General features: G+C 70.7%; 51 protein-coding genes (2 of these 51 running past the window's edge). 23 read left to right on the plus strand and 28 right to left on the minus strand.

Annotated features, from left to right (window positions below):
• Both AB0B90_RS29110 and AB0B90_RS29115 read left to right on the plus strand, forming a co-directional pair.
• On the plus strand, positions 1-1,360 hold the 3' portion of the coding sequence (locus AB0B90_RS29110) for an MFS transporter (RefSeq protein ID WP_350947413.1). It extends 203 nt beyond the left edge of the window; only the last 1,360 of its 1,563 coding nucleotides appear in the window; its start codon lies beyond the left edge, outside the window; the stop codon is at positions 1,358-1,360.
• Positions 1,361-1,367: 7 nt separating this feature from the next.
• Positions 1,368-1,994, plus strand: coding sequence for a TetR/AcrR family transcriptional regulator (locus AB0B90_RS29115; RefSeq protein WP_350947414.1), 627 nt, complete (start codon positions 1,368-1,370; stop codon positions 1,992-1,994).
• Positions 1,995-2,197: 203 nt separating this feature from the next.
• Here the strand turns inward: AB0B90_RS29115 and AB0B90_RS29120 are convergent, their stop codons facing one another.
• The 9 genes from AB0B90_RS29120 to AB0B90_RS29160 form a co-directional block, all read right to left on the minus strand.
• Complete coding sequence (locus AB0B90_RS29120) at positions 2,198-3,982, minus strand: NAD+ synthase (protein WP_350947415.1); 1,785 nt, start codon at positions 3,980-3,982, stop codon at positions 2,198-2,200.
• Between the two features lie 421 nt (positions 3,983-4,403).
• A complete protein-coding gene (locus AB0B90_RS29125) occupies positions 4,404-4,787 on the minus strand; it encodes a hypothetical protein (protein ID WP_350947416.1) in 384 nt (127 codons plus the stop codon).
• Positions 4,788-5,075: 288 nt separating this feature from the next.
• A complete protein-coding gene (locus AB0B90_RS29130) occupies positions 5,076-6,155 on the minus strand; it encodes a hypothetical protein (RefSeq protein ID WP_362925811.1) in 1,080 nt (359 codons plus the stop codon).
• 60 nt (positions 6,156-6,215) lie between these two features.
• A complete protein-coding gene (locus AB0B90_RS29135; protein ID WP_362925812.1) occupies positions 6,216-8,345 on the minus strand; it encodes a sensor histidine kinase in 2,130 nt (709 codons plus the stop codon).
• A 2-nt stretch (positions 8,346-8,347) separates the two neighbouring features.
• Entirely contained in the window at positions 8,348-9,823 is a 1,476-nt protein-coding gene (locus tag AB0B90_RS29140; RefSeq protein ID WP_350947419.1) for a BTAD domain-containing putative transcriptional regulator, read from the minus strand.
• Positions 9,824-9,908: 85 nt separating this feature from the next.
• Positions 9,909-11,894, minus strand: a complete 1,986-nt coding sequence (locus AB0B90_RS29145; protein ID WP_362925813.1) for a sensor histidine kinase — start codon at positions 11,892-11,894, stop codon at positions 9,909-9,911.
• Between the two features lie 211 nt (positions 11,895-12,105).
• Positions 12,106-13,053, minus strand: coding sequence for a terpene synthase family protein (locus tag AB0B90_RS29150; RefSeq protein ID WP_350947421.1), 948 nt, complete (start codon positions 13,051-13,053; stop codon positions 12,106-12,108).
• Between the two features lie 149 nt (positions 13,054-13,202).
• Positions 13,203-13,748: an EF-hand domain-containing protein gene (locus AB0B90_RS29155; protein ID WP_350947422.1), complete on the minus strand. Its 546-nt coding sequence runs from the start codon at positions 13,746-13,748 to the stop codon at positions 13,203-13,205.
• 35 nt (positions 13,749-13,783) lie between these two features.
• Positions 13,784-14,665: a terpene synthase family protein gene (locus AB0B90_RS29160; protein WP_350947423.1), complete on the minus strand. Its 882-nt coding sequence runs from the start codon at positions 14,663-14,665 to the stop codon at positions 13,784-13,786.
• Between the two features lie 196 nt (positions 14,666-14,861).
• Here AB0B90_RS29160 and glnA (AB0B90_RS29165) point away from each other — a divergent pair, with 196 nt between their 5' ends.
• Together glnA (AB0B90_RS29165) and AB0B90_RS29170 are read left to right on the plus strand one after the other, a co-directional pair.
• Positions 14,862-16,223: a type I glutamate--ammonia ligase gene (glnA, locus tag AB0B90_RS29165; protein ID WP_350947424.1), complete on the plus strand. Its 1,362-nt coding sequence runs from the start codon at positions 14,862-14,864 to the stop codon at positions 16,221-16,223.
• A gap of 262 nt (positions 16,224-16,485) precedes the next feature.
• Positions 16,486-17,220, plus strand: coding sequence for a hotdog fold domain-containing protein (locus AB0B90_RS29170; RefSeq protein ID WP_362925814.1), 735 nt, complete (start codon positions 16,486-16,488; stop codon positions 17,218-17,220).
• A 45-nt stretch (positions 17,221-17,265) separates the two neighbouring features.
• Here AB0B90_RS29170 and AB0B90_RS29175 read toward each other — a convergent pair whose 3' ends face one another.
• Positions 17,266-18,156: an alpha/beta hydrolase gene (locus tag AB0B90_RS29175; protein ID WP_362925815.1), complete on the minus strand. Its 891-nt coding sequence runs from the start codon at positions 18,154-18,156 to the stop codon at positions 17,266-17,268.
• 238 nt (positions 18,157-18,394) lie between these two features.
• On the opposite strand from AB0B90_RS29175, the gene AB0B90_RS29180 reads away from it, so the two are divergent.
• The 3 genes from AB0B90_RS29180 to AB0B90_RS29190 all read left to right on the plus strand — a co-directional run bounded on the left by AB0B90_RS29180 (position 18,395) and on the right by AB0B90_RS29190 (position 23,847).
• A complete protein-coding gene (locus AB0B90_RS29180) occupies positions 18,395-19,105 on the plus strand; it encodes a type 1 glutamine amidotransferase (protein WP_362925816.1) in 711 nt (236 codons plus the stop codon).
• 258 nt (positions 19,106-19,363) lie between these two features.
• The gene (locus tag AB0B90_RS29185; protein ID WP_350947505.1) at positions 19,364-22,345 is read left to right on the plus strand and encodes a bifunctional [glutamine synthetase] adenylyltransferase/[glutamine synthetase]-adenylyl-L-tyrosine phosphorylase; all 2,982 of its coding nucleotides are present in this window, start codon (positions 19,364-19,366) and stop codon (positions 22,343-22,345) included.
• A gap of 284 nt (positions 22,346-22,629) precedes the next feature.
• Positions 22,630-23,847: a hypothetical protein gene (locus AB0B90_RS29190; RefSeq protein ID WP_362925817.1), complete on the plus strand. Its 1,218-nt coding sequence runs from the start codon at positions 22,630-22,632 to the stop codon at positions 23,845-23,847.
• A 24-nt stretch (positions 23,848-23,871) separates the two neighbouring features.
• On the opposite strand, the gene AB0B90_RS29195 is transcribed toward AB0B90_RS29190, so the two are convergent.
• The 5 genes from AB0B90_RS29195 to AB0B90_RS29215 form a co-directional block, all read right to left on the minus strand.
• On the minus strand, positions 23,872-24,708 hold the full coding sequence (locus AB0B90_RS29195; protein ID WP_350947429.1) for an LLM class flavin-dependent oxidoreductase: 837 nt from the start codon (positions 24,706-24,708) through the stop codon (positions 23,872-23,874).
• Between the two features lie 160 nt (positions 24,709-24,868).
• Positions 24,869-25,480, minus strand: coding sequence for an NlpC/P60 family protein (locus AB0B90_RS29200; protein WP_362925818.1), 612 nt, complete (start codon positions 25,478-25,480; stop codon positions 24,869-24,871).
• A 246-nt stretch (positions 25,481-25,726) separates the two neighbouring features.
• Positions 25,727-25,930, minus strand: a complete 204-nt coding sequence (locus AB0B90_RS29205; protein ID WP_350947431.1) for a hypothetical protein — start codon at positions 25,928-25,930, stop codon at positions 25,727-25,729.
• Positions 25,931-26,338: 408 nt separating this feature from the next.
• Complete coding sequence (gene glnA, locus AB0B90_RS29210; RefSeq protein ID WP_350947432.1) at positions 26,339-27,763, minus strand: type I glutamate--ammonia ligase; 1,425 nt, start codon at positions 27,761-27,763, stop codon at positions 26,339-26,341.
• A 170-nt stretch (positions 27,764-27,933) separates the two neighbouring features.
• Positions 27,934-28,941 (minus strand): hypothetical protein, encoded by a 1,008-nt coding sequence (locus tag AB0B90_RS29215; RefSeq protein WP_362925819.1) that lies wholly within the window; start codon positions 28,939-28,941, stop codon positions 27,934-27,936.
• Positions 28,942-29,067: 126 nt separating this feature from the next.
• Between AB0B90_RS29215 and AB0B90_RS29220 the strand changes: the two genes are divergently transcribed.
• From AB0B90_RS29220 to AB0B90_RS29235, 4 genes are all read left to right on the plus strand, one after another.
• Positions 29,068-29,529, plus strand: a complete 462-nt coding sequence (locus AB0B90_RS29220; RefSeq protein WP_350947434.1) for an RDD family protein — start codon at positions 29,068-29,070, stop codon at positions 29,527-29,529.
• A 164-nt stretch (positions 29,530-29,693) separates the two neighbouring features.
• Positions 29,694-30,740: an RNA polymerase subunit sigma-70 gene (locus AB0B90_RS29225; RefSeq protein ID WP_362765161.1), complete on the plus strand. Its 1,047-nt coding sequence runs from the start codon at positions 29,694-29,696 to the stop codon at positions 30,738-30,740.
• Complete coding sequence (locus AB0B90_RS29230) at positions 30,740-31,027, plus strand: cupin domain-containing protein (protein ID WP_362925820.1); 288 nt, start codon at positions 30,740-30,742, stop codon at positions 31,025-31,027. Before AB0B90_RS29225 ends, AB0B90_RS29230 begins: the two co-directional genes overlap by 1 nt.
• A gap of 155 nt (positions 31,028-31,182) precedes the next feature.
• Positions 31,183-32,310, plus strand: coding sequence for a serine hydrolase domain-containing protein (locus AB0B90_RS29235; protein WP_350947437.1), 1,128 nt, complete (start codon positions 31,183-31,185; stop codon positions 32,308-32,310).
• A gap of 38 nt (positions 32,311-32,348) precedes the next feature.
• On the opposite strand, the gene AB0B90_RS29240 is transcribed toward AB0B90_RS29235, so the two are convergent.
• The 8 genes from AB0B90_RS29240 to lpdA all read right to left on the minus strand — a co-directional run bounded on the left by AB0B90_RS29240 (position 32,349) and on the right by lpdA (position 40,497).
• On the minus strand, positions 32,349-33,161 hold the full coding sequence (locus AB0B90_RS29240) for a class I SAM-dependent methyltransferase (RefSeq protein WP_350947438.1): 813 nt from the start codon (positions 33,159-33,161) through the stop codon (positions 32,349-32,351).
• Positions 33,161-33,841: a DUF4191 domain-containing protein gene (locus AB0B90_RS29245; RefSeq protein ID WP_350947439.1), complete on the minus strand. Its 681-nt coding sequence runs from the start codon at positions 33,839-33,841 to the stop codon at positions 33,161-33,163. The genes AB0B90_RS29240 and AB0B90_RS29245 overlap by 1 nt, the downstream gene beginning before the upstream one ends.
• Before the next feature lie 191 nt (positions 33,842-34,032).
• On the minus strand, positions 34,033-34,962 hold the full coding sequence (lipA, locus tag AB0B90_RS29250) for a lipoyl synthase (RefSeq protein WP_350947440.1): 930 nt from the start codon (positions 34,960-34,962) through the stop codon (positions 34,033-34,035).
• A 130-nt stretch (positions 34,963-35,092) separates the two neighbouring features.
• On the minus strand, positions 35,093-35,770 hold the full coding sequence (lipB, locus tag AB0B90_RS29255) for a lipoyl(octanoyl) transferase LipB (RefSeq protein ID WP_350947441.1): 678 nt from the start codon (positions 35,768-35,770) through the stop codon (positions 35,093-35,095).
• Positions 35,771-35,798: 28 nt separating this feature from the next.
• Positions 35,799-36,536 carry a peptidase E gene (locus tag AB0B90_RS29260; protein ID WP_350947442.1) on the minus strand — a complete coding sequence of 246 codons (738 nt, stop codon included), beginning with the start codon at positions 36,534-36,536 and terminating at the stop codon, positions 35,799-35,801.
• Between the two features lie 49 nt (positions 36,537-36,585).
• A complete protein-coding gene (locus AB0B90_RS29265) occupies positions 36,586-37,482 on the minus strand; it encodes a TIGR01777 family oxidoreductase (protein ID WP_350947443.1) in 897 nt (298 codons plus the stop codon).
• 155 nt (positions 37,483-37,637) lie between these two features.
• Positions 37,638-39,080 (minus strand): 2-oxoglutarate dehydrogenase, E2 component, dihydrolipoamide succinyltransferase, encoded by a 1,443-nt coding sequence (gene sucB, locus AB0B90_RS29270; RefSeq protein WP_362925821.1) that lies wholly within the window; start codon positions 39,078-39,080, stop codon positions 37,638-37,640.
• A 37-nt stretch (positions 39,081-39,117) separates the two neighbouring features.
• Complete coding sequence (lpdA, locus tag AB0B90_RS29275) at positions 39,118-40,497, minus strand: dihydrolipoyl dehydrogenase (RefSeq protein WP_350947445.1); 1,380 nt, start codon at positions 40,495-40,497, stop codon at positions 39,118-39,120.
• An 11-nt stretch (positions 40,498-40,508) separates the two neighbouring features.
• Between lpdA and AB0B90_RS29280 the strand changes: the two genes are divergently transcribed.
• Positions 40,509-40,640 carry a hypothetical protein gene (locus tag AB0B90_RS29280; protein WP_350947446.1) on the plus strand — a complete coding sequence of 44 codons (132 nt, stop codon included), beginning with the start codon at positions 40,509-40,511 and terminating at the stop codon, positions 40,638-40,640.
• 66 nt (positions 40,641-40,706) lie between these two features.
• On the opposite strand, the gene AB0B90_RS29285 is transcribed toward AB0B90_RS29280, so the two are convergent.
• Positions 40,707-42,248: a leucyl aminopeptidase gene (locus tag AB0B90_RS29285; RefSeq protein ID WP_350947447.1), complete on the minus strand. Its 1,542-nt coding sequence runs from the start codon at positions 42,246-42,248 to the stop codon at positions 40,707-40,709.
• Positions 42,249-42,338: 90 nt separating this feature from the next.
• Between AB0B90_RS29285 and AB0B90_RS29290 the strand changes: the two genes are divergently transcribed.
• The 3 genes from AB0B90_RS29290 to AB0B90_RS29300 all read left to right on the plus strand — a co-directional run bounded on the left by AB0B90_RS29290 (position 42,339) and on the right by AB0B90_RS29300 (position 44,899).
• Complete coding sequence (locus tag AB0B90_RS29290; protein ID WP_350947448.1) at positions 42,339-42,686, plus strand: GntR family transcriptional regulator; 348 nt, start codon at positions 42,339-42,341, stop codon at positions 42,684-42,686.
• Between the two features lie 38 nt (positions 42,687-42,724).
• Positions 42,725-43,720 carry a DUF1648 domain-containing protein gene (locus tag AB0B90_RS29295; RefSeq protein WP_362925822.1) on the plus strand — a complete coding sequence of 332 codons (996 nt, stop codon included), beginning with the start codon at positions 42,725-42,727 and terminating at the stop codon, positions 43,718-43,720.
• A 255-nt stretch (positions 43,721-43,975) separates the two neighbouring features.
• Positions 43,976-44,899 carry a CPBP family intramembrane glutamic endopeptidase gene (locus AB0B90_RS29300; protein ID WP_350947450.1) on the plus strand — a complete coding sequence of 308 codons (924 nt, stop codon included), beginning with the start codon at positions 43,976-43,978 and terminating at the stop codon, positions 44,897-44,899.
• A 143-nt stretch (positions 44,900-45,042) separates the two neighbouring features.
• On the opposite strand, the gene AB0B90_RS29305 is transcribed toward AB0B90_RS29300, so the two are convergent.
• Positions 45,043-45,996, minus strand: coding sequence for an adenosylcobinamide-GDP ribazoletransferase (locus tag AB0B90_RS29305; RefSeq protein ID WP_350947451.1), 954 nt, complete (start codon positions 45,994-45,996; stop codon positions 45,043-45,045).
• Between the two features lie 99 nt (positions 45,997-46,095).
• Positions 46,096-47,328, minus strand: a complete 1,233-nt coding sequence (locus AB0B90_RS29310) for a bifunctional adenosylcobinamide kinase/adenosylcobinamide-phosphate guanylyltransferase (RefSeq protein ID WP_350947452.1) — start codon at positions 47,326-47,328, stop codon at positions 46,096-46,098.
• Positions 47,329-47,675: 347 nt separating this feature from the next.
• Between AB0B90_RS29310 and AB0B90_RS29315 the strand changes: the two genes are divergently transcribed.
• A complete protein-coding gene (locus AB0B90_RS29315) occupies positions 47,676-47,882 on the plus strand; it encodes a hypothetical protein (protein ID WP_350947453.1) in 207 nt (68 codons plus the stop codon).
• Between the two features lie 89 nt (positions 47,883-47,971).
• Here AB0B90_RS29315 and AB0B90_RS29320 read toward each other — a convergent pair whose 3' ends face one another.
• Positions 47,972-48,970 (minus strand): aldo/keto reductase family protein, encoded by a 999-nt coding sequence (locus AB0B90_RS29320; RefSeq protein WP_350947454.1) that lies wholly within the window; start codon positions 48,968-48,970, stop codon positions 47,972-47,974.
• A gap of 55 nt (positions 48,971-49,025) precedes the next feature.
• On the opposite strand from AB0B90_RS29320, the gene AB0B90_RS29325 reads away from it, so the two are divergent.
• Positions 49,026-50,435: an SMI1/KNR4 family protein gene (locus tag AB0B90_RS29325; protein ID WP_362925823.1), complete on the plus strand. Its 1,410-nt coding sequence runs from the start codon at positions 49,026-49,028 to the stop codon at positions 50,433-50,435.
• 126 nt (positions 50,436-50,561) lie between these two features.
• Here the strand turns inward: AB0B90_RS29325 and AB0B90_RS29330 are convergent, their stop codons facing one another.
• Entirely contained in the window at positions 50,562-51,170 is a 609-nt protein-coding gene (locus AB0B90_RS29330; RefSeq protein WP_350947456.1) for a DUF3043 domain-containing protein, read from the minus strand.
• A gap of 148 nt (positions 51,171-51,318) precedes the next feature.
• Between AB0B90_RS29330 and AB0B90_RS29335 the strand changes: the two genes are divergently transcribed.
• The 6 genes from AB0B90_RS29335 to AB0B90_RS29360 all read left to right on the plus strand — a co-directional run.
• A complete protein-coding gene (locus AB0B90_RS29335; protein ID WP_362925824.1) occupies positions 51,319-52,176 on the plus strand; it encodes a PspA/IM30 family protein in 858 nt (285 codons plus the stop codon).
• Positions 52,173-52,451 (plus strand): hypothetical protein, encoded by a 279-nt coding sequence (locus AB0B90_RS29340; protein WP_350947458.1) that lies wholly within the window; start codon positions 52,173-52,175, stop codon positions 52,449-52,451. Before AB0B90_RS29335 ends, AB0B90_RS29340 begins: the two co-directional genes overlap by 4 nt.
• A 9-nt stretch (positions 52,452-52,460) precedes the next feature.
• Positions 52,461-53,366, plus strand: coding sequence for a zinc metalloprotease HtpX (htpX, locus tag AB0B90_RS29345; RefSeq protein WP_350947459.1), 906 nt, complete (start codon positions 52,461-52,463; stop codon positions 53,364-53,366).
• 56 nt (positions 53,367-53,422) lie between these two features.
• Positions 53,423-54,013, plus strand: coding sequence for a hypothetical protein (locus tag AB0B90_RS29350; protein WP_350947460.1), 591 nt, complete (start codon positions 53,423-53,425; stop codon positions 54,011-54,013).
• A gap of 324 nt (positions 54,014-54,337) precedes the next feature.
• The gene (locus AB0B90_RS29355; RefSeq protein ID WP_362925825.1) at positions 54,338-56,845 is read left to right on the plus strand and encodes a protein kinase; all 2,508 of its coding nucleotides are present in this window, start codon (positions 54,338-54,340) and stop codon (positions 56,843-56,845) included.
• A 1-nt stretch (position 56,846) separates the two neighbouring features.
• Positions 56,847-57,080, plus strand: partial view of a maleylpyruvate isomerase family mycothiol-dependent enzyme gene (locus tag AB0B90_RS29360; RefSeq protein ID WP_350947462.1) — the start only. Its footprint extends 519 nt past the window's final position; the window shows 234 of its 753 coding nt (coding positions 1-234); the start codon lies at positions 56,847-56,849; its stop codon lies beyond the right edge, outside the window.

The raw sequence follows: 57,080 nt of genomic DNA on the forward strand, positions 1-57,080 counted from the left end.
CACCTTCGGGGTGATCGGCGATCGCACCGGACGCAAGCGCATGCTCATGGTCGGCATGGTCCTCTTCGGACTCGCCTCGCTGGCCAGCGCCTACGCTCAGGACCCCATGCAGCTGATCGTCGCCCGCGCGTTCATGGGCGTCGGCGGGGCCGCGATCATGCCGGCCACGCTGGCGATCATCTCCAACGTCTTCCCCCCGAGGGAGCGCGGCAAGGCGATCGGGATCTGGGCCGGCGGGGTGGGCCTGGCCGTGGCGATCGGCCCGATCACCGGTGGCCTGCTCATCGAGCACTTCTGGTGGGGCTCGGTCTTCCTGATCAACCTGCCGATCGTGCTGGTCAGCATGGTGCTCATCAGCCTGGTGGTGCCCGAGTCGCGTGACCCCAAGCCCTCCAGGCTCGACCCGGTCGGCGTGGTCCTCTCCATCGTCGGCCTCGTCGCCGTCACCTACGGCATCATCCGGGGCGGGGAACTGGCCACGATCGCCAGCGCCGAGGTGCTCGCCCCGACGATCCTCGGCATCCTCGTGCTCGCCGCCTTCGTCTGGTACGAGCGTCGCATCGACCACCCGGCCTTCGACGTCGGCTACTTCCGTGACCCGCGCTTCGCCACCGCGGTCGGCATGATCGGCATCGTGTTCTTCGCGATGATGGGCGCGATGTTCTTCCTGGTCTTCTACCTGCAGATCGTGCTGGGCTTCAGCGCGCTGCAGGCGGGCGCCCTGATGATCCCCTTCGCCGCCGCGCAGCTGATCTTCGCCCCGCTGAGCCAGCAGATGGCCGCCCGCTTCGGCGGCAAGCTGAGCGCCACCGTCAGCATGGTCGTCGTGGCCGGCGCGCTCGCCTCGTACGCGCTGATGGACGAGAACACCCCGATCGTCCTGCTGGAGATCGTGTTCTTCGTCCAAGGGGCGGCGATGGCGAACATCATGCCCCCGGCGACCACCGCGATCATGGAGGCGCTCCCCAGGGAGAAGGCCGGCGTCGGCTCGGCCATGAGCAACACCGTCCGCCAGGTGGCCGGCGCGCTCGGCGTCGCGCTCCTCGGCTCGCTGCTCTCGGCCACCTACCGCGACCAGATCGCCCCGGCCCTGACCGGTCTGCCCGACCAGCTCAAGCACGTCGCGGGCGAGTCCCTGACCGGCACGCTCGGCGTGGCCCAGGGCCTCGGCGCCCAAGGCGCGGCGCTCATCGAACCGGCCAAGCTCGCCTTCATCGAGGGCATGCACATCACCGCCCTCGTCTCCGCGGTCATCGCGCTGCTCGGAGCCCTGGTGGTGCTCAGGTGGCTGCCCGGCAAGTCCTCCGGAGCCGCCGTTCCCGACGAGATCAGCCCTGAGAAGGAACCGGCGGTAGTGTAGAGACGTCATGACGACCACCGACGAGTTTCAGGCAGCCGGAGCTCAGACGCCCCGCCCCGCGGGCCGTCCCCGCAGCGCCAGGGCGGAGAAGGCCATCATCGACGCGACCCTCGACCTGGTCGGGGAGAGCATCGGCCTCTCCGAGTTGTCGATCGAGGCGATCGCCGCCCGCGCGGGAGTCGGCAAGACCACGATCTACCGGCGATGGTCGAACAAGGAAGACCTGCTCGTCGACGCGCTGTCGACCCTCAAGACGCCGCTGCCTCCGCTCGCGGGCGTCTCGGTCCGAGACGATCTCATCGTCTACGCGCGGGTGCTGCTGCGCGACGCGTGCGACGCGCGCAACCGCTGCGTGATGAACATCGCGATGAACGAGGCCGAACGGCACCCCCGCCTGGTGGAACGCATCCACCGGGCGACCATCGAGCCGCGCAGGGCGGCGATCGCCGCCCTGCTGCGGCGCGGCGTCGCCACCGGCGAGTTGCGGGCCGACCTCGACGTCCCCATCGCGATGGCGAACCTGGTCGGCACCGTCATGTGGTACGTCCGCACCGAGGGGGGCGGCGAGGCCGCCGGGTCCTCCGACCTGGCCGAACGGATCGTCGACCACCTCCTGGCGGGCCTCGGCGCCTGAGGGGTTTCGTACAGCTTTCCGGTAAGAGCTCTGTCCGAGGGCGGGGGCCCGCGCGGACAGCGTCACGTGTCGCGATGAAACCCCGGCGCCCGCCGCCGGGGTTTCATCGCGTTCGGGGTGCTCCGTGATCGAAGGTGAGGCGTCGCGCCCTCGCGTCTCGGCGAGGGACCGGAACGTTCACCGGCCGCTCAGGGCGCCGGGTGTCAGACGGTGGGCTCGCGCCAGCGGTTGGTGATGGGCAGACGGCGGTCGCGGCCGAAGTTCTTGGGGGTGATCTTCGGACCCGGAGGATACTGGCGGCGCTTGTACTCGGCCAGGTCGACCAGGCGGATCACCCTGGCGACCAGGGCCGGGTCGTGCCCTGCGGCGACGAGTTCGGCGGAGCCCATGTCCTTTTCGACGTAGTCGTCCAGCAGCCGGTCCAGGATCCCGTACTCCGGCAGGGAGTCGGTGTCGCGCTGGTCGGGACGGAGCTCCGCGCTGGGCTCCTTCTCGATCGAGCTCTCCGGAATCGGCGGCACCGTGAAGGGGTGCAGGAACTCGCCCGACCGGCCCGCCTGGGCGTTGCGCCAGCGTGACAGCTCCCAGACGAAGGTCTTGAGCACGTCCTTGATGGGGGCGAAGCCGCCCGCGGAGTCGCCGTAGAGGGTGGAGTAACCGGTGGCCAGCTCGCTCTTGTTGCCGGTGGTGAGGACGAGATGGCCGTGCTCGTTGGACAGGCCCATCAGGATCATGCCGCGCACCCGGGCCTGGAGGTTCTCCGAGGCCAGGCCGGTGAGCTCGATCTCCTTCTCGAAGCCGCTCACGATCTCGGCGATCGGCACGGTCGTGGCGTTGATCCCCTGCCGGTCGACCAGCTCCTGGGCGTCGCTCACCGAGTGGTCGGAGGAGTAGCGGGAGGGCATCAGCACCACGTGCACCCGGTCGGGGCCGACGGCGTCGGAGGCGATCGTGGCGGTGAGCGCCGAGTCGATGCCGCCGGACAGGCCGAGGATCACCGACTGGAAGCCGTTCTTGGTGACGTAGTCGCGGACCGCGAGCACGAGCGCGGAGTAGACCTCGGCGGTGTCGTCGAGCTGCTCGGCGATCGTGGGGGGCTGCGGCTGGTACGGCTCGACGGGGCGGGCCGACAGCTCAAGCCGATCCACCGTGATCACGGTGCCGTCCTCGGCGTCCATCTGGAAGGTGCCGAGACCTCCGTACCTGGCGTCGGGCAACTCCAGGTCCGTGATCAGCAGTTCCTCGGAGAACCGCGCCGCGCGCGCGACCAGTTCGCCGGAGGCGGAGACGACCAGTGAGTCTCCGTCGAAGACCAGCTCGTCCTGGCCGCCGACCTGGTTGACGTAGGCGAGGGCGCATCCGGCCTCGCGGGCGCGCCTGGCCACCAGCTCCAGGCGTACGTCGTCCTTCTCCTTCTCGTACGGGGAGGCGTTCGGTACCACCAGCAGCCCGGCTCCGGCCTCGGCCACCACCGCGACGGGGCCGCCCTCCTGCCAGAGGTCCTCGCAGACCGCGATCGCCACGTCGACACCGTGCAGCCGGAAGATCGGCAGCCGGTCGCCGCGGACGAAGTAGCGGTACTCGTCGAAGACGCCGTAGTTCGGCAGGTGGTGCTTGGCGGTCTTGACGACCACCCGGCCCCGGTGCAGCAGCGCGGCCGCGTCGAGCGGGGCGCCCTTGGGCTGGCCGACGCGCGGGGCGAGCTTCGCGCGGTCCACGTAGCCGACCACCACGGGGATCTCGCCGAGTCCCGCCTCCGCCAGTCGTCGCGCGGCCCCCTCGATCGCGGCGATCGACGCCTCCACGAACGAGGTGCGCAACACGAGGTCCTCGACGGGATATCCGGTCAGGAACATCTCGGTGAAGACGACCAGGTGCGCGCCTCGGTCTGCGGCGCGGCGGGTCCACTCGACGAGTTTGTCGGTGTTGGCGGCCAGGTCGCCGACAGCGGGATTGGTCTGGGCCAGGGCGATACGGAGTTGAGCCACGTGGCCATCCTATGAGGGCCTGCCCAGAAGGTGCCCTTTGGGTGATCCCTGCTCGGTGACCGGCGGATGAGCGCGGACCTCCGCCGTGGACCGTCCGGTGTTCCTCCGGCTCCGGCCTCGCCGACGCCCGGCGGGCTTTCGGCGAGGTCGTTCGCGACTCCGCGGCGTCCACCGACATTCAATGAACATTCGAACCCGCCGGGCGAGGCCTTCCACCGGGTTTCGCGACCGGCCGTTCCTGTCTTTCCCGGGATCGTCCGGATCGCGTCGGAGTCAATGGGATCCTCGGGCGCACCGGGACGAGGAAGGTCACCGAGATCGCGGGATCACTCGAACCGTCACGCCCGTGCTCGCCTCGCTTCGCCTTGAGCGCGGCGGTGCCCCCCGATCACGGTCGAGAGCCGTGCGTCGGTGACGGCGTTCAGTTCGTCGACCAGCAGAAGCGGGCGTATCCGGCGTCGTAGCCGTCCAGCCAGCCTCTGTCGTAGTCGCTGGGCGGCCCGGCGTAGCTCCGCGGCATGCCCCTCCTGCGACAGTCCTGTGCGGCGGCCCGGTAACCGTTCCGGTATCCCCGCCAGTAGTCGCTCGGGTCTTCCGCGGACTCCCCGGAATCCATCGAGTCCGCGGAATCCGATGTTTCCGCCGACGTGATCGGGTCCGTCATGCTCTCGTTCTGCGCGGTGTTCACCGTCACGGCCTGCTCGGGATCCGGTGCGGGCGAGGCGTAGGAGAACGAGACGGGTCCGAGGGCGAGTGCCGCGAGAAGCGTTGGGCCGATCACCGTCAGCTGCCGCTTGCCGTACATGGTTTTCCCCTTTGTTCGGGCCGTGGGCGGAGTCCGCCCACGGCCATGATCTAGGGGGAAACATATAGGCCGGCCGTATCGGGCCAAAGGACCCGAGCTCTCTTTTCCTTATTTTCGGAGTAAGTTAAGAGGAGGCTGATTTTGCCTGGCTTTTATTTCCTGTGACAAATTTCCGGGAAATGTGATTTCTTAATGCATGTACGCATTAATCGACTTGTGAGGCGCGAAGACGCGATGAGATCCGGGTGTCGTTCGTGACGTCGTGGGGCAGACGCCGCGGGGGACCTGTCAGCCGAGGAGCCAGAGCAGTCCGAGGTTCTTCGCCCCGGCGGGCTCGGCCATCCGCTGGATCTCCTTGCCCGAGCGGGAGAGGACCACGATCGTGTTGACGGACGTGCCCTTGACGCGGACCGCCAGACGCCCGTCGCGCAGATAGCGCGCGCCAAGCAGCCGCCCCTTGACCGGGATGGCGGCCTTCGCGCCGGTCCTGGTGTCGTAGATCGACGGGGTGAACGACAGGGGCCAGGAGCCGTCGCCACCCGGGGCGTTCGCGCCGATGGCGTTGACCACCACCCTGCGGCCGTCGGGTGACAGGCTCTCCACGTGGTTGGCGAGCCTGACCCCCGGGGCGCGACTGGAGGTCCGCCGCCTGGTGTCCAGGAGGTGGACGCCGTCCGTGTCGCCCGCGTACCCGGCGAGGGTCCTGCCGTCGGCCGACCAGGTCAGGTGGCAGGGACCCGAGGTCTTCCCGGCGTTGAACCGGCCCCTGCCGTCGGGGCCGATCACGGCCACCGTCATCGCCTCGCCGGTGCCCTTCACCGGATAGGCGATCCGCTTGCCGTCGGCGGACCAGGCGGGAGTGAGACACGGGCCGCCGTAGGCGGCGTTCTTGGCGATCACCGTGCCCATGCGGGGTCCGTTGGCCGATGTGACGCGCAACCTGTTCTTGTCGTCGATCCAGGCGATCCTCCGGCCGTCGGGCGCGACCGCGAACTGGCCGGCGAAGGCGCCGGCGCCGGCGGTCGGGCCGCCGCTGCTCCGGCCTCCCCGGTATGTCAGCACCTCGACTCCGCTTCCCCCGTAGCGGAAGTAGACGCCGCCGGAGACGGGGGCCGCGGTCGCGTTCGAGACCGCCTTGGGCGCGGTGCCCCCGGTGGATCGGGCGGCGTCGGTGTTCCCGGTGTTCCCGGTGTTCCCGGTGCTCGCGGTGGAGCCGGTCACCGCCCCGATGCCTCCGGCCGTCCCTCTGTTCTCACCGAGGGATCCGGCCGCCGCCCCGAAGCCCTCGATGCCCTCGGCGAGGGCGGGAGTGGTGACGACGGCCGTCAGGGCGAGTGCGACGCCGGTGGCCAGGGCCCAGTGCTTCAAGGGGATCTCCTCGGGTGAATTACTCAACGGCTGGTTAGAGCCCCGAGAAGGCGAAAAGGTTTACACGCGGCCCGCCGCGATCGGAGTCGAGGGGATCGGCAGCACGGCCTCCACGACCGTTCCGCCCTCGGGCGCCGACTCGATCACGCAGGTGCCGCCCAGTTCGGCGGCCCGCTCGCGCATGGACAGCAGTCCCACCCCCGAGCGAGGTCCCGAGGGCAGTCCGCTTCCGTCGTCCTGGACACGGACCACGAGTGACTCACCGCGCCGCAGCGAGATCACCGCCGAACTGGCGCCCGCGTGCTTGCGGATGTTGGTGAGCCCTTCCTGCGCGATGCGGTACGCGGCCACCTCGGCCGCCGCGGGCAGATCCGACAGGTCGCCCTCGATCTCCACCGCCACCCGGGGGCCACCCTCCTGAGCGAGGGCACGCACGGCCCCCGCCAGGCCGAGTTCGTCGAGGGTGGGCGGGCGCAGGCCGTACACCAGTTCCCTGATCTCCCGGCTGACCGCGTCCATGCCGCTTCGCAGTTCGAGCAGGAGCCTGTCCGCCGAGGCGGGAGCGGTGCGCAGGCTGATCCTGGCCATGTTGATCGACATGGCCATCTCGGTCAGCGCGTGGCCGAGCCCGTCGTGCAGGTCCCTGCGCAGGCGGCGGCGCTCCTCCTCCCGGGCGGTGAGGATGCGTTCCCGGGAACGCTGCAGGTCGGCGGTCATCCGTACGGCGTGCGCCACGTCGGCGACGTACGGGACCGCCACCGCGACCAGACGGTCGTTGTGCGCGGCGGCGAACCTGCGGGGGCCGGGGGAGCCGAGCAGCAGTCGCCCGACCGGCTCGCCGTGCCAGACCAGCGGCACCTCGCGCGGCGCCTCGCCGAGCGGGCCGACCTGGACCTGCCTGGAGCCGGGCCCGTAGACCTCGACGGTGACGCCGGTGACGCTCAGCCCGTCCTTGATCACGGCTGCGACGGCGGCGAGCGCGTTGGCGGGCTCGGTCTCGCGGACCTCTCTGGACAGGAGCGCGGCGAACGCCCGAGGGTCACCGCGAGTGCCGTACATGAGCCGGTCGACGAGGCGCCTGAGCCTGTGCCGGAGCGGATGGAAGACGATCCCGGCGAGCAGAGCCGCGATCAGGCCGCCGATCCGGTCGTATCCCGACAGCGCCAGCCCGGCGACCGCGCCGACCGCGTACATGGCGCTGACCGCGGCGATCAGCCCGGCGGCGACGAAGGCGCGGCTGACCACCGTGTCGATGCCGTAGAGCCGGTAGCGCAGCACCGAGAAGACGATGGCCCCCGGGATGAGCCCGGTCCAGATCGTCGCGGCCAGCCACCAGTCGGGTCCGGCGAGCAGGAAGGCGACGTAGACGGCGAACGCGAAGACCGGCCAGGCGATCTGGCGGCGCACCTCCGGGCCCGCCCGCCGGAAGCGCAGCACCATGGAGACGAGTGCGAGGACCGCGAGAGCCGAGATCAGTATGGAGGCCACCTCGCGCGCCACCGTGTTGTACGGGGCGAGGAGGTCCAGCGAGAGCGGGCTGGGAATGACCCGCGGCCAGGGGTAGAGCGCGGGGTCGGGGTCGGGGCGGGTGAGGTGCAGCAGCAACTGCGTCGCGAACACGACCACGCCGGCCGTCACCAGCGGCCGCCACCGCCGCGAGGGCAGCCGCCCGTCGGGGGAGTACAGCGGTAACAGGATCGCCAGCAGGAGCCCGCCGAGGGACTTCCCCGTGACCATGCTCATGCGGAGGTAGCCCGCGGACTCCATCTCGCCCGCCGCGGCGAAGGTGAACATCGCCGCCTCGGAGAACGTGTTGACGGCGCACATCAGGCCGCCCACGCACATCAGCCACGCCGTGACCGGGCGCGAGCGGTGTGCCAGCAGGAACGCGCCCACCACGGGGAACGTCAGCCCCGCCGCAAGGTCGGGAGTGGCGGGCACCGGTGGTCGCCACTCGTGCGGCAGGTCGAGGCCGAGCACGAAGCCGACGACGGAGAGCCCCACCGAGAGGAGCGCCGCCGAGACGGCGGCGAGCCGCGCCGGGGAGCGCAGCAGAGCGCGCACCGGCGAGACGGCGGGCCAGGCGGGGGCGTCCTCGGTCACGGTGACCGCGTCCACGACAGGTCTGGGCACACCGTCGGCGCCGTCGAGCGTCCGGCCCCGGTCGTGGTCGCGTGGCCGTGGGCGCATCCCTATCTGCCCACGTCGCCGGGGTTGACCAGCCCGGACTCGTACGCCGTGACGACGAGTTGGGCACGGTCGAACAGTCCGAGGTGGTCGAGCAGCTTGACCACCGACCGCGAGACCGACCCCTCCGGGACCGCGAGGGTCGCCGCGATCTGCCGGTTGGTCAGTCCTCGGGCGACCAGTTTCATCAGGTCGAGTTCCGCGTCACCGAGACCGGCGAGGCCGGGCGGCGCCGACGGATCGGTGCGGCCGGCGAAGGCCGCGATCAGGCGGGTGGTGACGGCGGGGTCGATCAGCGCGTCACCGGCCTGCGCGGCCCGCATCGCGGTGATGAGCTGCTCGGGCGCCGACGTCTTGAGGACGAATCCGCTCACCCCGGCCCGCAGTGCCGCGTAGAGGTTGTCGTCCGTGCCGAAGGTGGTCATCATGATGACCTTCGGCGGTGCCTCGTCGGTCAGGATCCTCCGCGCGGCGGTCAGCCCGTCCAGCCTGGGCATCTGGATGTCCATCAGCACCAGGTCGGGGGAGGTCTCCTTGACGACCGCGATCGCCTGCTCGCCGTTCTCGGCCTCCCCGACCAGCTCGAAGCCGGGCTCGCTGTCGAGCACCACACGCAGGCCGGTGCGGACCAGCGCCTGGTCGTCCACCACGACGATCCGCAGGCCCGGCGGTGCCGGTCTCCGTTCCACGGTGTGCGTCGCGGGCTTCGCGGCCCGCACGGCCTCGGCGGGCGGGTCGAGGTGGACGGCCTGGGCCAGCATGTCGGACTCCAGACGCTGCAGAGGGGCGCCCAGGTCGAGGCCGAGCTCGTCACGGAGCAGCACCCTGGCACGCCGCAGCGCTCCCAGTGCGTCCCCCTGCCTGCCGTTGCGGTACAGGGCCAGTGCGAGCAGCCGCCAGGCCTCCTCACGCAGCGGGTGCGCCGAGGCGTGTGCCTCCAGGTCCGCGACCAGGGCGCCGGAGTGCCCCAGCAGGAGTCCCGCGTCGGCGCGGCGCTCGACCGCGATCAGCCGCAGTTCCTCCAGCCTGCCGGCCTCGCTCACGGCCCAGGGCAGGTCGGAGAACTCGGCCAGGGCCGGGCCGCGCCAGAGCGCGAGGGCGGCCTCCAGGCGCTCCCACACCTGGGCGGGCGCGCCGCCCGCCTTGACCGCGTTCTCGAAACTCCAGGCGTCCACCTGGCCCGGCGAGGCGCGCAGCGCGTACCCCGGTGGGGCGGAGACCAGGACCTCGGCCTCCTCGCGGGGCGCGCGGCCGGGCTCCAGGGCGCGCCGCAACCGCGACACGTATCCCTGGATGGTCGACAGGGCCTGGGCGGGAGGCTCGCCGGGCCACAGCTCGTCGATGAGCATGGTCACGGGGACGGCGCGGCCTCCGGCCACGAGGAGCCGGGCCAGCACCGCCATCTGGCGCTGGCCTCCGAGGTCGAGTGACGTCTCGCCGTGACGCGCCTGGAACGGTCCGAGAGCACGAAATGTCAGCATTGCAGGCGTAAGGGTAGGGCTACCTGGACCAACCTCATAGAGCAATACTCACCATCGTTCGCAAGCCGTAAGAAATCATCCGTGGTCAGATCTCCACATTCAAGTTCACCGGAAGTATCGCTTCGACCACGGTTCCCCCCTCGGTGGGCGTGGTGATCACGCATGTCCCGCCCAGTTCGGCGGCGCGCTCGCGCATCGACGCCAGCCCGACCCCCGAACGACGTCCGGAGGGCAGGCCGATCCCGTCGTCGCGCACCCGGACGCTCAGGTCGTCCTCGCCCCGTTCCAGCGATACTCGCACGGTCGCGGCCCCCGCGTGCCTGCGCGCGTTGGTCAGCGCCTCCTGCGCGATGCGGTACGCGGCGACCTCGGTCGCGGCGGGCAGTCCCGGCAGCTCGCCCCTCACCTCGACGGTGACGCCGGGGCCCGCCATCTCCGCCACGGCTCCGGCCAGGCCGAGATCGTCCAGCGCGGGCGGGCGCAGGCCGTACACCAGGTGCCTGATGTCTCCGGTGACGCTGTCCATGCCGGAGCGCAGCTCGCCGAGCATGCGTTCGGCCGTCTCGGGGGAGGTGCGCAGGGAGATCCTGGCCGCGTTGATGGCCATCGCCATCCCGCTGAGCGACTGGCCGAGACCGTCGTGCAGGTCGCGGCGGAGACGGCGGCGCTCCTCCTCGCGGGTGGTGACGATGCGCTCCCGGGAGCGCCGCAGCGCGCCGACCAGCCGGACCGCGTGGGCCGCGTCGGCCACGTACGGTGTGAGCGCGGCGATGACCCGTTCGTTGTGCGCGGCGGGCAGGCGCCGGGCCCCCGGCGGGCCGATGAGCAGACGTCCGACGGGCTCGCCGTGCCAGACCAGCCGGATGTCGCGTGTCACCTCCTCCAGCGTCCCCACCGTCACCTCCTCCGGCCAGCCGCCCTGGAAGCGCACGCCGGCGCCGGTGACCGCCAGGCCGTCGCGCAGCACGTCCAGGGCCGCGGACAGGCCGGCCTCGGGGGCGATGCGCTGGAGCCTGCGGCCGAGTCCGGCGGCCAGCGCCACCGGGTCGCCCCTGCCGCCGTACAGGAGGCGGTCGGCGCCACGCTGAAGCAGCCGTCGCATCGGATGGAAGAACACCCCCGCGCAGAGCGCGGCGACCAGGCCGCCGATCCGGTCCACATCCGACAGGAACAGGCTGGAGGCGGTGCCCACCGCCACGTAGACCCCGCCGATCACGCCGACGAGGCCTGCCCCGACCAGCGTCCTGGTGATGAGCGTGTCGATCCCGTAGAGGCGGTGCCGCAGCACCGAGAAGGTGATCGCGACCGGGACGAGCGGGATCGTGAACGACGTGAGCCACCACACCGGATTGCCGATCACCCAGGGGACGATGACGGTGGCGAGCGCGATCAGCGTCCAGAGGATCTGCCGGCGCTCCTCGCGGCCGGCCCGCCGGAACCTCACGGCGAGCGAGGCGAAGGCGAGGATCATGATCGCGTTGGTGAGCATGTCCAGCGAGAACCGCAGCGGGTGGGGGCCGGAACTCGTGTACCGCTGCCCGGCGAGAGGCATGAGGTCCATGAGGAGCACGTCGGCGCACAGGACGGCGACGGAGACCCACACCAGCGCCCGCCAGCGCGGCGACGGCGGCCTCCCGTCCGGATAGAGCAGCGGCAGCAGCACGACCAGGAAGAGGATGGCCAGCTTCCAGCTCACCCCGGCGACCGTCCAGACCGCCTCCTGGGGGAGCAGCCGGTGCCCCGCGTCAAGGAGGGCGAGGTTGATCGTGAGACTGTTCAGCGCGGAGCACAGTCCGCCCAGGCAGAGCAGCCAGCCGATGACGAGCCGGGGCCGCTGGAACACCAGCAGCGCACCGAGGATGGGGAACGCGACGCCTGCCACGTCCTCGGGTGAGAACGGCAGCGGTGTGTAGGAGGGCTGCGGGAGCCGTGCCGTGACCCAGACGTTGACGCACACCATCGCCACGGACGCGGTGGCGATGAGGGTCGCCACGGACGCGGTGGCGATGAGGGTCGCCACGGACGCGGTGGCGGTGAGCACCGCCGCCACCCTGCTCTGGACGGGCGTCACCGTCGGGACCACACGGTACAGCCCGCGCATGATGGTTTCGGCCCTTCATTTCGTGCTTAAAAGGACCTTAACCGGCGAAGACCGCAATTCAATCAACGAATACTCAACGCCGGTGGGCACCGTACGACGCCCGCGGGCCGCCGGCACCGAGGCCGGGACCGGGCGTGCGGGCTCGGCGGGCCCCCGGGCGGATCCGCCCGGGGGCGGCCGGTCAGGGTACGTCGTACCGGCTGGACTCCAGCAGCCATTCCAGCTGTGCCCTCGGCGCCGTGAGGAACGCGCACGCGACCTTGCTGACGTCCCTGGCCTGGCCGGTCGAGAACCCGAACCGGTCGAACAGCGTCGGCAGCCGGCGCGCGGAGGTCCGCAGGTCCTCGGCGCGCGCGGCGATCCGGCCGTTCACCCAGGCGACGGCGTCGGCGTCGGAGAGCCCGAACGCGGTCGCGGCGACCGTCACGTAGTTGTGCACGTCACCGTTGGCCCGCTCCTTGTGGTGCGAGGCGACGTCGTTGCACCAGGCGGTGACGTCGTTGCAGGCGTCCACCAGCGTCCGCCAGGTCGTGCTCTCGCGCAGCCCCGCGGGCACCTCCACCCCCAGGCAGGGCTCCACCAGGTCGAACAGATAGGGACCCGCGGTGCCCCGCCGCAGCCGCGGGTACTCCGCGGGGGAGGGTACGCGGCCCGCGCACCGGTTCTCGGCCTCGGTACGGCAGGCCTCGCCCTGGGCCGCCAGCCCGGCCAGGAACCGGTGCCGCCAGCGGGTGCTCATCCGCTCGGTGGTGGCCTTCCACAGGTCGCCGAAGGCCAGCTCGACGGGCGAGGAGGCGTGGGCGGGAGAACGCGCGACGAGGTCGAGCCGTGCGAAGGTGTCCTTGACGATCTCGGTCGCGCGCCCGGCGGGTTTCTCGTCCCACTCGTCGTCGAAGTGGAACAGCCAGGTCAGCCATTTGGCGAACAGCAGCGCCGACTCCACGCCGAATCCGCAGAAGGCGCGGCCGGCCATCCGCTCGAATCCGGCGCCGGGGGGAGGTTCGAGCTCCACCGCGCGGGCCCAGGCGGCGAGCTCGGCGCCGATCAGGTCGATCGAGGGGTGCATCGGGCACGGCGCCGACATCACCGGCACGAGTTCGGTGAGGGGCAGCAGCAGGGCCGCGGCCACCCCGGAGGACCTCGGCGGCCCGGCGGGTCTCCGCGGTCCGGCCGCCTGGACGGGGGAGGGAGGCGGGGAAAGGTGCGTCGAGGACGACAAGGGCTGTGGGTGGGGACGGGGACGGGTCAGAGGATCGCCGAACGTCGGGATGAGGGCCACTAGAGCGGACCGAACAGCCAGTTGCCGACCACGTCGGGATCGGCGCTCGTGTAGAACTGCCGGGTCGCCTCGACCAGCTCGCCCACGGACACGACGCCGTCACCGTCGCCGTCGAGCCGCTCGAAGGTGGCCCGCACGTCCTCGCGCGGGGTGCCGAACGCGGCCATCATGATCCAGAACTCGTCCGGCCCCACGGCCCCGTCCCCGTCGGTGTCGCACAGCCCCGCCAACGCCTCGGCCGCGGGCGCGAACACCGTGTCGAACCGGTCCCCCTCGACGAACGCCGAGGTCATGCCGGCGCGGAACTCCTCGGACGAGATCACGCCGTCGCCGTCGGTGTCGATCTCCGCGGCGAGGGTCCGCCAGATCTCCTCGAAGCCCTGGGCGAGCCTGCTGCCGGCGTGGGAGGTCGGCGCCTCGCCGAAGCCGACGAGGATCCGGGCGCCGAGTCCGAGAAGGTCCTCGCGCTCGATCGATCCGTCGCCGTCGACGTCCATATGCCCGAAGGCACGGTCGAGCTTGTGGTTGAGGAGCGTGGTGCTCATCGCTTACTCCAGCATTACTCATCGAAGAAGAACGGTTACGCCAAGTGACGATAGCGAGGTGTTTCCAGCAGCCACTCCAGGTAGGCCCTCGGGATGGTCAAGAAAGCGCATGCCACCCGCGTCGCCTCGCGGCCGGCGGTGAAGCCCAGGTCGTGCCGCTCCACGAGCGCCGGGATCGCGCGGGCGGCCGTCCACAGCTCCTCCATGCGGGTGGCGACCCCGTCGATCTTCCACTCTTCCGCCCCGGAATTGGAGCGTTCCACAGAAATGGCGCCCGTATGGCCGGGTCCGGCCACCGCCTCCTCGCACCGGGCGGCCACCTCGCCGCTCACCTCGACGAGCGCCCGCCAGTGCGTGCTCCGCCACACCGGGGCGGGCACCTCCACCCCCAGGCAGGGCTCCACCAGATCGAACAGGTAGCGGCCGAAGGCGTCCACGGGCGACCGCGTACGATCCCCGGCCGAGGTCGTCCCGGGGGAGAGGAGCGCCTCGCGCTGGGCGGCGAGCCCGGCCGTGAACCGCTCGCGCCAGGCGTCGCCCATCTCCGGCGCGCACGCCGTCCACAGGCCGGAGAAGGCCCGCTCCAGCGGGGCCCGGCCCGGCTCGCCGCCCGCGGCCACGGCGAGGACCGGGGTGAGGGCCTCGGGAGTCCGCCGCAGGCACGACATCCAGGTCAGCCAGCGGGCGAGCCGCGTCACCGCGCCGGTTTCGCAACGGGCGAACGCCCGTCCGGCCAGCCGGGCGGCGGCGGGATCGGGGTCCAGGCCCGACGTGCGCGCCCAGTCGGAGGTCGCGGCCTCGACCAGGTGTATCGACGGGTGGACGGGGCAGGGCATCGCCAGCGCCGCGAGGCGTTCGGCGAGCCTGGCCGGTGGCGGGACCGCGTGCGGTGGTCGGTGGACCTCGGTACGCGTCATCGTCGTCTCCCCCCGGATCGGGTTCCCAGCGGCTCCGGTCGCACACTGTAAGAGGAGAGAGGGACGGGCGTGTGGAGGCGCGACGGTCCCTGTGCCACATCTCACCGTTCTTCCTCGTAACGTGTGCGAAACACTGAGAGGGCAAACTGGGAGACCACTAGGCGTGTTGCGGCACGTCGGCAATGAAGGAGAAGCCTTGGACCGCCAGCAGGAGTTCGTTCTCCGCACCCTTGAGGAGCGCGACATCCGGTTCATCCGGCTGTGGTTCACCGATGTGCTCGGGTTCCTGAAGTCGGTGGCCATCGCCCCGGCCGAGCTCGAAGGGGCCTTCGCCGAGGGCATCGGCTTCGACGGCTCGGCCATCGAGGGCTTCGCCCGGGTCTACGAGTCGGACATGCTCGCCAAGCCCGACCCGTCGACCTTCCAGATCCTTCCGTGGCGCAGCGAGACGCCGGGCGCGGCCCGGATGTTCTGCGACATCCTCATGCCGGACGGCTCGCCCTCGCACGCCGACCCGCGCTGGGTGCTCAAGCGCACCCTGGCGAAGGCCTCCGACATGGGCTTCAGCTTCTACACCCACCCGGAGATCGAGTTCTTCCTGCTGAAGAGCCGGCCGGAGGGCGCCGAGCGCCCCGAGCCGATCGACGGCGGCGGCTACTTCGACCACACCCCGCACAGCTCCGGCCACGACTTCCGGCGCAACGCGATCATGATGCTGGAGTCGATGGGCATCTCCGTCGAGTACAGCCACCACGAGGGCGGCCCCGGCCAGCAGGAGATCGACCTGCGCTACGCCGACGCGCTCACCACCGCCGACAACATCATGACCTTCCGCCTGGTGATGAAGGAGGTCGCGCTGGAGCAGGGCATCTGGGCGAGCTTCATGCCCAAGCCCTTCACCGAGTACCCCGGCTCGGGCATGCACACCCACATGTCGCTCTTCGAGGGCGACCGCAACGCCTTCTACGAGCCCGGTGCCGACTACCAGCTCTCCAAGATCGGCCGCTCCTTCATCGGTGGCCTGCTCACGCACGCCGCCGAGATCACCGCGGTCTGCAACCAGTGGGTCAACTCCTACAAGCGGCTGTGGGGCGGCGCCGAGGCGATCGCCGGAGCGGGCGGTGAGGCCCCGAGCTACGTCTCCTGGGGTCACAACAACCGCTCCGCCCTCGTCCGGGTGCCGATGTACAAGCCGCACAAGGGCGGCTCGACCCGCATCGAGTTCCGCTCGCTCGACTCCGCCTGCAACCCCTATCTCGCCTTCGCCGTGATCCTCGCGGCCGGGCTGAAGGGCATCGAGGAGGGTTACGAGATGCCCCCGGGTGCCGAGGACGACGTGTGGGCGCTCACCTCGGCCGAGCGCAGGGCACTGGGCATCCAGCCGCTGCCCCAGTCGCTCGACGAGGCGATCGCGGTCATGGAGCGCAGCGAGCTCGTCGCCGAGACCCTCGGCGAGCACGTCTTCGACTACTTCCTGCGCAACAAGCGCGCGGAGTGGAACGAATACCGCAGGCAGGTCACCGAATTCGAGCTCGGCCGCTACCTGCCGGTCCTCTGACCGCGGTCACGATCTCACGGGCCCGGTGGGCCTCCGGGGCGTCCGCCGTGCCCGTGAGGCATGCGCCCGGGATGCCCGCCGTGGTCGTCACGGCGGGCGATCCGGGAGCGCCCGCCGAACGTCATACCGGTGTTACTCGCGGCTAACGAGCGCGTCATCGAACCCGAGTTGGCTGTATGTACAAGCAGTCCGATAAAATCGGTCGGTCCAATTAACATGATTTATGAGGATCGATCGCCATAAAGGCGACAGGAGGTGCGGCATGACAATGACGTCCGAGCTGCAGACCGTGCTCACCGTTCCGGCGCGTTTCCGTGGTCCCGAGGGGTCCGCGAACGGCGGCTGGATCGCGGGCACGGTCTCGGAGGCGCTGCACGGCGCCCGGCACGACTCGGCCATCGAGGTCACGCTGCACGCACCCACGCCACTGGACACCGAGCTCTCCCTGCGCCACCTCGCCAACACCGCGACCCTCACCCACGGCGACAGGCTCCTCGTCGAGGCCGTCACGGTCGCCGAGGAGTTCGACGTCCCGGACTTCGTGCCCTTCACCGAGGCCGCGCGGGCCGAGGTCGGCTTCGCCGGTCTCGTCGAGCACGCCTTCCCCGGCTGCTTCGCGTGCGGCCTGCGCGCCCCCGGCGACGGCCTGCGGATCTTCCCGGGTCCCGTGCCCGGCACCGACCTGATCGCCGCCGGCTGGCGGGTCCCGATGACCATCACCGAGGCGGACGGCACCGTCCCCCACACGGTCGCCTGGGCCGCCCTCGACTGCCCCACCGGCTGGGCGCACTTCGGACCCGGCGAGTTCGCCCTGCTCGGCCGTCTGACCGTACGGATCCACCGCCGGGTCTACCCCGGAGGCATCTACTCCGTCGTGGCCCGCGCCACCGGCCGCGAGGGCCGCAAGCTCTTCGGCGAGAGCGCCGTCTACGAGGCCGACGGCACCCTGGTCGCCGCGGCCAAGGCCACCTGGATCACTCCCGCCAAGACCGGCTGACCCGGCCCCGGGCGGCGCGGGTCGGCGCGGGTCGGCGCCAGGGGCTCAGCGGGAGAGGTGCTTGGCGACCAGCGAGGCGCAGCGGTCGTCGAAGAGGATCGTGTAGTGGTTGCAGTCGTCGATCACCTCGTCCTCCAGCGCGGGCAGCCACCCGGTCCACGCGGCCGCCAGCTCGTCGGGCATGAAGCCGACCGGCTGGTTCAGCAGTCCGCGCGGGGCGCGCAGCAGGGACAGGGGCGAGGTGATCGCGCGCAGCGCGGCGTCGACCGTCTCGCCCTCGGTGAGCATCCACCGGCCGTCCTCGCGGACCGGTTCCCGCCGCACCCGCGAGCGCACCGTGCCCTCTGAGCCTTCTGTGCCCCCTGTGCCCTCCGGCCCCGACGCGTCGTAGCGGACGTACTCCTCCGCCTCCTCGGTCCATGCGTCGGCGAAGGCGGGGTGGGCCCTGAAGAAGTCCACGTACGCGTCGGCGTCGGGGAAGGTCTGGTCCAGCCGGGCGATGGCCGGGCCCAGCGTGGCCTCCAGCACCGCGTCGGGGTCGGCGCCGGGGGGCAGCGGTCTCGGGAGTCCGCCGTCGACCAGCACCACCCTGGCGTAGTCGTGCCCCGCGGCGGCGAGGGCCGCGACGTAGGCGCCCATCGAGTGACCGGTGAGCACGATGTCGGACTCGGCGCCCACGGACCGGGCGACGAGGTTCACGTCCTCGGCGTGCCTGGCCAGGCCGTACGGGCCCGGGAGCCCGGCACTGTGGCCGCGGCCCCGCAGGTCCATCGCGACCAGCGACCACTCGGCGGGAAGCCTGCGGGCGACGCCGGCCCAGGCCATGAGCGAGGCGGTGATGCCGTGCACCGCCACGATCACGCGGGACCCGGTGCCGAACCGGGCGACGCGCAACGCGCCGCCGGGGACCTCGACATCACTCAGGACGGGATTCATCGGTTCTCCTTGCGCGTGGAGCCTCGCCTTCGGTTCCGGCGGGGCTGATGCCAAGGTGGCGGGTACTCGCGTCCGAGGTCAATGTCTTCGCCGAACACAGGGCCGACAATACGGGCGGTGGTACGGGCTCGGCATACGGCCGGCGCACGGTCCACGTACGGGCGGCAGGGAGCGCGGTGATCTCGCATCTCCCTGCCGCTGTGACCGTCTCGTGCCCATGTCAACCCATAATTACGGTATGAGGATCACCGTCATCGAGCACGAGGCCGACGCGGGGCTCGGGTTCCTCGCCGGATGGCTGTCCGAGGCCGGGGCCGTCTGCGAGGTCGTCCGGCCCTACCTGGGCGAGGCGGTGCCCGAGCGGATCACCGGGGGACTGATCGTCCTCGGTGGCGAGGCGGCGGCCTGGGAGGACGAGAGGTGTCCGTGGCTGCCCGCCACCCGCGACCTGATCCGCGTCTGCGTCGAGCGGGGCGTGCCGACCCTGGGGATCTGCCTGGGGGCACAGCTCATGGCGCTCGCCTGCGGCGGTGCCGTCGGGCGCGGGGAGCACGGACTCGAGGTCGGCGTGACCGAGGTCGTCCCTCTTCCCGCGGCCGGAACGGATCGGCTGTTCGCCGGTCTCGGCCCCTCGCTCGCCGTGCAGTACCACCGCGACGCGATGACGGAGCTTCCCCCGGGCGCGGTTCCGCTCGCCACCGGCGACCCGTACCCCAACCAGGCGTACCGGCTGGGGGAGAACGCCTGGGCGGTGCAGTTCCACCCCGAGGCCACCCCGGAGATCTTCGTCGACTGGACGGCCGGATCGGCCGACACCCTGACCGGCCTGGGCCACTCGGTCGAGGAGCTGAACACGCGGGTGAAGGAGGCGAGGAACGACCTGGTCGGCGCGTGGAGACCTCTCGCCGAACGTTTCGCCGCCGTCGTCATCGCCGTCCAAACCGCGTGACTGCGCGATTACGTTCCGAATCCGCTAACGACGCCGCACAGTTTCAGGATTAACCTGTGCGGCGACGCTCCGAACGCTGGGATGCGGACCAGGGTGGGGACCCGGAAGCAGATGCACCGCCCCTCCCGGTTCGCCGGGGAAGCGAGGCCCATGCGAGTGTGGGAGCGTGCACCTTTGATCGCTCGGGGTAGGGATTGAGGAAGGGCACCCGTGCTTGTGATCGAGGACCATGGAGGGTCGGTGGAAACCGTGCCCCGGATGCAGACGACCGCCGGACGCCTGGCGAGACTCGGCTTCGCCGACGGTGCCAGGGCCGAGCGACTGCTCGACGAACTGGGACCGGAGGCCGTCGGCGACATCGACCTGCTGACCTCGCTGGTCGCCGCGGCCGATCCCGACCTGGCGCTCACCTCGCTGAACCGGCTGGCCGAACAGGATCCCAGCGTTCTTGGAGCGCTCCGGGCCGACCCCGGGATGCGCGAGCGGCTGATCGGCGTCTTCGGCGTCAGCGCCGCGCTCGGCGACCACGTCGTGAGGCACCCCGACCACTGGCGCACGCTCGGCGGGGCGTCGGCCGTGGAGCGTCCGACCGAGGATGAGCTCCGCTCCGAGCTGCTGCTCGCGGTCGGCGCCGAGCCGGACGAGCCCGAGCCGGTCGCCGTCGACGCCTCCACCGCCACCCTGTCTGCGCTGCGTGCCGCCTACCGGGGCCGCCTGCTCCATCTCGCCGCCCGCGACGTCACCGGGGTCGTCTCGCTCTCGGAGGTGACCGCCGAGCTGTCCGACCTGGCGGGGGCCGCGCTGGAGGCGGGACTCGCCGTCGCCAGGTCCGAGCACCCTGAGGCGGGGGCGGTGAGACTGGCGGTCATCGGCATGGGCAAGTGCGGGGCGCGCGAGCTCAACTACATCAGTGACGTCGACGTCATCTTCGTGGCCGAGCCGCGCGAGGGATCCGACAGCTCCCTCGACGAGCACGAGGCGATCAAACTCGCCACCCGGCTCGCCCAGGGCATGATGCGCGCCTGCTCGACCAGCACGCCGGAGGGCGCGCTGTGGGAGGTCGACGCGGCGCTGCGCCCGGAGGGCAAGGCCGGGCCGCTGGTCCGCACCCTCGCCAGCCACCTCGCCTACTACCGGCGCTGGGCGAAGACCTGGGAGTTCCAGGCGCTGCTGAAGGCGCGGCCGGTCGCGGGCGACACCGCACTCGGCGAGCAGTACGTCGCCGCGATGAACGAGATGGTCTGGCAGGCCGCCACCCGCGACAAGTTCGTCGAGGACGTCCAGGCCATGCGCCGCCGGGTGGAGGCCCACGTCCGCAGCGGCGAGGCCGACCGTCAGCTGAAGCTCGGGCCCGGTGGGTTGCGCGACATCGAGTTCGCGGTGCAGCTGCTCCAGCTCGTCCACGGCCGCCTCGACCCGCTGCTGCGCCGCAGGGCCACGCTGCCCGCGCTCGGTGCCCTCTCCCGCGGCGGCTACGTGGGCAGGGACGACGCCAAGGCTCTCGCCGAGGCGTACACCTTCCTGCGCCAGGTCGAGCACCTGATCCAGCTGCACCGGCTCCGCCGCACGCACGTGGTGCCCGAGGGCAACGCCGACCTGCGCCGCCTCGGCCGGAGCCTGGGCATGACCGCCGACCCGGTGGGGGAGTTCACCACCAGGTGGCGGCGGCACGCCATGGAGGCGAGGCGCCTGCACGAGAAGCTGTTCTACCGGCCGCTGCTGCAGGCCGTGGCCCGGCTGCCCGAGTCGGAGGACCGGCTCTCCACGGCCGCGGCCAAGGCCCGCCTCGAAGCCCTCGGCTACGCCGACCCCGGCGGGGCGCTGCGCCACATCAGCGCGCTGACCACGGGCGTCTCCCGCCGCGCCGCGATCCAGCGGACCCTGCTGCCGGTCATGCTCGGCTGGTTCGCCGACGCCCCCGACCCCGACGCCGGCCTGCTCGGCTTCCGCCAGGTCTCGGACAAGCTCGGCTCCACCCCCTGGTACCTGCGGCTGCTCCGCGACGAGACCGCCGTGGCGTCGCGCCTGGCCAAGATGCTCGGTACCAGCCGCTACGTGACGGGCCTGCTGATGAACGCCCCCGAGTCGGTCGCGATGCTCGGCTCGGACACGGAACTCGCCCCCAGACCCGTCGAGGCGGTGCTGTCCGAGGCGCGGACCGTGGTCGCCCGCCATCCGGGGGACGCCGAGGGCGCGGTGGCGGCGGTCAGGGCGCTGCGCCGCAGGGAACTGCTCCGCACGGCCGTCGCCGACCTCTCCGGGATCATCGGCATCGAGGAGGTCGGCCAGACGCTGTCCGGGCTCAACGACGTGACGATCCAGGCCGCGCTGGACGCCGCCATCGACAAGGTCGAGATGGAGCGCCGCACCCCGCTGGGCACGAGGTTCGCGGTGATCGCGATGGGTCGCCTGGGCGGGATCGAGTCCTCCTACGGCAGCGACGCCGACGTGATGTTCGTCCACTCGCCGCGCGAGGGCGTGTCCGAGCGCGAGGCCACCGAGACGGCGTTCGAGGTGGCCAACGAGCTGCGCCGCCTGCTCGCCCTGCCCGCCCCCGACCCGCCGCTGCTCATCGACCCCGGCCTGCGTCCCGAAGGCAAGGCGGGGCCGCTGGTCCGTACCCTCGCCTCCTACGCCGCCTACTACGAGCGGTGGTCGTCGCCGTGGGAGTCGCAGGCGCTGCTGCGGGCCCGCTTCTCCGCGGGGGACGCCGAACTCGGTATCGGGCTGCTGCATCTGGCCGACCCGCTGCGCTACCCGGAGGGGGGCATCTCCGACGCGGCCGTGCTGGAGATCCGCAGGCTCAAGGCGAGGATGGAGGCCGAACGCCTCCCGCGCGGCGCCGACCCCGCCCTGCACACCAAGCTCGGTCCCGGCGGGCTGTCCGACGTGGAGTGGGTGGCCCAGCTCATCCAGCTCCGCCATGCGGGACAGCGGCCGTCGCTGCGCACCACCCGCACCCTTGAGGCGCTGAGCGCGGCGGTCACGGAGGGCCTGCTGGCCGAGGCCGACGAGGCCGTGCTCGCCGAGGCATGGAGGTTCGCCTCGCGCATCCGCGACGCCATCGTCGCGGTGCGGGGACGCGCCTCCGACGCGATCCCGGTGGACGCCCGTGAGCGCACGCTCCTCGCCCGCGCGCTCGGCTACCCGCCCGACGGTACGGAGGACTTCGTGGACGACTACCGCCGCGCCACCCGCCGTGCCCGCCGGGTCGTGGAGCGCGTCTTCTACGAGGACTGATCCACCCGGTTCTCCGGGGCCTTCCGGTCCGGCTCCGGTCGGATCGGAAGGACCGGTCCCTCCGGGTGCCCTTTCCGAAGGCCGCTCTTCCCCGGTCCTCCCCGGCCTTTTCCGGAGGGCCGGTCTGTCCGGAGCTCCCGTGGGCCGGCGTGTTCGGTGCGGATCGGGGACCGGCCCGCACCGAAGGGGAGAACCGCTCGTTCGCGTGTTCCCCGATCACGAAAACCAACCTGTTTGAGTGATCGCGTTGCGCCGCCTGGGGCAGGCGTGTATCAACGGTCCGGGTGATCCATTTGATATCCGTTTACATTGATCTGGCCATCGGCCTGATCCTCGCCTTCCTGCTCCTGTCGCTCCTGGTGAGCGGGATCAACGAGGCCTTCGTCCGGCTGCTCGGGATCCGCAGCAAGTTCCTGTGGGCCTACCTCAGGGACACCCTGGACGGCTCGGAGGACGGCAGGTCGTGGATCCCGTCGAAGATCGCCGACGTCTTCGCGAAGCTGCCCTTCTCCAGGGACGATCCGCGCCCGGTGCACAGCTCCGACCCCGCGCCCTCGGTCGTCGAGCCGATGCGGGTCGACCCCGCGGCCGTCCTCGCCGCGGAGCAGGCCAGGGAGAAGGTCTCGGCGGAGATCGCCGAGGGGATCGCCCTGGGGGAGGCCACCGGGGAGGCGGGTACCGGATCCCCCGGCCCCTCCGATCCTTCTGGTTCGTCCGACTTCCCGACGGACGGGAGGCCGGAACCGTCGGTCGACATGACCGCGCGGCTGTACGAGCGGCTCCAGGAGATCGACCACCCCAAGGGCTCCCGCACCAGCATCGCCAACATCCCGCCCGCGCGGTTCTCCGGCGCGGTGATGGAACTGGTCGCCGCCGAGGAGGGGGGGATCGACGGCCTGCTCGCGAAGCTGGAGGCGATCAACAGCCCCCTCGCGGGTCACCTCAAGGGAGTCTGGGAGGGCGCGCAGCGGGATCTGCCGAGGTTCCGCAAGGGGGTCGAGGACTGGTTCAACGGGGAGATGCAGCGCCTGTCCACGCTCTACGCCCGCTACGTCAAGTGGGTGGTCTTCGCGCTGGGAGTGGTCCTGACGCTGGCGTTCAGCATGGACGCGCTGGAGTACGGCAAGACCCTGCTGCGCGACAACGCCTACCGCGCGGGGGTGAGCGCCATCGCGGGCGGCGACGACGGCTACACGGCCCTCAAGGACAAGTGCGCGGGCAGCGAGGCCGGCCTCGCCGAGCCGTACCAGTGCGTGACCGAGTCCCTCAGCTCCCCGGCGCTGGTCAAGATCTTCGACCACGCGATCGTGAGCATCACGATCCCGCCCGACGGCTCCGCCGACCCGTCCTTCAACTGGAACGGCGAAGCCTGGTGGGATCGGCTCATCACCCCCGGGCACTGGCCCGGCTACCTGCTCACCATGGTCGCGCTGCTGTTCGGCGCCTCGTTCTGGTGGGACGTCCTGCGCCGCCTCACCGGCGTACGGGGCAGTCGTTCCTAGCCTCGGTCGTGCCGCTGTCCGGCGCTAGCGGAGCTCGGCCAGCAGAAGATCGACCTGGGGGAGCGGGTCGGGTCCGAACGGGCGGACCACGACGGTGCGGGCACCCGCCTCCCACAGTGACCTGACCTGGTCGGCCGCCTCCTCGGCGGAACCCACCGCCATCACCACCTCGTCGGGGGCGACTTTCAGGAACCCGGCGGACCCCTCGGCCAGGGCGGTGACCGTCGCGGCGTCGTCGCCGATGTAGAGGTTGACGAAGACCACCATCTCGTGATCATCTTCACCGGTCAGCTTCAGGGCCTCCTCGATCTGCCGGGGGCCGACGCCCTCGGGCAGGATCGTGCCCTGCGCCACCCGTCCCGACAGCTCCAGCGAGCGGGGCCGCAGCACCCCGGCCAGCACCGGCGGCACGACGGCGGGAGGATGTACCAGACGCACCCCGTCGAGCCGCACCGCCCTGCCCTCCAGGGTGACCGTCTCACCGCGCAGCAGCCCGCGTACCGCCGTGATCGTCTCCCCGAGCAGCGCGAGCGGGGAGGGGGCGAGGGCACCCACCTGGCGCATCCAGTCCTGGACGCCGTGCCCGATGCCGGCCGCGAGCCGGCCGGGGTGCAGGCGGGCCAGGTTGCCCAGTTCCATGGCGAGCAGTGCCGGGTTGCGCAGGGGAGCGGGGGTGATCCCGATGCCCACCCGCAGGCGCTCGGTGACGGCGAGCGCGGTGGCCGCGGACGAGATCGCCCCGGTCCAGCCGAGATCCTCCACCACCCAGACGTCGTCCACCTCGGCCGCGTCCAGATGGCGGCAGAAGGGGACGAGCGACTCGGGGGGAAGGTCGCGGTCGAACATGACACCCAGACGCATGTCTCTCCTACGGTCGATGTCTTTCCGGTGTGGAAGGCCGGGGATTCCGCCGTGCGGTTTTCACGGCAGCCCCCTTGTAGGGCATTCTCCTGTTTCCACGAGACCCTGCTGTTTTCAGGGCGGCGCTGTTTTCCGGGCGGCTCGTTCTCTGGAGGGTGGCTCAGAGGGGTCCCGAGTAGCGGAAGTAGCCCGCGAGGTCGTCGAGGGCCGCGACGCGATCGACCCGAACCTCGGTCCCGGTCCTTCGCGCATTGATCATCTTGCCCTGTCCGATGTAGACGCCGACATGGTGGGTGCGGACCTTGCGCTTACCGACCTTGCCGTAGAAGACGAGGTCACCCGGCTTGGCGACGGCGGCGGGGACCCTCTTGAGCCGCTTCACGTGGTCGTCGGTGTTGCCGGGCCCCAGGACGTCGCGCCCGTAGGCGAGGTGGTAGACCCAGCGGGTGAGACCGGAGCAGTCCAGGCCGAGGGTCCGGGTGGCCGGGCAGGGCTTGATCGCCCCCGTGTAGCCCCGGCAGGTGCCGAAGGAGGGGCCCGGCTCCTCGCCGTGACCGCCGCCCCAGGAGTACGGGATCGCGCCGCCCCACCAGCCGGGTTGGTGTGATCCGGCCTCGATCGCGTACGCGATGGCGGTGATCCGGTTGAGGGCGGCCGGCAGGGTCGGTGTCGAGGCGCTCAGCAGCAGAAGCATTCCCAGCAGCGCGGCCGTCGCGGCCTGCCGCCGGTGCCCGAGAAGATCGCGAAGTCGGTGAGGGGCGCCCGCTGTCACGTCACCTCGCCTGTTTTATCCGCATAAGTCACGACCAGTCTGCCCAACAACCCGGCCTCGCGCGTCTCATGAGGGCTTCCGGAAGGCTCTTCGCCCGCTCACCTCCCCGGATGATCCGCGGACACCGATCGGGGAGCGCCCGGCACACCGCGACCCGCGTGCCGGGCACGCGGGTCGCGGTGAGGTGGGCGGCGTCGTTCGCCGCTCCGGTATCGGTCTGTGCTGGTGGACGTTGGCCGGTGTCGGTCAGTTGCCGTCCCCGTCGTTGTCGACACCGCCGTCGTCGTCCATACCGCCGTCGTCGTCCACACCGGGTCCGGTCGTGTTGACCACATCAGGGCTGTCATCCCTGTCGTTGTCACCGTCGCCCCCGCAACCGCCGACCAGGCCGACGAGCGCCGTCATCGCCGCCGCGGCGATGGCCGCCTTCCGTATGGACTGAGCAAGCATGCGCAACCTCCAGATAGTGATCACCGACCGGACTCGTTCACCGCCCGGCTCACCCCCTCTGTCCCATTTGTCGGCGATCTAACGACGGAAAGGCCCGCTTCTTGATCGTGAGGACTACAGGAGGCGCATCATGGCCGGGCTGCTGAAGCCCGCTGCGGAGGACGCGATAGGCCCGGAGGTGTCGAAGTCCGGTCCCGGAGAGGCGTCGAAGCCCGGATGCGACAGGTGACGCAACATGACGCGCCGTCCTCCAATGGCTCTGTCGCCCAGGTCCGGTGCGGGGGGCACATGCCGAAAGGCCGCCGAACGTCCCCTCGGTGGAGGGGCGGTCGGCGGCCTTTCGTGGGAGGCCCGAATGCCCTGACGGCTCAACCGGCCGGCGTTTATGCAGGTCGGAAGATCAGCGGCTCAGACGTCGTAGTAGAGCTCGAACTCGTGGGGGTGCGGGCGCAGGCGGATCGGGTCGATCTCGTTCTCGCGCTTGTAGGCGATCCAGGTCTCGATCAGGTCCGGCGTGAAGACGCCGCCCTCCAGGAGGTACTCGTGGTCGGCCTCCAGGGCCGCGAGCACGTCCGACAGGGTGCCGGGAACCTGCGGGATGTTGCGGGCCTCCTCCGGGGGAAGCTCGTAGAGGTCCTTGTCGACCGGCTCGACCGGCTCGATCTTGTTGCGGATGCCGTCGATGCCCGCCATGAGCTGGGCGGCGAAGGCGAAGTAGGGGTTGCAGGAGGGGTCGGGGACCCGGAACTCGATGCGCTTGGCCTTCGGGTTGGAGCCCGTGATCGGGATGCGGATGCACGCCGAGCGGTTGCGCTGGGAGTAGACCAGGTTGACCGGGGCCTCGTAGCCGGGCACCAGGCGGTGGTAGGAGTTGACCGTCGGGTTGGTGAACGCCAGCAGCGACGGGGCGTGCTTGAGCAGGCCGCCGATGTAGTAGCGGGCGGTGTCGGACAGGCCCGCGTAGCCGACCTCGTCGTAGAAGAGCGGCTCGCCGTCCTTCCAGAGCGACTGGTGGCAGTGCATGCCCGAGCCGTTGTCACCGAAGATCGGCTTGGGCATGAAGGTGACCGTGTGGCCGTGCTCCAGGGCCGTGCTCTTGACGATGTACTTGTACAGCATCATGGTGTCGGCGGCCTTGAGCAGCGTGTTGAAGCGGAAGTCGATCTCCGCCTGGCCGGCCGTGCCCACCTCGTGGTGCTGCATCTCGACGTCGATCCCGGCGTCGATGAGCTTGCGGACCATCTCCGAACGCAGGTCGGTGAAGTGGTCCATCGGCGGGACCGGGAAGTAGCCGCCCTTGAAGCGCGGCTTGTAACCGAGGTTGCCGCCGTCCTGGGCCTTGCCGCTGTTCCAGGCGCCCTCGATCGAGTCGATGTGGTAGTAGCTCGAGTGGGCGTTGGTCTCGAACCGGACGTCGTCGAAGATGTAGAACTCGGCCTCGGGGCCGAAGTAGATCGTGTCGGCGATGCCGGTGCCCTTGAGATACTCCTCCGCCTTGCGGGCGACGTTGCGCGGGTCGCGGCTGTAGGCCTCGCCCGTCAGCGGGTCGTGCACGAAGAAGTTGATGTTGAGCGTCTTGTGCTGCCTGAACGGGTCGAGCACGGCCGTGGACGGGTCGGGCAGCAGCAGCATGTCCGACTCGTGGATGGCCTGGAATCCGCGGATCGACGATCCGTCGAACATCAGGCCGTCGGTGAAGACGGCGGCTCCGAAGTTCTCCGAGGGGAACGTGAAGTGGTGCGTCGTCCCCGGCAGGTCGGTGAACCTGACATCAACGAACTGCACCCCTTCGTCCTTGATGAACTTCAGGACGTCGTCGGCGGAGTTGAACACGCGAACCTCCCATGGGACGGGCTAACAGGACCGAAAGTATGCCTGTGCCGTTACCGCCCCGTGTCTCGTTTGTTTCACCCGTGTTAAGCGAAAGTCGCCTCCACGCTAGTTCTCGGACCTCGCGTGGACGGGTATACGGAAGGTTTCCTTTGCCCGGTTTTGCCGGATTTTCACGTGTCCGACTTCAGAGGGCTGCACTCCTCGTTCGTCTCCTCCTCCTGTGAGTAGGCGTCCACGGCCTTCGCGCCGGCCTTCAGTGTCAGGTCGGCGGGCGAGTCCGGATAGAACGGGTGTACGAAGGTGTCGTCGACATCGCACCGCGCCGGGGCCACTCCTCCGCCGTTCCAGTCGACGATCCAGAGGCGCAGCCGATCGTCCACCCGCCACACGTCCAGTGTGCCGAGGTTGTGCGCGACGAGCCTGGTGAGGGTCTCCGGCCGGCCAGGCCGCTGGATCGCGTACACGAACAGGTAGTTGACCTTGATCCGGACGCGAACGAACCCGTCCTCCTTGAAGGTGGTGAACCGGGTTTTGCCGTTGACCTTGAAGGTCTCGCTGGCCAGTTCCGCGCTCTTCGGAGCCAGGCTGGTCACCCACCTCCGGCTCTCGTACCCCTTTTTCCCGTCAGGGCGCTTGAGTCCCTTGACGAAGGGCGCGCGCTGCTCGGGGTCCAGCAGTCGGATCAGCGCGTTCGGCCTGCCGCCCAGCAGCACCTTGCGGTCCAGGTGCGAGGCGATCAGGAGTTTTCTCGCGTGGCGAAGGGCCGTCGACACCTCTTTGCGGCTCAGCCCGCCGAGCGCCCGAGCTTTCGGCATGACCAGCCCCTTGGCGCCGTCGGCGTAATCCTGGGCGGGGGAGCCGTGGAAGGGGGAGACGTCCGCCGCTTTCGCCTGCTCAGGGCTCTGGGCCGTCGGGGCGGTGCCGAAGTCCGCGAACCCCGCGAAGACCGAGGCGCGGACGCCCTCGACGACGTCTGGCCGGTAGACGACGAACCCCCCGGCCGCCGCCACCAGGACGGCGACGGCGATCGCCGCCCTCCGCCGCCTGCGGGCCCGCCTGAGACGGGGCTGCCGCGCCCACTCCTGTTCTGCGATCTTGGTCATCCGCTTGCGTTCCCGCGCGCTGATCTGGTCCGTGAGCGTCTTGAACCGCTGGTCGATGTCGTCGTTGTCAGGCACGGGGGGCTCCGGGGGGAAATGTGCTTGTTGAGATACCGACGCATATGATCCATGGCTTTCGCCTGGTCTCGCCAGTCGTTCCGGGCGAGTACGAGGGCGGTACCCGGGGCGGATACCGTTGGGACCATGAGCAGCAAGCAGCCGCGTTGGACCCAGACCTGGCTCGGTGGCGTCCGGTCGGCCGGAGTCGATCTCGGCTACCCGGGGGAGCGGCTCGGGATGCCCGAGGAGGGCAGCGGCGCGGTGGCCGGATTCGGCCGCAGAATCGGCGCCATCATGGTCGACTGGCTGATCTGCACCTGGGCCATCACCCAGGGTCTCCTGCGGATCGACGCCGCCGCGACGCCCTGGGTGCCGGTCCTGATCCTCGCCGTCGAATACCTCCTGCTGGTGGGCACCATGGGGATGACCTTCGGGATGCGCCTGTTCGGCATCCGGGTCGCCGCGCTCGGCGGCGGCGCCCCCGGGTTCGTCTCGGTGCTCGCGCGGACCTTCCTGCTCTGCCTCGCCGTGCCCGCCCTCGTCTGGGACCGCGACCAGCGCGGCCTGCACGACCGTGCGGCGAACACCGTGGTCGTACGCCTCTGAGCCGGCCCGCGCCCGGCTTCCTTCCCCCTTCTCCGCTCTCCCGTTCCCGGTGCTCGTTCCCGGCCCCCGGTGCGGGCCGAGACCGCCGATTCCTTTTCCGCCCGGCGGTCGTCATACCGTGGGCGCCCGCGCAGGGCGGGACGCCGTACGGGAGGTATGAGATCGTGAGCGGAGACGAGACAGGCCGGGAGCGGTCGGAGGACGCCGAGGTCCTGGCCGCGGCGCTGGCGGGTGACGAGCCGGCGTTCGGCGCGCTCGTCGAGAGGTACCGGCGTGAGTTGCGGGTGCACTGCTACCGGATGCTCGGCTCGTTCGAGGAGTCCGAGGACATGGTGCAGGAGACGTTCCTGCGTGCCTGGCGCAGGCGGGAGAGCTTCCAGGGGCGCTCGACGTTCAGGGCCTGGCTGTATCGGATCGCGACCAACGCGTGCCTGGACTTCCTCGACCGTCACCCGCGTCGCCCGCGCCCTCGCGAGGCGCCGGTGCTCGCCACTCCGGGCGTGCCGTCGCCGTCCTCGACCGAGGTCTTCTGGCTGCGTCCCTACCCGGACCGCCTCCTGGAGCCCGCCGCGCCCGCCGACGCCGAGCCGGACGCCGCCGTGGTCGCCAAGGAGACGATCGAGCTGGCGTTCATGGCCGCCATCCAGCACCTGCCTCCCCGGCAGCGGGTGGTACTGATCCTGCGCGACGTGCTCGGCTGGTCGGCGCAGGAGGCCGCCGCCCTGCTGGAGGTGAGCGTCGTCTCGGTGAAGAGCACCCTGCAGCGGGCCCGGTCGACGATGCGGGAGAACCTGCCCGCGCGACGGCTGGAATGGGCACCGTCGTCGGATCCGACCGGTGAGGAACGCGCGGTGCTGCAGCGCTACATCGACGCCGTCGAGCAGGCCGATCCCGCCATCCTGGCCGGGGTGCTGCGCGCGGACGCGTGGCAGTCGATGCCGCCGGCGCCGATCTGGATCCTGGGCGGACCTTCGATCGTCGACACGTGGCGCCCCGCCATGATCGGCCCCGAGGCGTGGGGGGACTGGCGGGTCCTGCCCACCCGCGCCAACCGGCAGCCCGCCGCGGCGGCGTACGTCAGGCGTCCCGGCGAGTCCGAGTACCACGGCTCGTGGCTCGGGGTCCTGCGGGTCGAGGAAGGGCTGGTCACCCAGATCACGACCTTCGGCGCCGAGATCTTCCCGGCTTTCGACCTTCCCCCGACGTTGTGATGGGCGCCGGTGAGGACCCGGCGCCCATCCCTCCCGGAGGGGCCGGGCCGGCGTTCGAGGTGCGCAGGGTCGTCGTCGCGCCCGGGGACTCGCACGTCCACGACGGGGACGAGTGGCGGGGGGCGATCGTCCTGCTGGAGCGGGGGCGGATCGAACTGGTCTGCTCCGACGGTGATCGCCGGGTCTTCCTGCGCGGTGACGTGCTGTGGCTGGACGGGCTCACCGTGCGGGCCCTGCGCAACCCGGGGCGGGAGCCCGCCGTCCTGCTCGCGATCTCCCGGCGCTGATCTTCCTGCGCTGGTTCCCCTCCCGGTTTTCCGGCGCCGACCTCCCGTGGCCGGGCGGCGCCGGACCTCGGAGCGAATTTCTCCTCCCGGACCGATTCCTTTCCCGGCCTTCCGCCGTCGTACAGGTCACACACCTCATCACGAAGGGCAGGACGATGAACGATATGCAGAAGCGGGTCCAGGAAGCGGCCGACAAGCTGGTGGAGTCCGGCGCCGAGCGGGGCCTGCAGGTCGCCGCGTACCGGCACGGCGAGCCGGTGGTCGACGTCGTCGCGGGCGTCGCCGATCCGGCCACCGGGCGTCCCGTCACGCCGGACACGCCGATCTGGAGCGCCTCGACGGGCAAGGGCGTCACCTCGACGGTGGTGCACGTGCTGGTGGAACGGGGCGTCCTCGGCTACGACACGCCGATCGCCGAGCTGTGGCCGGAGTTCGGTGCCCACGGCAAGGAGCGCGCGACCGTACGGCACGCCCTCACCCACTCGACGGGCGTGCCGGGCGTACCGGTGGCCACCACGCCGGAGGACCTGTGCGACTGGGAGGGGATGTGCGCGGTGATCGCCGACGCCAAGCCCTGGTGGGAGCCGGGCACCGGCAGCGGCTACCACCCCCAGTCGTTCGGCTACATCGTCGGAGAGATCGTCCGCCGGGCCACCGGCAGGCCGATCTCCCAGGTCCTGCGGGAGGAGGTCGCCGGACCGCTGGGCGTGGCCGACGAGTTGTTCTTCGGCGTCCCCGAATCCGAGCTGGGCAGGCTCGCCCGCCTGGAGGACGCCCCGAGCGACTTCGAGATGTCCCCGGAGATGTTCGCGGACATCCCGTTCTTCAGGGTCGTGGACGGCTACACGGCGGCGCCGATGGCGGCGATGCCCGACGCCGCTTTCGGCAACCGCGCCGACGTACTGACCTCCGACATCCCGGCGGGCGGCACCATGTCCGCCCGCGCCGTGGCCCGCATGTACGCCGCCCTGCTGGGCGAGGTGGACGGCGTCAGGCTCGTCTCGCGGGAACGACTCCGCGAGATCACCGCGGTGGAGTTCAGCGGGACGGACGAGATCACCGCCTTCCCTGCCACCCGGTCACTCGGATACGCCCTCGGCGCCACCGAGCTCCTCAACGGCCCCACCCTGTTCGGCATGGCGGGAAGCGGAGGGTCGGCCGCGTACGCCGACACGGCCACCGGGATCTCGGTCGCCGTGACCAAGAACCTCGTCTCCGCCGGGGATTTCACCACCTTCGACGTCCTCGGCGGACTCGTCATGGAGCTCGGCGGCGACCGTTAGGGCGTCGCTCGGCGTGAGCGTGCCATCCCACCGGCTGTTCAGGCGGGATGGCGCGCCTGGCGTGCGCAGGTGAAGATCGCGGTGCCGGGCAGGTGGCGGCCGCGCAGCGGACTCCAGCCACCCCACTCGCGGTCGTGACCCGGCGGCCACTCGGGCTCGACCAGCCCTCGCAGCGCCAGCCCTGAGGCGGTGATGAGCCCGACCCAGTCGGCCATCGTGCGGTGGTGCTCGACGTAGGAGGGCCGCCCGTCCTCGCCGATCTCCACGTACGCGGAACGGTCGAAGTAGGAGCGGTCGGAGGTGAGCCCGGCGGGGCCGGGGTCGTCGGGGAAGGCCCAGCGGATCGGATGGCTCACCGAGAAGACCAGCAGGCCCCCGGGGCGCAGCACCCGGTGGACCTCGGCCAGCACGGCCCCGGCGTCCGCCACGAAGGGCAGCGCGCCGTACGCCGAGCAGGCCAGGTCGAACGTCCGGTCGGCGAAGGGCAGGACCTCGGCGTCCGCCTGGACCACCGGCAGCGCCGACCCGGCGTCCAGGTCGATCCGGCCGGAGTGCTGCAGTTGCCTGAAGGACAGGTCGAAGGCGGCCACCCTGGCGCCCTGCCCGGCCAGCCAGCGCCCGCACTGTCCGGCGCCGCAGCCGATCTCCAGCACGTCCTTGCCCGCGACGTCGCCCAGCAGGCGGGCGTCGGCCTCGTCCAGGCCCTCGGGGCCCCAGACGAACCCCGAGTCGCGCAGGAACTCCCCGTGCTCCGCCTGGTATTCGTCGGCGGAGGCGTCCCACCAGCCACGGTTGGCCCGGGAGGTGGCCGCGGCGTCCACCCGGTGGCGCCCCAACCCGGCGAGGCTCATCAGCGCATCTTCGGGCGGGGCATCTTCGCGCCGCGCGGCAGCGGGCCCTTGGGCATCGGCAGTGTCTGCGGGAGGGCCTTCAGCCGGTTGTTGATCTCGTACAGGGCGGGCTTCTTGAGGTTGCGGGGCAGCTTCATCAGGTGGCGCTGCAGCTTGGCGAGCGGAACCTGCCCGTCGCCGTCACCGGACTGGATGTCGTAGACCGGGACGTCCAGCGCGACCCGCTGGACGCGCTTCTTCTCGGCGACCAGCATCTTCTGCACACGGCTGCCCGGCCCCTCGGAGACCAGGATGATGCCGGGGTAGCCGACCACCCGGTGCACGATGTCCTGGTCGCGGGTGACGGCGACGGCGGGGGTGACCTCCCAGTTGCCGCGCATGCCCTGCAGGATCGCGGCGGCGGCGCCGACCTGCCCGTGCAACATGGAGTACTGGGCCCTCTGGGCGAGCTGGCCGAACACCACCAGTCCGACGGTGAGGGCCAGCATGATCCCGATGAAGAGGAGATACCAGAACCAGCCCGTGACCAGGCCGATCACCACGCACAGCGCGAGCGTGCCCAGCGCCGACGCGTAGACGATCGGCATCCCCTTGGGATTGGCCTCCTTGATGATCTTCGCGATCATGCGGAGCTGCTTGATGCGCCCCGGGCGCTCTGAGTCTTCGGGCTTCTTGGCCATGTTCTGAAGGATACAAATCCAGGGGTCAAGAAGTGAAAACGTAATCTGCCGGACGCCGACTCGTGAAACCGGAAGGACCCCGCTCGCCGACGGTTTCAAGGGGTCGTCGCGACTCCTCGGATCGAGATGTCGCGACGACCACGTGAACCCAAGGCCCGAGCTTCAGGTTTCACTGACCGGCAGAAGAGGGCTCAGACGTGCTGGCGAGCCTCGACGGCCTGCTTGTACAGGCGCCCCGCCCGGTAGGAGGAGCGGACCAGCGGCCCGGAGAGGACCCCCGCGAACCCGATCGCCTCCGCCTCCTTCTGGAGCTCCACGAACTCCTCGGGCTTCACCCAGCGCTCGACGGGGTGGTGGCGCGGGGTGGGCCGGAGGTACTGGGTCACGGTGAGCAGGTCGCACCCGGCCTCGTGCAGGTCGCGCATGGCCTGGACGATCTCCTCGCGCTCCTCGCCCATGCCGAGGATCAGGTTGGACTTGGTCACCAGGCCGGCCTGGCGGGCCTTGGTGATCACTCCCAGGGACCGGTCGTAGCGGAACGCGGGCCGGATGCGCTTGAAGATCCGCGGCACGGTCTCGATGTTGTGCGCGAACACCTCGGGCCTGGAGGAGAACACCTCCTCCAGCTGGGCCTGGTCGCCGTTGAAGTCGGGCACGAGCAGTTCGACGCCGCAGCCGGGCAGGAGGGCGTGGATCTGCCGCGCGGTCTCGGCGTACAGCCACGCGCCGCCGTCGGGCAGGTCGTCGCGGGCGACACCGGTCACGGTCGCGTAGTTGAGCCCCATCTGCCGCACCGAGTCGGCCACGCGGCGCGGCTCGTCGGTGTCGTACGCCTTGGGCTTGCCGGTGTCGATCTGGCAGAAGTCACACCGCCGGGTGCACTGGTCACCGCCGATGAGGAAGGTGGCCTCGCGGTCCTCCCAGCACTCGGAGATGTTGGGACACCCGGCCTCCTGACAGACCGTGTGCAGCCCTTCGCGTTTGACCAGCTCCCGGAGCTCGGTGTGGTTCGGGCCCGTCCTGAACTTGGTCTTGATCCAGTCGGGCTTCTTCTCGATGGGGGTCTCGGCGTTGCGGACCTCAAGGCGGAGGAGTTTCCGCCCGTCGGGGGCGACGGTCATGCGAGCTCCTTCGTCGGTCGAGGGACCGAGGTGGTGCATATCGAGGTGCTGTAAATGTCGTCACGCTCGCTCACCTCACCAGCTTATGTCCCGCCGTAAGCTGCGGCGGCCCCGGGGCGCGGCGCCCGGATCAGCGCCGGAAGAGGTCTTCCTCGAAAAGCTCGAAGGCCTGCGCGCCGAGCGCCTCCGCCAGGTGCTTCTCGGCGTACGGCAGGACCTCGTCGACCACGATCCGGCGGCCGGTCTCGGCCGACAGCGAGGAGACCCCGGCGTCGCCGATGCCGCACGGGACGATCCGGTTGTACCAGCTCGGGTCGTTGGAGCAGTTGAGCGCGAACCCGTGCATCGTGACGCCGCCGGAGACCCGGATGCCGATCGCCCCGACCTTCCTGTCCGGCAGGCCGTGCGAGGGGTCGCCGGCCACCCAGACGCCACCGCGCCCCTCCACCCGGCCCGCCTGGACCCCGAAGTCGGCGCAGACGTGCACCAGGGTCTCCTCGAGGAGCCGCACGTAGGCGTTCACGTCGAGGGAGCCGCCGAGCTTGACGATCGGATAGCCGACCAGCTGGCCGGGACCGTGCCAGGTGATCCGCCCACCCCGGTCGACCTCGACGACGGGGGTGCCGTCGGAGGGCCTCTCGTGCGGCGCGGTGCGTTTGCCCGCCGTGTAGACCGGCGCGTGTTCGAGCATCAGGCAGGTGTCGGGGATCTCCTCGGCCACCCGGCGCGCGTGGATGCGCCGCTGAAGCTCCCACGCCTGCTCATAGGGGAAGTCAACGCCAAGACGGACGACTGCCAGGTCACTCACGCCTCAAGAGTAGTTGACCCGCCCGTGGTTAAGACGTGAGAAGCCGAGGCTCGATGCGGAACTCCTTGGCTCCACCCGCCCCGTCGTGCTCCACCTTGTAGGCGTAGGCGTCCGGATGGACGCTGACGGCCTGGATGAACTCGGTGCCCACGTAGTGCAGGGCGACGCCCTCGTCGGCCGCGTAGCCCTCGGGCAGTTCGCCGGAGGCCACCGCCTCGTGCAGCAGGCGCCGGCGCTGCGGCTCCGAGTTGTAGTGGACTCCGCAGGAGTAGGGCAGCATGCCCAGGCCGTCGGACCACACCCGCAGCGTCGGCCCGAAGGAGTCGGTGTTGCCGCCCACGTGCCAGCAGAGCGCCCCGGCGCTCTGGCCCGCGAGGACCACGCCCGCCCGCCAAGCCTCCTCGAAGATCTCGTCGAGGCCGTGCAGCCGCCACAGGGCCGCCAGGTTGGCCACGCTGCCGCCGCTGACATAGATGATGTCCTGGCTGAGCATCCACTCGCGCGGGTCCTCGACGTTGGGCATCGGGAACACGCTCAGGTGGCTCACCTCGGCGTCCCACGCGCCGAAGGCGCCGTACATCCGCAGCAGCCACTCCGCGTCGTCGCCGGTGGCGGTGGCGAGCAGGCCCAGGCGGGGCCGGTCCTGGCCGGTGAGGTCGAGGGCGTATCTGAGCAGCGGGCTCGCCTCCATGGTCCCCTGACGCGTGGAGAGGCGGAACGAGCCGCCTCCGATCGCGAGGATGTGCGACTGCCCGGGGCTGCCCATGTCTGTCTCCCAAGTGGTTTCATCGACCGGAACGCTGAAAACGGGGGTTTCAGATTACGGCGGCGAGTGCCTCGTCGAGACGGGTATGCCGGAACGCGTAGCCGCTCTCCAGCAGGCGCCGCGGGAGCACCCGCTGACCGGTCAGCACCCCCTCCTCGGCGAACTCCCCGATGGCCGCGCGCAGCACGAACCCCGGCACGGCGAGCGGCATCGTGGGCCGGTGCAGGGCCGCTCCGAGAGCCTTGGTGAACTCGGCGTTGGTGACCGGCTCGGGTGCCGTCACGTTCACCGGTCCCGAGATCTCCGGATTTTTCAGGATGTGTTGTACGGCGAGGACCCAGTCGTCGATGGAGATCCACGACCAGTACTGCCGCCCCGATCCCAGCGGGGCGCCCAACCCCATCCTGAAGACGGGAAGGATCCGCGACAGCACGCCACCCCGGCCGCTCAGCACCAGGCCGGTACGGAGTCTCACCACCCGGATGCCCGCCTCCTCGGCGGGCGCGGTCTCCGCCTCCCACGGCACCACGACCTCCTGGGCGAGGAACCCCTCGCCCGCGGGCGCCGTCTCGTCCACGGCCACGTCCCCGGTGTCGCCGTAGAAGCCGATCGCCGAACCGGACAGCAGCGCCGCGGGCTTCGCCCCCAGACCGGCGAGCGCGCCCGCCAGGGTCCTGGTCCCCTCGACCCGGCTGCGGATCAGCTCGCGCTTGTGGTCCTCGCTCCAGCGCCGGTCGCCGATGCCCGCCCCCGCGAGGTGGATCACCGCCTCCGCGCCCTCCAGCGCGGCCTGGTCGACGACCCCCTTCGCGGGGTTCCAGAAGGCCTCGTCGTCGCCTTCCGGCACTCGCCTGACCAGGCGGACCACCCGGGCGCCGTCGTCCCGCAGAGCCTCGACCAGAGCCGTTCCCAGCAGCCCGGAGGACCCGGTCACGATGATCGTCATGTCGTCCAATGTAATCGACCTCCCCCAAGGGCTTCGGAAACCGGGCGCCCACCGGATTCGCGTCGCCCCGCCTCCCGGCCGGTCCGCCGCCGGGGGAGAACGAGCCGGGCCGGCCCGCGAGATCGCGGACCGGCCCGGAAGGAGAGAACGGGTGACTAGCCGTGCAGGCCCAGCTGGTTCTCGAAGCGGCCGTCCTCGAGACGACGCTTGATCGTCGTCAGGAAGCGGGCGGCGTCGGCGCCGTCGACCAGGCGGTGGTCGTAGCTGAGCGCCAGGTACATCATCGAGCGGACGGCGATGACCTCGCCCTCAGGGGTGTCCAGCACCACGGGACGCTTGACGACGGCACCGGTGCCCAGCATGCCGACCTGCGGCTGGTTGAGGATCGGCGTGTCGAACAGCGCGCCACGGCTGCCGGTGTTGGTCAGCGTGAACGTGCCGCCGGTGATCTCGTCCGGGCTCACCTTGTTGGTGCGGGTGCGCTCGGCGAGGTCGGCGATCTTACGGGCGAGCCCGGCGATGTTGAGGTCGCCGGCGTCCTTGATCACCGGGACGAGCAGGCCGCGCTCGGTGTCGGTCGCGAAACCGAGGTGCTCGGTGTCGAAGTACGTGACCTCGTTGGTCTCGCTGTTGATCGTGGCGTTCAGCTTGGGGTGCTGCTTGAGTGCCTCGATCGTGGCCAGGGCGAAGAACGGCGTGAAGGTGAGCTTGACGCCCTCGCGCCGCTGGAACTCGGCCTTCGCCTGCTCGCGCAGCCGCGCGATCTTCGTGACGTCGACCTCGACCACGCTGGTGAGCTGGGCCGAGACCTGCAGCGACTCGACCATGCGCTTGGCGATGGTCTGGCGGAGCCGCGACATCTTCTCGGTGCGCCCGCGCAGCGTGGTGTCCACCGCGACCGGCTCCGGCGCCTGCGGCGCGGACGGCTGGGCGGCGGCCTGCGGGGCGGCGGCCTGCGGCTGGGCCTGCTGCTGCTGGGCAGCACTGGCCCGCTCGCGCTGCTCGCGGGCCGCCTCCAGGACGTCCTGCTTGCGGATGCGCCCGCCGACACCGGTGCCGGTGAGCGAGTCGAGATCGACGCCGTGCTCGCCGGCGAGCTTGCGCACCAGCGGGGTGACGTACGGGCTGTCGCCCGACGGCTGCGCGGCGGGCTCGGACACCGCGATCGGGGACGGAGGCGCGGCCTGGGAGGGCTGGGTGGTCTGGGGAGCCTGCTGCTGCGGAGCCTGCGCGGGGGCCGGCTGCTGTGGCGCGGGCTGCGGGATCGAGGAGGCCGGCTGCGCCTGCTGCTGCGGGGCGGGCTCAGGCTCGGGCTCGGGCTCGGGGGCCTTCTCCTGCGCGGGGGCCGCGCCCTCGGTGCCGTTCTCGTCGATGACGGCGAGCTCGGCGCCGACCTCGACGGTCTCGTCCTCGGCCACCACGATCTTCGTGAGGATGCCCGCGGCCGGGGACGGAATCTCGGTGTCGACCTTGTCGGTGGAGACTTCGAGGAGGGGCTCGTCGGCCTCGACGCGCTCGCCCTCCTTCTTCAGCCAGCGGGTGACGGTGCCCTCCGTGACGCTCTCACCGAGCTGGGGCATCTGTACGGACTTCGGCATAGGTTGTCTTCTCTCGCGTTCCGAGTGAGGGCTTGCGTTAGTTGTGGACGTGGAGCGGCTTGCCGGCGAGCGCCAGCATCGCCTCGCCGACGGCCTCGGACTGGGTGGGGTGCGCGTGGATGAGCTGCGCGACCTCGGAGGGCAGGGCCTCCCAGTTGTAGATCAGCTGTCCCTCGGTCACCAGCTCGCCGATGCGGCGGCCGACCATGTGCACGCCGAGCACCGGGCCGTCCTTCTCCGCGATGATCTTGACCGCGCCCTGCGTCTGCAGGATCTGGCTCTTGGGGTTGCCCGCGAGGTCGTAGGTCATCTCGACGATCTCGTGGCCGCGCTCCCTGGCCTGGGCGGAGGTGATGCCCACCGAGGCGACCTCGGGGTCGGAGTAGGTGATCCGGGGAACGCCGTCGTAGTCGATCGGCACGGGGTTCAGACCGGCGATGTGCTCGGCCACCAGGATGCCCTCGGCGAAGCCCGCGTGCGCGAGCTGAAGGGTCGGGATGAGGTCGCCGACCGCGTACACGCCCGGCACGCTGGTCTGGCAGAACTCATTCACCGTGACGGTGCCGCGCTCGATCGCGATGCCCGCCTCCTCGAAGCCCATGCCCGCGGAGACCGCGCCGCGGCCGACCGCGACCAGCAGCAGCTCCGCGTCGAGGGTCTTGCCGTTGGCCAGGCTGACGACCACGCCGGTGTCGGTGGTCTTGACGCCCTCGAAGAAGACGCCCAGCTCCTGCTTGATGCCGCGGCGGCGGAAGGAGCGCTCCAGCAGCTTGGAGCTGGACTCCTCCTCCAGGGGCAGCAGGTGCGGCAGTCCCTCGACGATCGTCACCTCGGCGCCGAAGGAGCGCCAGACGCTGGCGAACTCCACGCCGATGACGCCGCCGCCCAGGACGACCACCGAGGTGGGCACCCGGTCGAGCCTGAGCGCGTGCTCGCTGGTGATGATCCGCTCGCCGTCGATCTCCAGGCCCGGCAGGGACCTGGGCGCGGAGCCGGTCGCCAGCACGATGTTGTGGCCCTCGTAGACCTCGGAGCCCACCGCGACCCGGTTCGGGCCCGCGAGACGGCCCTCACCTTCGATGATCGTGATGCCCTTGCTCTTGAGAAGGCCCTGCACGCCCTTCCAGGCGCGCGTGACGATCTTGTCCTTGAACGCGTGGACCGCGGGCACGTCGATGCCCTCGAATCGGGCCTTGACGCCGTAGGTCGCGCTTTCGCGAGTCTCGTCGGCGACCTCCGCGGAGTGCAGAAGCGCCTTGGTGGGAATGCACCCGCGATGCAGGCACGTACCGCCGATCTTGTCCTTCTCGATCAGCGCGACCGTCTTGCCCAGCTCGGCGGCCCGCAGAGCGCAGGCATACCCGCCGCTACCGCCACCTAGGACGACGATGTCGTAGGGGCCGCTGCCATCAGCCACAGGAAAGCTCCTTGTCGGATCGTAATACCGTCTTCACGGTCGCACCCCTCGTCGTGCCCTGGGTGGCCGCGTGGATCCTCGATCGCATCCACGCCGCCACCGGACCCGGCTCGGCGCCGCGCCGGTGCCCGCCCTCGGCCTGACCCCGGCAACCGCATCTTTTCATTTGTCCAGAGTTGCTTGTGACCCCGCTCGCGCGGAGTCGACGGTCAGCGCGAAGGCTCGCCCGCGTAACGCTCGGCCAGGCCGACGAGGGTCCGGGTGATCGCCCCGGTGCCGCCCTTCGGCGTGTAGCCGTGGGCCTCGCCCTTGTTGAAGGAAGGGCCGGCCATGTCGATATGTGCCCAACGGACCCCGTCGGGCACGAATTCCCGCAGGAAGACGGCGGCCGTCAGCATCCCGCCGAAACGCTCGGGGTGCAGGTTGGCGATGTCGGCGACCGGGGAGTCGAGGCCCTTGCGCAGCTCCTCGGGCAGGGGCATGGGCCACACGGCCTCGCCCTGTTCGCCGGCCGTCGCGACGATCTCCGCGCGCAGGTCGTCGTCGTTGCCCATCACGCCCGCCGTCCGCCAGCCCAGCGCGACGATCTGCGCGCCGGTGAGCGTGGCGACGTCGACGATCACATCGGGGTCGTCCTGCCCGGCGCGGGCGATGCCGTCGATGAGGACCAGACGGCCCTCGGCGTCGGTGTCGAGCACCTCGACGGTCTTGCCCGCGAAGCTGGTGAACACGTCGGAGGGGCGCTGCGCGGTGCCGCTCGGCATGTTCTCCGCCAGGCAGAGGTAGCCGACCGCGTTCACCTTCAGGCCCAGCCTCGCGATCGCGAGGAGGGCGCCGAGGACCGCGCCCGCGCCGCTCATGTCCGACTTCATCCAGTCCATCGAGGCCGTCGGCTTGAGCGACAGGCCACCCGAGTCGAAGGTGATGCCCTTGCCGACGTACGCGAGCTTCTTGCCGGCCTCGGGGTGGCTGTAGGAGAGGCGGACCAGCCGGGGAGGGTTGGCCGATCCCTGGCCGACGGCGACGATGCCGCCGTAACCGCCCTCCTTGAGCGCTTTTTCGTCCAGGACCTCCACCGACAGGCCGGCCTCGGAGCCCACCCGCTCGGCGATCTCGGCGAAGCGGGCCGGCCACAGGCCCGACGGCGGGGTGTTGACCAGGTCGCGGACGAGGGAGACCGACTCGGCCAGGGTGCCGGCGCGCTCGATCGCGGCCTGGGCCCCCTCGGCGTCGGTCAGCACGGCCAGCTCCGACACCGGGGAGACCTGCTCGGCGGTGGTGCGGTACTTGGTGAAGGAGTAGGCGCCGAGAAGCCCGCCCAGGGCGACGGCGCCGGCGTGCTCGGCGCTCGCGGCGGGCAGGGCGAGCGCCACCCGGCCGGTGCCGGCCAGGGCGCGGACCGCGGTGCCCGCCGCGCGGCGCAGGACCTCGGCGTCGTAGCCCACACCGTTGTCGGGGGCCTCGCCCAGGCCGACGACGACCAGCAGGGGCGCGGTCAGCGCGCCGAAGGTGGGGATCTTGGAGATCTCGCCGGGCTTACCCTTGGCCCCCACGCTCTCCAGCGTGGCGGCGAGTCTGCCACCGAGCGCCTGGTCGAGGCCCTCGGCCCCGGGAGCGGGAAGCAGGCCGTCAGGTCCGGTGTGGACGCCGACGACCAAGGCGTCGGTGTCGAACGAGACACCGTTGTCAGTTGGGGTAAGCCGCACAGTGGTCACGTATGCCGATGCTAGTCGGGCTGGGGCGGTACGCATAAACGAGGGTTCATCCTACGAATCACGTTCCTCGATGGTGCTATTCGGGGTGGCACCATCGGATGTGTTGGTGCTAATGTCGCTAGCATCATGTTGCTCACCTTGGATCTGAACGATCCCCGGCCCCTGCACGAGCAGGTCGCCGAGGCGATCAGGCGTGCCGTCGCCGAGGGGTCGTACGCCCCGGGAGACCGGCTCCCGCCGGCTCGCGACCTGGCCGCCGCGCTGGGTATCAACGCCAACACGGTGCTGCGCGCCCTGAGGGACCTGCGCGACGAGGGAGTGCTGGAGTTCCGCCGGGGCCGCGGCGTGACCGTGCTCAGCCGACCGAATCCGCGCAGCGTCATCGAGGAGAAGCTGCGCTCCCTGCTCGACGAGGCCGTCCAGTACGGCTACCGCCACGACGACGTCATCGAGCTCATCAGGGAACTGTCATGACCGGGCCGGGTGCCCGGTCCTTAGAAGAGAGGGCCGACGTGGGTCTGCGAGCCCGATTCCTGTCCATCGCCACCGCCTGGTTCGGGCTGGTAACCGTCGCGCTGATCGCGGCGCCGCTGGCGCTGCGGGACCGGCTGCCCGATCCGGTCGCCACCCACTGGGGGGCGTCCGGCGCGCCCGACAACTCGATGCCGTTCCTCGTGTCGTTGCTGTTCCAGGTGGGCCTGTGGACGCTGCTCGCGGGCGGTGCGCTGGGGTTCGCGTTCGTCAACGCCGCGATGTTCAGGCGCAGGACGAGCCGCATGGCGCTCGGCGCCGCGCTGGGAGGCGCCGGCCTGTTCTTCCCGGGGTTGCAGATCGTCACGCTGATGGCCAACCTCGACGCCCCTCATTGGAGGCAGGCCGACGACCTGGGGTGGGGCGCGCTGCTCGCGGTCGCGGGGCTGGTGCTGGGCGGCTGGCTCGGCGCGCTCGCCGCCCGCCCTGGGCCCGACGAGCGCCCTGAGCCGTCCGCCGTCCCCACCCGGCGGGTCCCGCTCCGTCCCGGCCAGCGCGCGGTGTGGGTCTCCTCCGTGAGCAGCGGCCCTCTCACCGCGCTCAGCGGCTCCGTGCTGGCCGTGGGAGGAGGGCTCGCCGTGCTCGCCCTGATCGGTGGCGACAGCGCGCTGTGGGTCCCCGCGACGATCACGTTCCTGGCGGGTCTGCTGGCACTGACCTTCAGCTCGGTGCGGGTGCAGATCACCGAGGAGGGTGTCGTGCTCTTCTACGGGCCGCTCCGCCTGCCCCGCAAGCACATCCCGATCGAGCGGGTGGAGCGGGCATGGTCGGAGCGGCGGTTCCCGTCCGACGTCGGAGGCTGGGGCATCAGGGGCCTGCCAGGGGCCGTGACGGTCATGATCCGCGGCGGGGAGTGCCTCGTGGTGGGTTACGTCTCCGGTGGCCGCTTCGCCGTCTCGATCGACGACGCGGAGAGCGGGGCCGCCCTGCTGAACACCCTCGTGGACCGGGCGGCCACCGGGCCGTCCGCCCGCTGACCTCCTGCCCTTCGTCCCGTCTTCTCTTCTTCGACCCTCTCCGACCTCCCCTGACCTTCGTCATTTGACGTCCTGTCCGCTGGGTGTCCTCTGGCCTTCGCCCGCTGCTCCGTCCTCCACCCGTCCATCATCCCGCTTCGTCCTTCGCACGTTCTTGTCCCCGCTCCCAGCGGTGTCCCGGCCCTCTCCTGCGGTCGTCTCCGCTGCTTTCCGCTCCTCCCGTTCCCCCGCGTTCAAGCCCCCGAAGGTGGTGTCATGCTTCGCCGATTCCCTGACCTGTGGTTGTTCCTGTTCGTCGCGTTCGGCCTGTCCTGGTTGTTCGCCCTCCCCATCTGGTTGATGGACGCCTCGACCGGCGCGCCCGTGTTCATGGCGATGGGGGTGGCGATCATGTTCACCCCGACGCTCGCAGTCCTCGCCGTCCGGCTGCGTGACAGGCGCCGTGGAGACGTCACCACCAGGCGTGAGTGGGCCGTGCGAACCGGCCTGTCGGTGGGCGGGAGCCGGGGCCGTACGCTCGCACTGGCCGCACTCGCCTGGTTCGGCGTCCCCGTGCTGGTCGTCGTCGCGACCGCGCTCAGCGTCGCCCTCGGCCTGCTCTCCGTCGACCTGAGCGAGTTCAGCCTGTTCCGCCAGAGCCTGGCGGCCGCGCCGGGCGGGTCGCCCCCGGTGGAGGTCGGAGTCCTGGTGATCGCGCAGATCGTGTCGATGGTGCTGGTCGCCCCGGTGATCAACTCGATCGCGGCCTTCGGTGAGGAGTGGGGATGGCGAGGGTGGCTGCTGCCGCGCCTGATGCCGCTCGGCACCTGGCGGGCCCTGCTGGTGTCCGGAGTGATCTGGGGGCTCTGGCACTTCCCGCTCACCCTGCGCGGATACAACTATCCCGAGCTGGGGGCGTGGGCCGCACCGATGTTCATCGTCTTCTGCACGGTCTTCGGAGCCCTGCTCAGCTGGCTCCGCCTCTATTCGGGAAGCGTCTGGCCCGCGGTCGTCGGGCACGGGTCACTGAACGCCTCCGCGGGCCTGGCGATAATCCTCGGTGACGCGGCAGACCCGCCGGTGTTCGTCTTCGCGGGGATCACGGGTCTGGTCGGCTCGGTGTTGCTGGCCGTGGTCTCGGCACTGCTGTTCAAGTACCGTCCGGTCGAGCGATCGGCCCCGGCCACCGTCGCCGCGTGAGAGCCGGGCGAGTGTTGCCTCACTCTCTTCCTTCGTTCGGCCGGCATCCGCTGGACGGGACCCCGTTCGGCCGGCATCCGCTGGACGGGGCGAGAGCGGCGGCACGCTTTGTCCGGGCAGGAGAAGTCCGGGCAGGAAGGCGGTCAGTTCGTGAGGATCGTGCAGGCCAGCAGGGTCGTCGCGGTGGCGATCTCGACGAGGGCGCCGAGCACGTCGCCGGTGACGCCGCCGAGCCGCCGTACGGCCCTGCGCCGTACGGCCCAGGCCGCCAGCAGCCCCACGAGCATGGCGAGGGGGAGACCCCAGGGGGCGAGAAACCGCCCCACGCCCGCCACGGGAATCACATCGGTGATGCCCGTCAGGTCGCCGGCTTCCACGTAGGCGGTGTCCACGTAGGCGAAATAGCCGAATTCGCCGGAGGACCCGGAAGTCCACGGGCTGAAGGCGCCGATGCCGTGGAGATAGACCAGCGCCGTCGTTCCCGTGAGCACCAGCGCGGTCACGACCACCGCGACGCTCCGCCGCACGGTGCCCGCGACCATCGCGCCGAGTCCGTCGGGGCGTGCCGGGGGGATGCCCGTGCGGCAGGCCCAGGTGAGGGCGAGTCGTCCGGCGGTGCAGGCCGCGACCAGGATGATCGCGGCCGCGCCCGCCCCGGCCCAGGTGATGGCCTCCTGCAGAGCCGCCACCTGGACCAACAGGACGAGGATCAGCGTCACCACCCCGAAGGGGCCGATGTCCGACCGCTTCATGATCTCCAGCGCCCGCTCGGCGGGTTTGGCGCTGCCCAGCCCGTCGGCGAGGTCGGCCAGCCCGTCCAGGTGCAGCCCCCGGGTGAGCAGTGCCACGGTCGCCACGGCCAGCACCGACGCCGGAAGCGACGTCATCCCCAGCCACAGTGAGATCACCAGCACCAGCCCGCCGCAGGCCCCGATCGCCGCGCCCACCAGCGGGGCCACCGCCATCGCGATTCCTCCGGCCCGGCGGTCGATCACCCCGGGACGGACCGGGAACACGCTCAGAGTGCCGATCGCGAGACGCACTCCGTCGATGAAGCCGGACGGGCCGTCCTCGGGCGGGGGCGAGGGCTGGGACATGACCGACGATCGTAGTTCTTGCGGCTCCCGGCGCGGTGCCCGCATCCGTTCACCGTTCTTGAGGGGGCACGGGGAGCTTGAGGGGGCAGAGCTGAGGGGTCAGAGGGGGAGGGGGAGGAGACGGCCGGAGACGACGAGGGTGACGTCCTCCGACTCCAGGGCGAGGCGCTGGTTCAGGCGGCCGAGGGTGTCACGGAACATCCGCCCGCCGGCGGTGTCGGGCACCAGGCCGAGACCGACCTCGTCGGAGACCGCGACGACCCTGGAGCGGGTCTGCCTCCAGGCCGCCACCAGGTCGTCGCACCGGGCGGCGACAGCCTCCAGGGCGCCGGGGGTGTCGCCGCCCGCTCCGCCCGGCCAGGCGTCGCACTCGTCGAAGACCGCGGCCACCCAGGTGCCGAGCCCGTCGATCAGCAGCGGGGTGTCGGCGGACCGCAGCACCTCGGACAGGCCGGTGGTCTCGGCGGTGTCCCAGTGGGCGGGCCTTCGGTCGCGATGCGCCCGGACCCGGCGCAGCCACTCGGGATCGCCGTCGCCGGACGGACCGGTCGCGACGTAGAGCACCTCGGGTTCGGCCGCCAGTCGCAGTTCGGCCTCCGCCGACTTGCCCGACCGGCTTCCCCCGAGCAGCAGGGTTCTCCTGGGCGGGGGAGCCGGAGCGGGAGGGGGCTCGCTCGTGTCGACGACCGTGCCGTCCGGTACGACGCGCACCCCCCACAGCGCGGCCCGCCGGGTCAGTTCCGTCTCCGTCGGCACCCGGTGGTCGACATCGACGGCCACCACGTGCGTCCGCTCGCCGACCAGACCTCGCCGGCGCAGGTCCCCGAGCCGTTCCGGCCGGTCCAGCATGTCCAGCAGCACCAGGTCCAGCGTCCGCTCACCCCGCTCGTCATATGAGGACCCATCGTGTGGAGACTCGCCGTACGAGGGATGGGTGAACGCGGCACAGAGGACGCGCCGGCCATCGGAGGTGGTGACGGTGAGGCCGTCAGGACCGGGCGAGACGCGGTAACCGGGCGGGAGCGGGCCGGACAGCGGCAGCCGTACGGGACCGTTGGGCGGCATCGAACGGTTGGGTGTCATCGAGTCGCCGGGGGGCGTCGAACCGCCGGGTGCGGTCGGCCCGTCGGAGAGCGTAGAAGTGTCGGGCACCGCCGGGTCGTCGGGCGAGGGGGAGCCGTCGAGCGGCGGGGGGCCGTCCGCCGGCGCCGAGACGCCGAGTACCACGGAGGTGGCACGACGGCCCGGCGTGACACGGGCGCAGGAGGCACACCCGCAGTCCGGGGACGGCCACCCGCCAGGGCCCGCCGTGCCGGAGATCAGAACCTTCACACCCGGTCTCCTGTCGCGTTGAAAGGTTGGTCGAGAAACCGCGAGCCCTCGCCTCCGGGAGGAAGCGGTCGGCGTACCGGGGGAACGTCCCGGCGGTGAAGAGCGGTCATCGTGTTTCTCATCGGTTTGCGGGAGTAAGCCGTCCGGCAGGCACCCGGTGCCGGCCGCCGACAGGTGAACACTCCGGTGTCCTGGACCTCGGGTGCCGCCTTCAGTTGGAAGCCCCCGACTTCGGTCGTGAGAAGGAAATCAAGATCTCGCCTTCATGTCCGGGAGCGTCATGGAGAGGTAGGGTTCGCTGAGGCCGCCGAGGGGCACCGGCAGGACCTGCGAGAAGGAGTTGTGGCATGACGTGGCGCTGGCGTTACGAAGACGCGAACGGCGGCGAGGTGGTCGAGGGTGTTTCGCCCTCCGACACGTTCCCGAGCCAGGCGGACGCCGAGTCGTGGCTGGGTGAAAGCTGGCGTGAGCTGCTGGAGGCCGGGGTCGAGAGGGTCACCCTGATCGAAGGCGAACGTGTCGAGTACGAGGGAATGTCACTGCGCCCTGAATGAGCGCCCTGAATTCGGCGCACTGAATGACCTGGGTGAACGGAAACCCTTCGGCTCCTCGATGAAGAACGAGGGCCGAAGGGTTTTTGCCGCTAGGGGCGACGCTCGGGGCTCACGGTCTTGGCGGGGTCGCGCTCGACGACCGGGCCGAGGATGTCGTCGATCTTCTTCAGCACCTCGGACTCCAGCTTGACCCCGGAGGCCTTGACGTTGTCGCGGACCTGCTCGGGCCTGCTGGCCCCCACGATGGCCGAGGCCACGTTGGGGTTCTGCAGCACCCAGGCGACCGCGAGCTGGGCCATGCTCAGGCCGAGGTCGGAGGCGATCGGTTCCAGCTGTTGCACGCGGGTGAGCACGTCGTCGTTGAGCATCCGGGCGATGAAGTTGCCACCGGTGGGGTCGGTGGCACGTGAACCGGCGGGGGGCGGCTGCCCCGGCCGGTACTTGCCGGTGAGCACGCCCTGGGCGATGGGGGAGAAGACGACCTGGCCGACGCCCTCCTTCTCGCTCAGCGGCACGATCTCGGTCTCGATGACCCGCCACAGCATGGAGTACTGGGGCTGGTTGGAGACCAGGCGGTCGAAGCCCATCTCGTCGGCGATCTTCAGTGCCCGGCCGATCTGGTCGGCGGTCCACTCGCTGACGCCGACGTAGAGGACCTTGCCCTGGCGTACGAGATCGTCGAAGGTCTTGAGGGTCTCCTCAAGCGGTGTCTCGTTGTCGAAGCGGTGCGCCTGGTACAGGTCGACGTAGTCGGTCTGCAGACGGCGCAGCGAGCCGTGCAGCGACTCGGTGATGTGCTTGCGCGAGAGCCCTCGGTCGTTGGGGCCGGGTCCGGTCGGCCAGTAGACCTTGGTGAAGATCTCCAGGGACTCGCGGCGGACTCCGGACAGGGCGCGGCCGAGCACCTCCTCCGCCTTGGTGCCCGCGTATACGTCGGCGGTGTCGAAGGTGGTGATCCCCTCGTCGAGTGCCGCCTGCACGCACTGTTTGGCGGCGTCCTCCTCTACCTGGGAACCGTGTGTGATCCAGTTGCCGTAGCTGATCTCGCTGACCATGAGACCGCTGCGGCCAAGGTGGCGGAATTCCATGGTTCGAGATTAGTAGGCGCCGTGCTTCGCGATGATTCGGGATACCTTGCCGGATGTGTTGCGGTTGATCACTTCTCGGAAGGTACGGCTCGCGCTCGCCGTCGCGACGCTGGCGGCGGCCGTCGTGGCGGTCGCACGCCTGTGGCGGCGGGCCGAGGAGCGCCGAGCCGGCTTCCCACGCGGGGGAGATCGGGGCGTCTCCCCACAGGCGCCGCCCTCCCGCGTGGAGGGGACGGAGTCCGGCTCTGCCGAGAGGACGGCCCCCGGAGCGGAGCGCGCACCGAGATGGCCTCCCGCGCCGATCCTCGGCACCCCCACGGACGAGGACCTCAGGCGGTACGCCGCCAGGACCCCCTCCGCCTTCCAGACCGCCGTCGAGCGGACGTTCGAGCGGAGGCGGACGCCGAGAGAGCCGCTGGACGAGGCCACCCGGCGCCTTCTGGTCCGCTGGGGAGCCGTGGGAGTGGGACTGTGCCTGTTCGCCGCCGGCACGCAGGTCCTGGAGAGCGCGGTCTTCTCGAACGGAGGGGAGACCATGGAGGTGATCGAGGTCGGGAGTCGGCCCGGCGCGGACGGACGGTGTGGGCCGGGACCGGTCGACCAGGACGACTCGGTGGCGCGCTATGTCGAAGAGGGGGAGACGGGGTCGGTCGTGATCGGCTCCGTATGCGGGTACCGTCCGTGCGAGGGAGACCTGTGCGGCGAGGTGTCCGATCTGGGGGAACTCGCGGAGGCCGCCGAGAGGAGTCCGGGACCCACCTGGCCGTACAAGACCTCGCCCCCGAACGAGACGTACGAGACCTCGCCCCCGTACGAGAGTGTCGGGGCCCCCGACGCCGACTGCCACCCTCGCGTGTCGAGTCCGCGGGTGCGGGCGCTCGATCCGAAGGTGACGAGGGCGGTGAACCGCGAGTGGCGTCGCATCGAGAGGTGGCTGGAGGCGAACGCACCCGCGACCCTTCGCACGCTGGGCGAACCCGCCCGCGCCCGTACGATCGCCGTCGCGGAGGCGCAGATGGGCCTGCGCTTCCCCGACGACCTGCGTGCCTCCCTGCTGCGGCACAACGGATCCTCCGTCGTGCCGGGCATCTCGCCGTTCGGGTTCCCGAACGCCTGGAACCTGGGGGTCCGCGGGATCCGCGACACCTGGCGGCGGCTGTGCGCGACGGACGGGGAAGCCGGGGCCGACACCGTGGCGCGGGCGGAGTGGTGGGACGGACGGATGATCCCGTTCGGTGCCGACGACGGCGGCGGCGGTTACCTGGTGATCGACTCTGTGACGCGCGATGTGGGTGCCGTCCGTCACGAGGGCAGGACGAGCCTCACATCCGGGGGCGTCCGGCTCCGTTCGTACTACGGCCTGCTGAGGGCGACGGCGCACGCCCTGGAGACCGGCGGCTCCATCGGTCACCGGAAACCGGTCGTCACCGACGGCGAGCTGGGCTGGAACGTCGTCGAGGGCTGACATCGCCCGGGGGAGACGCCCTTCCGGCGGGAGAGAAGTGAAAAGTCCCGTCCCCTCATGGAGGGGACGGGACTCGGGGACGGATGTGCTCGGCCGCGGTGCTCCTCGGGTCGGGCTCCGCCGCCGTCAGTTCTTCGGCGGGACGGGCTTGCCGCCGGGCAGCACGGCGGGCGGCGGGAAGCGCAGCTTGCGGATCTGCAGCGCGCGCATGGCGGCGTAGAAGCCGACGCCCTTGAGGTTCTCGTTGGGGAACTTCTCGGCGGCGAGGTTCTTCACCTTCCAGGACACCCAGATCGAGGTGAGCAGCACGGTGACCATCATGAGCGGCCAGCCGACCGTGATCACCGCGGCGTAGATGTAACCGCGTACCTCGAGGGGGAACGGGATCCAGGTGAGCAGCAGGATGAGAAGGGAGAACGGCAGGAAGTACTGGCTGACGAGACGACGGGAGTCGACCCAGTCGCGCGCGAACTTCCTGACGGGGCCCTTGTCGCGGGCGGGAAAGTAGCGCTCGTCGCCGCGCAACATGCCCTCGCGCGCCTTGACGCGTTCGTTGGCCTGACGCTCGCGGAGGTTCTTGTAGGCCTCTTTGCGGTTTTGAGGGGCGTTCACCGGCTGCCGGCGACGGCCTTCGGCGTCCCGTCGCTTGGGTGTGGGACGCCCCTTGCCCGCAGGCTTAGGATCGTTAGCGGAGGCGGGGGAGTCGTCCGCGGTGGTCTGGGTACGTCGGAACACAACGTCAGCCTACCGGGACTGCAACTTAGTGACGCCCCCGCGCGTTATGCGTAGGGTGAACCCTATGGTGGCTCCGGTGCTTTTCGGTGGGGCTGGAATCACTTGGGGTGACCCGAAGCGCACTTGAAGAAGGGGACGGCCGACGCGCATGAGCGTGATGAAGAGACTTTCGCTGATCTTCAGGTCCAAGGCGAACAACGCGTTGGACAAGATGGAGGATCCTCGCGAAACCCTGGACTACTCATATCAGCGACAGCTGGAGCTGTTGCAGAAGGTGCGCCGGGGCGTGGCGGACGTCGCCACCTCGCGCAAGCGCGTGGAGCTCCAGATCAACCAGATCGAGGCGCAGGCGCGCAAGCTTGAGGAGCAGGGCCGTAAAGCGCTCGGGGTCGGTCGTGAGGACCTGGCCCGTGAGGCGCTGACCCGGCGCGGCAGCCTGCAGACCCAGATCGCCGACCTCCGCGTGCAGCACGACAACCTGCAGGCCGAGGAGGAGAAGCTCACCACGGCCTCTCACAGGCTGCAGGCCAAGGTCGACTCCTTCCGGACGAGGAAGGAGACGATCAAGGCGACCTACACCGCCGCCGAGGCGCAGACGCGGATCAACGAGGCCTTCTCCGGCATCTCCGAGGAGATGGGCGACGTCGGCCTGGCGATCCAGCGCGCCGAGGACAAGACCGCCTCCATGCAGGCCCGCGCGGGTGCCATCGACGAGCTGCTGGCCAGCGGCGCGCTCGACGACTTCAGCGGGCAGCGCGGCGACGACATCCAGGCCGAGCTCGACCGCATGGGCGGCGGGAACGACGTGGAGCTGGAGATCGCCCGGATGAAGGCCGAGCTGGGTCAGGGTCCCGCGCCGCAGGGCGCGATCACGCCCGGACCGGCTCAGCACCAGCAGCAGCAGCCTCAGTACCAGCAGCAGCACCAGCAGCAGCACCAGCAGCCTCAGCAGCAGCCGGAGTCCAACCAGACCCAGCAGCTGCGCCAGCCGGGGGAGGGCCTGTGATCGTCCGCATCATGGGGGAGGGGCAGATCGACATCGCCCCCGCCGACCTCGACGTGCTGAACGCGCTGGACGCCGAGCTGGAGGCCGCGATCGAGGCCGGCGAGGAGGAGGCTTTCCGGGTGCGGCTGCACGCCCTGCTCGACAAGGTTCGTCACGTCGGCAAGGCGTTGCCCGACGACAGCCTGGAGTCCTCGGAGCTGATTTTGCCTCCCGCTGACGCGTCCATGGACGAAGTGCGGGAGATGCTCGGCAACGAAGGACTGATCCCCGGTTAGATTGGGGATATGGCAAAAACCCGGTTTGCCCCGGACCGGGGCCTGACAAGGCGCATGGTGATCACCATGTTCCTGCTCGGACTGCTCTACGTGATCTTCGTGGCCGTGTTGATCGCGTTGGGCGTCCGGGCCGTCGTGGTGCTCGTGATCGCCGGTGGCATCCTGCTCGTGCAGTACTTCATGTCCGATCGCATCGCGCTGTTCGCGATGCACGGGCGTGTCGTCTCCCCGCAGGAGGCTCCCGAGTTGCACGGCATGATCGACAGGTTGTGCGCACTCGCCGACATGCCCAAGCCGCGGGTGGCGATCGCCGACTCGGACGTCCCGAACGCGTTCGCCACCGGCCGCAACCAGAAGAACTCCGTGGTCTGCGTGACCACGGGGTTGCTGCGGCGGGTCGACAGGGGCGAGCTCGAGGGCGTGCTGGCCCACGAGATGTCCCACGTGGCCCACCGCGACGTCGCGGTCATGACGATCGCGTCCTTCCTCGGCATCGTCGCCGGGCTCATGACCAGGGTCGCGCTCTACAGCGGCCTGGGCGGACGCGGGCGCGACGACAGGGGCGGCCTGCCGATCGGCCTCATCATCCTGCTCGTCTCGGCTCTGGTGTACGCGGTCAGCTTCCTGCTCACCCGCGCCCTGTCGCGCTACCGCGAACTGGCCGCCGACCGCGCGGGAGCGCTGCTCACCCAGCGTCCCTCCGCCCTGGCCAGCGCCCTCGTCAAGATCAGCGGTGAGATGGCCCGCATCCCGACGAGGGATCTGCGCGAGGCCGAGCCGTTCAACGCCTTCTTCTTCGCGCCGGCCCTGTCCGGCAAGGCGGGCCTGTCCGCCCTCTTCGCGACCCACCCGCCGCTGAACCAGCGCCTGGACCAGCTCAACAGGATCTCCGCCCAGCTCGGGCAGGGTGGATGACCGGACGCGCGGACAGGCGCGCCGTGCCGCGCGGGGACGAGACGGAGGAGTGATCGATGCGCTGGTGGAACGTGCTGATGGGGCGCAGCGAACCGGCCAAGGCCGACCTGGACGCGCTGTTCGCGCTGCCTTCGGCCGCGGTGACCCTGCAGGCCGCCACCGGCCTGGCGCCGACGGGCGTGGGGGCGGTCTGCTTCCGGTCGGCCGAGGGCGGGGCGTTCGCCGAGCTGGAGCGCGACATCACCCAGCTGCTGAACGCCGGAGGCGGCCCCCCGGTGGAGTTCTCGAAGGACTCCTTCGGCTACACGTGGCTGCTGGTGCGTCGTGATCCCGACATGCTCGGTGATCTCGTCACGGACCTGCACGCGGTCAACTCCTCCCTTGAGGCGGCGGGTTTCGGCCCCTCCCTGCTCTGCTCGCTCATCTCCTTCACCGACCCCGGCGGTCGCGGGCTCGCCCTGGTCTACCTCTACAAGCAGGGCACCTTCTACCCGTTCGCCCCGCTGCCCGCCGAGCATGGGACGGGGCAGACGCAGCGCAGGGACAACGCCCTGGAGCTGCAGGTACGCGGCGCGATCGGCGGCGAGCTGGAGATCGAGCCCGATCTCGGCCGCTGGTTCCCCCTCTGGGGCGCGCCCGGCCTCTGAAGGCCCCGCCACCATGTGCCCGCGAGGTACGCGCCTGGCCTGGAGGGTTCGCCACCCCCGGTGACGTGCCCGCGCGGCGCGGTGAAGTGTGCCCGGCCTCCGAGACGTTCGCCCTCCGGCGCCGTGCTCGTGCGCCCCGGCGAGGTGCGCCCGGTCTCGGGGAGGCTCTCCCGAGAACCCCTTTCCCGCAAGGCCCTGCCGTGTGACCGGTGGGACGCGTGGAGCGTGCCACACCGGCCCGTCCGGCTTGCGGTTTGATGTACGTCCTGTGACCCTTTGCCCTCACAATGGGACCGGAAATCATCACGGGAGAAGGGTGTGACCATGGCGGACCTCGTGTCCTTGCGGCCCGGGGATCCCGAGCGGGTGCGGGAGTATCGGCTCACCGCCCGGCTCGGTGAGGGAGGCCAGGGAACGGTCTACCTGGGCGTTTCCCCGACGGGAGCGCGTGTCGCGGTCAAATTGCTCCGCGCGGATCTCACGCAGGACGAGGAGGCGATGGAACGCTTCGTCCGCGAGGTCAGCACGACCCAGCGTGTCGCGCCCTTCTGCACCGCCGCGGTGATCGAGACGGGTGTCGACGAGCATCGCCCGTACATCGTCAGCGAGTACATCGACGGTCCGACGCTCGACGCGGTCGTGACCGGCGAGGGACCTCGTGAGGGCGCGGGCCTGCACCGCCTGGCGATCGGCACGGTCACCGCGCTCGTCGCGATCCACCAGGCGGGGATCGTGCACCGCGACTTCAAGCCTTCCAACGTGCTGCTCGCCTCCGACGGCCCCCGAGTGATCGACTTCGGTATCGCCAAGGCGCTCGACCGGACCTCCACGCTGACCGCGATGGCGATCGGAACCCCCTCGTACATGACCCCCGAGCAACTGGCGGGGGAGAACGCGGGCTCGCCCGCCGACATGTTCGCGTGGGGTTGCACGATGGTCTTCGCGGCCACCGGGCAGCCGCCGTTCGGCACGGACAGCCTTCCGGCGATCTTCAACCGGATCATGAACATGGAGCCGGAGCTGGGAGCGATCGCCGATCCGGCGCTGCGCGACCTGGTCGGGCAGTGCCTGTCCAAGGACCCCACCCAGCGTCCCACCGCGGGAGAGGCGCTGTTGAGGCTGCTCGGCCACGCCGGTGGTCCCGGTGACACGGGCGGTGCGACCGGCGCCGCCCTGCCCACCGCGCCGCGCGGCATCCTCGCCGAGGGATCGGCCGCCGCGGCGCAGCGGACCGGCCCCGGCGGACATCCGGGTGGAAACGATCCCGAGCACACCGCGTACGGGCAGCGGCGTCCGCAGGGCGAGGGGCAGCACTCGGGGCCGCAGCCTTACCCCCAGCAGAGCGGGCCCGGCGCGGGCTACCCGATGGGGAGTCCGCAGGGTGGCCCCGCCGGTCATGTCCCGCACCTCCAGCAGTCGAACCCGCACGGTCATGTGCCGAATCCCCAGCAGTCCGATCCGCGCGGCCAGGCCGCGTATCCCCAGCACCTTCAGCAGTCGGACCCACGTGGCCACGCCCAGCAGTCCGGGCCGCACGGTTACCCGCAGCAGGAGCCGCCCACCCGGCACTTCCCCGGCGGGTATCCCGGTCACGACGGCTACGCGGGCGGCTACCCCCCGCAGGGCCCCGGGCACCCGCAGCCCGGATATCCGGGACAGCCCGCACCTCAGTCCTACGGCGCTCCCGCGGCCTTCCCCTCCTCCGCGGGTCCCCAGTACCAGAACCCCGGGCCGACGTACCCGGGCCGGTCGGCCCCCGAGCGGCGCGGGCGCAGGATGTGGCCGGCGATCGTGGGGGGTGTGCTGGTCACCGCGCTCGTGGCCGGGGGCGTCGTACTGGCGACGCGCGGCACCACGGAGACGCCGGGGGGCACACAGGCAGGTGTCACGAAGGGCGTGAGCACCCCCACCCCCACCCCCACCGTCCCGACGGTGCCGCAGGACACGAGCACGATCAAGCTGCCCGGCAGCTCGATCACCCTCCACGAGAGCACGCAGGACCCGATCAAGCTGAGCTCCTACAGCCTGGAGTGGGACAAGACCCTCTACGTTCGTCGGCAGGGCACCGAACGGTTCGTCAAGAACGACAAGTACTTCCAGTACACGGTGAACGCCGCGGGCACCCAGGCGCTGGGCACCGACCGGATCTACGACACGGACAGCTACGCGATCGTCTCGGTCATCGATCATCGATCCGGTGCGGCGACCAGGATCAGGGTCACCAAGGCGCCGGTCTACCCGACGCTGCCGCAGTGGTCACCGGACGGCAAGCGCGGTCTGGTCACCCTGTATGAGGCGGTCGACGACACCAGCAAGGAGTACGGCTTCGCGATCATCGACGTCGCCACGAAGAAGGCGAGGGTCGTCCGCGTGAAGGAGAAGGACGCCGGCACGTGGAGTTACTTCTGGAGGGGGGACGGCCGGGCCGTCGGCACCTGGGCGCTCACCGGCAAGACCCAGCGCATCCGCTTCTACGACACCCAGGGCACCGTGCTGCAGACCCTGCTGGACGTGGGCACCCCGATCACGGTCGAGGGCGACGACATCTCCCCGTCCGGCTCCTCCCTGCTGACGTACTGCAAGGAGAGCAAGAAGGAGATCTGCGTCTGGTCCACCGGCTCCGACGCACCCGCGAAGGTCAGGATCCCGTTCGAGACGGAACGGCTCATCGGCTGGTACGACGACGAGCACATCGCGGGCTGGCGGCGCAAGGGCTCCGGCTACGAGGCGGTGGTGTTCGACTTCAAGGGGAGGGCGCAGCGGGTGCTGGCCACCAGCACCGACGCCAAGGAGTACGAGAAGCAGTTCATGCGCTTCACACGAGAGGGCTGACATGAGGGAGTGGACCCACGCCGAGCACACCGCGGCCGCCGCCGCGGAGATCACCCGGATGGCCGACGTGCTGCGCGGACGTGACCTGTCCGTCTCCGTGCTCACCTGTCCCGGCTGGGATCTGGCGAGGCTCACCGCCCACACCGGAGGCGTGCATCGGTGGGTGGCCGCCATGGTGCGGGACCTGGCCGAGAGGCGCTACGACCGCGACGGCATGGACATGGGCCTGCCCGCC

Source organism: Streptosporangium sp. NPDC049078 (genome assembly GCF_040648855.1).
Classification (GTDB): Bacteria; Actinomycetota; Actinomycetes; order Streptosporangiales; family Streptosporangiaceae; genus Streptosporangium.

Bases quoted from the DNA above. Each gene is read 5' to 3' on its own strand.
- AB0B90_RS29220 (WP_350947434.1), top strand. From the start codon at position 29,068: ATGAGCAGCAAGCAGCCGCGTTGGACCCAGACCTGGCTCGGTGGCGTC.
- AB0B90_RS29240 (WP_350947438.1), bottom strand. From the start codon at position 33,161: ATGAGCCTCGCCGGGTTGGGGCGCCACCGGGTGGACGCCGCGGCCACC.
- AB0B90_RS29350 (WP_350947460.1), top strand. From the start codon at position 53,423: ATGCGCTGGTGGAACGTGCTGATGGGGCGCAGCGAACCGGCCAAGGCC.
- AB0B90_RS29335 (WP_362925824.1), top strand. From the start codon at position 51,319: ATGAGCGTGATGAAGAGACTTTCGCTGATCTTCAGGTCCAAGGCGAAC.
- AB0B90_RS29185 (WP_350947505.1), top strand. From the start codon at position 19,364: ATGCAGACGACCGCCGGACGCCTGGCGAGACTCGGCTTCGCCGACGGT.
- AB0B90_RS29135 (WP_362925812.1), bottom strand. From the start codon at position 8,345: ATGCGCCCACGGCCACGCGACCACGACCGGGGCCGGACGCTCGACGGC.
- AB0B90_RS29290 (WP_350947448.1), top strand. From the start codon at position 42,339: ATGTTGCTCACCTTGGATCTGAACGATCCCCGGCCCCTGCACGAGCAG.
- sucB (WP_362925821.1), bottom strand. From the start codon at position 39,080: ATGCCGAAGTCCGTACAGATGCCCCAGCTCGGTGAGAGCGTCACGGAG.
- AB0B90_RS29245 (WP_350947439.1), bottom strand. From the start codon at position 33,841: ATGGCCAAGAAGCCCGAAGACTCAGAGCGCCCGGGGCGCATCAAGCAG.
- AB0B90_RS29155 (WP_350947422.1), bottom strand. From the start codon at position 13,748: ATGAGCACCACGCTCCTCAACCACAAGCTCGACCGTGCCTTCGGGCAT.
- AB0B90_RS29300 (WP_350947450.1), top strand. From the start codon at position 43,976: ATGCTTCGCCGATTCCCTGACCTGTGGTTGTTCCTGTTCGTCGCGTTC.
- AB0B90_RS29305 (WP_350947451.1), bottom strand. From the start codon at position 45,996: ATGTCCCAGCCCTCGCCCCCGCCCGAGGACGGCCCGTCCGGCTTCATC.
- AB0B90_RS29170 (WP_362925814.1), top strand. From the start codon at position 16,486: ATGACAATGACGTCCGAGCTGCAGACCGTGCTCACCGTTCCGGCGCGT.
- AB0B90_RS29205 (WP_350947431.1), bottom strand. From the start codon at position 25,930: ATGCTTGCTCAGTCCATACGGAAGGCGGCCATCGCCGCGGCGGCGATG.
- htpX (WP_350947459.1), top strand. From the start codon at position 52,461: ATGGCAAAAACCCGGTTTGCCCCGGACCGGGGCCTGACAAGGCGCATG.
- AB0B90_RS29260 (WP_350947442.1), bottom strand. From the start codon at position 36,536: ATGGGCAGCCCCGGGCAGTCGCACATCCTCGCGATCGGAGGCGGCTCG.
- AB0B90_RS29285 (WP_350947447.1), bottom strand. From the start codon at position 42,248: ATGCGTACCGCCCCAGCCCGACTAGCATCGGCATACGTGACCACTGTG.
- AB0B90_RS29175 (WP_362925815.1), bottom strand. From the start codon at position 18,156: ATGAATCCCGTCCTGAGTGATGTCGAGGTCCCCGGCGGCGCGTTGCGC.
- AB0B90_RS29320 (WP_350947454.1), bottom strand. From the start codon at position 48,970: ATGGAATTCCGCCACCTTGGCCGCAGCGGTCTCATGGTCAGCGAGATC.
- lipA (WP_350947440.1), bottom strand. From the start codon at position 34,962: ATGACCGTCGCCCCCGACGGGCGGAAACTCCTCCGCCTTGAGGTCCGC.
- AB0B90_RS29195 (WP_350947429.1), bottom strand. From the start codon at position 24,708: ATGCGTCTGGGTGTCATGTTCGACCGCGACCTTCCCCCCGAGTCGCTC.
- AB0B90_RS29235 (WP_350947437.1), top strand. From the start codon at position 31,183: ATGAACGATATGCAGAAGCGGGTCCAGGAAGCGGCCGACAAGCTGGTG.
- AB0B90_RS29230 (WP_362925820.1), top strand. From the start codon at position 30,740: ATGGGCGCCGGTGAGGACCCGGCGCCCATCCCTCCCGGAGGGGCCGGG.
- AB0B90_RS29315 (WP_350947453.1), top strand. From the start codon at position 47,676: ATGACGTGGCGCTGGCGTTACGAAGACGCGAACGGCGGCGAGGTGGTC.
- AB0B90_RS29160 (WP_350947423.1), bottom strand. From the start codon at position 14,665: ATGACGCGTACCGAGGTCCACCGACCACCGCACGCGGTCCCGCCACCG.
- AB0B90_RS29355 (WP_362925825.1), top strand. From the start codon at position 54,338: ATGGCGGACCTCGTGTCCTTGCGGCCCGGGGATCCCGAGCGGGTGCGG.
- AB0B90_RS29180 (WP_362925816.1), top strand. From the start codon at position 18,395: ATGAGGATCACCGTCATCGAGCACGAGGCCGACGCGGGGCTCGGGTTC.
- AB0B90_RS29265 (WP_350947443.1), bottom strand. From the start codon at position 37,482: ATGACGATCATCGTGACCGGGTCCTCCGGGCTGCTGGGAACGGCTCTG.
- AB0B90_RS29125 (WP_350947416.1), bottom strand. From the start codon at position 4,787: ATGTACGGCAAGCGGCAGCTGACGGTGATCGGCCCAACGCTTCTCGCG.
- AB0B90_RS29140 (WP_350947419.1), bottom strand. From the start codon at position 9,823: ATGCTGACATTTCGTGCTCTCGGACCGTTCCAGGCGCGTCACGGCGAG.
- AB0B90_RS29115 (WP_350947414.1), top strand. From the start codon at position 1,368: ATGACGACCACCGACGAGTTTCAGGCAGCCGGAGCTCAGACGCCCCGC.